This is a genomic window from Acinetobacter sp. 1000160 (genome assembly GCF_000588715.1).
In the GTDB taxonomy this organism is placed as follows: Bacteria; Pseudomonadota; Gammaproteobacteria; order Pseudomonadales; family Moraxellaceae; genus Acinetobacter; species Acinetobacter courvalinii.
This window is the reverse complement of the sequence record NZ_JFWP02000008.1, coordinates 115,344-172,062: the sequence shown is the minus strand read 5'-3', so window position 1 is coordinate 172,062 and position 56,719 is coordinate 115,344. Positions and strand designations below refer to the sequence as shown.

General features: G+C 42.4%; 49 protein-coding genes, 2 tRNA genes and 3 rRNA genes (1 of these 54 running past the window's edge). 27 read left to right on the top strand and 27 right to left on the bottom strand.

Annotation, left to right across the window (positions count from 1 at the left end; translation table 11 throughout):
* Positions 1-18: 18 nt before the first annotated feature.
* From J699_RS03470 to rrf, 5 genes are all read left to right on the top strand, one after another.
* A 16S ribosomal RNA gene (locus J699_RS03470) occupies positions 19-1,555 on the top strand.
* A 59-nt stretch (positions 1,556-1,614) separates the two neighbouring features.
* Positions 1,615-1,691, top strand: a tRNA-Ile gene (locus tag J699_RS03475).
* Between the two features lie 54 nt (positions 1,692-1,745).
* Positions 1,746-1,821 (top strand) — tRNA-Ala (locus J699_RS03480).
* Between the two features lie 373 nt (positions 1,822-2,194).
* Positions 2,195-5,087 (top strand): 23S ribosomal RNA (locus J699_RS03485).
* Between the two features lie 158 nt (positions 5,088-5,245).
* A 5S ribosomal RNA gene (gene rrf / locus J699_RS03490) occupies positions 5,246-5,360 on the top strand.
* The 16S, 23S and 5S rRNA genes sit together here with 2 tRNA genes alongside, the layout of an rRNA operon.
* Positions 5,361-5,437: 77 nt before the next feature.
* On the opposite strand, the gene J699_RS03495 is transcribed toward rrf, so the two are convergent.
* The 6 genes from J699_RS03495 to ribF form a co-directional block, all read right to left on the bottom strand.
* Complete coding sequence (locus J699_RS03495; RefSeq protein WP_005228216.1) at positions 5,438-5,983, bottom strand: type 1 glutamine amidotransferase domain-containing protein; 546 nt, start codon at positions 5,981-5,983, stop codon at positions 5,438-5,440.
* Between the two features lie 324 nt (positions 5,984-6,307).
* The gene (locus tag J699_RS03500) at positions 6,308-6,850 is read right to left on the bottom strand and encodes an NADPH-dependent FMN reductase (RefSeq protein WP_005228217.1); all 543 of its coding nucleotides are present in this window, start codon (positions 6,848-6,850) and stop codon (positions 6,308-6,310) included.
* Positions 6,851-6,954: 104 nt separating this feature from the next.
* Entirely contained in the window at positions 6,955-7,437 is a 483-nt protein-coding gene (locus J699_RS03505; protein WP_009516399.1) for an FKBP-type peptidyl-prolyl cis-trans isomerase, read from the bottom strand.
* A gap of 1 nt (position 7,438) precedes the next feature.
* Positions 7,439-7,969 (bottom strand): signal peptidase II, encoded by a 531-nt coding sequence (gene lspA, locus J699_RS03510; protein ID WP_165569320.1) that lies wholly within the window; start codon positions 7,967-7,969, stop codon positions 7,439-7,441.
* A 4-nt stretch (positions 7,970-7,973) separates the two neighbouring features.
* Entirely contained in the window at positions 7,974-10,811 is a 2,838-nt protein-coding gene (ileS, locus tag J699_RS03515) for an isoleucine--tRNA ligase (protein ID WP_032870808.1), read from the bottom strand.
* Between the two features lie 56 nt (positions 10,812-10,867).
* Positions 10,868-11,869, bottom strand: a complete 1,002-nt coding sequence (gene ribF, locus J699_RS03520) for a riboflavin biosynthesis protein RibF (RefSeq protein ID WP_032870811.1) — start codon at positions 11,867-11,869, stop codon at positions 10,868-10,870.
* A 207-nt stretch (positions 11,870-12,076) separates the two neighbouring features.
* On the opposite strand from ribF, the gene J699_RS03525 reads away from it, so the two are divergent.
* On the top strand, positions 12,077-13,210 hold the full coding sequence (locus J699_RS03525; protein WP_032870812.1) for a TDT family transporter: 1,134 nt from the start codon (positions 12,077-12,079) through the stop codon (positions 13,208-13,210).
* Positions 13,211-13,273: 63 nt separating this feature from the next.
* Positions 13,274-13,840: a 5'-nucleosidase gene (locus J699_RS03530; RefSeq protein WP_032870815.1), complete on the top strand. Its 567-nt coding sequence runs from the start codon at positions 13,274-13,276 to the stop codon at positions 13,838-13,840.
* Between the two features lie 119 nt (positions 13,841-13,959).
* Here J699_RS03530 and J699_RS19845 read toward each other — a convergent pair whose 3' ends face one another.
* The 12 genes from J699_RS19845 to ubiG all read right to left on the bottom strand — a co-directional run bounded on the left by J699_RS19845 (position 13,960) and on the right by ubiG (position 24,832).
* Positions 13,960-14,466, bottom strand: coding sequence for a hypothetical protein (locus J699_RS19845; RefSeq protein WP_228131952.1), 507 nt, complete (start codon positions 14,464-14,466; stop codon positions 13,960-13,962).
* A 180-nt stretch (positions 14,467-14,646) separates the two neighbouring features.
* On the bottom strand, positions 14,647-15,258 hold the full coding sequence (locus J699_RS03540; protein ID WP_005228225.1) for a TetR/AcrR family transcriptional regulator: 612 nt from the start codon (positions 15,256-15,258) through the stop codon (positions 14,647-14,649).
* A gap of 242 nt (positions 15,259-15,500) precedes the next feature.
* Positions 15,501-16,301, bottom strand: coding sequence for an ABC transporter ATP-binding protein (locus tag J699_RS03545; RefSeq protein WP_032882952.1), 801 nt, complete (start codon positions 16,299-16,301; stop codon positions 15,501-15,503).
* A 13-nt stretch (positions 16,302-16,314) separates the two neighbouring features.
* The gene (ssuC, locus tag J699_RS03550; RefSeq protein ID WP_032870819.1) at positions 16,315-17,118 is read right to left on the bottom strand and encodes an aliphatic sulfonate ABC transporter permease SsuC; all 804 of its coding nucleotides are present in this window, start codon (positions 17,116-17,118) and stop codon (positions 16,315-16,317) included.
* Positions 17,115-18,290 (bottom strand): FMNH2-dependent alkanesulfonate monooxygenase, encoded by a 1,176-nt coding sequence (gene ssuD / locus J699_RS03555; protein WP_032882951.1) that lies wholly within the window; start codon positions 18,288-18,290, stop codon positions 17,115-17,117. Before ssuD ends, ssuC begins: the two co-directional genes overlap by 4 nt.
* 21 nt (positions 18,291-18,311) lie before the next feature.
* A complete protein-coding gene (locus tag J699_RS03560; protein WP_376746128.1) occupies positions 18,312-19,217 on the bottom strand; it encodes a sulfonate ABC transporter substrate-binding protein in 906 nt (301 codons plus the stop codon).
* A gap of 94 nt (positions 19,218-19,311) precedes the next feature.
* Positions 19,312-20,298 (bottom strand): sulfonate ABC transporter substrate-binding protein, encoded by a 987-nt coding sequence (locus J699_RS03565; RefSeq protein ID WP_032870825.1) that lies wholly within the window; start codon positions 20,296-20,298, stop codon positions 19,312-19,314.
* 312 nt (positions 20,299-20,610) lie between these two features.
* Positions 20,611-21,966, bottom strand: a complete 1,356-nt coding sequence (gene argA / locus J699_RS03570; protein WP_005228233.1) for an amino-acid N-acetyltransferase — start codon at positions 21,964-21,966, stop codon at positions 20,611-20,613.
* Positions 21,967-22,078: 112 nt separating this feature from the next.
* On the bottom strand, positions 22,079-22,462 hold the full coding sequence (locus J699_RS03575; RefSeq protein WP_004773416.1) for an RcnB family protein: 384 nt from the start codon (positions 22,460-22,462) through the stop codon (positions 22,079-22,081).
* Positions 22,463-22,643: 181 nt separating this feature from the next.
* Positions 22,644-23,390 carry a YciK family oxidoreductase gene (locus J699_RS03580; protein ID WP_032870827.1) on the bottom strand — a complete coding sequence of 249 codons (747 nt, stop codon included), beginning with the start codon at positions 23,388-23,390 and terminating at the stop codon, positions 22,644-22,646.
* Positions 23,391-23,420: 30 nt separating this feature from the next.
* Positions 23,421-24,122 carry an HAD family hydrolase gene (locus J699_RS03585; protein WP_171070887.1) on the bottom strand — a complete coding sequence of 234 codons (702 nt, stop codon included), beginning with the start codon at positions 24,120-24,122 and terminating at the stop codon, positions 23,421-23,423.
* Positions 24,119-24,832 (bottom strand): bifunctional 2-polyprenyl-6-hydroxyphenol methylase/3-demethylubiquinol 3-O-methyltransferase UbiG, encoded by a 714-nt coding sequence (ubiG, locus tag J699_RS03590; protein ID WP_005281465.1) that lies wholly within the window; start codon positions 24,830-24,832, stop codon positions 24,119-24,121. Before ubiG ends, J699_RS03585 begins: the two co-directional genes overlap by 4 nt.
* 425 nt (positions 24,833-25,257) lie before the next feature.
* On the opposite strand from ubiG, the gene J699_RS03595 reads away from it, so the two are divergent.
* On the top strand, positions 25,258-25,878 hold the full coding sequence (locus tag J699_RS03595; protein ID WP_005281463.1) for a thiol:disulfide interchange protein DsbA/DsbL: 621 nt from the start codon (positions 25,258-25,260) through the stop codon (positions 25,876-25,878).
* 51 nt (positions 25,879-25,929) lie between these two features.
* Here J699_RS03595 and J699_RS03600 read toward each other — a convergent pair whose 3' ends face one another.
* The gene (locus tag J699_RS03600; RefSeq protein WP_005228246.1) at positions 25,930-26,565 is read right to left on the bottom strand and encodes a TetR/AcrR family transcriptional regulator; all 636 of its coding nucleotides are present in this window, start codon (positions 26,563-26,565) and stop codon (positions 25,930-25,932) included.
* Positions 26,566-26,672: 107 nt separating this feature from the next.
* Entirely contained in the window at positions 26,673-27,323 is a 651-nt protein-coding gene (locus tag J699_RS03605; protein ID WP_005228248.1) for a TetR family transcriptional regulator, read from the bottom strand.
* Between the two features lie 312 nt (positions 27,324-27,635).
* On the opposite strand from J699_RS03605, the gene J699_RS03610 reads away from it, so the two are divergent.
* The 4 genes from J699_RS03610 (at position 27,636) to J699_RS03625 (ending at position 33,147) form a co-directional block, all read left to right on the top strand.
* Positions 27,636-28,661, top strand: coding sequence for a flavin reductase family protein (locus J699_RS03610; protein WP_032870829.1), 1,026 nt, complete (start codon positions 27,636-27,638; stop codon positions 28,659-28,661).
* A gap of 33 nt (positions 28,662-28,694) precedes the next feature.
* Positions 28,695-29,837, top strand: coding sequence for a fatty acid desaturase family protein (locus J699_RS03615; protein ID WP_171070892.1), 1,143 nt, complete (start codon positions 28,695-28,697; stop codon positions 29,835-29,837).
* Between the two features lie 97 nt (positions 29,838-29,934).
* On the top strand, positions 29,935-30,651 hold the full coding sequence (rph, locus tag J699_RS03620) for a ribonuclease PH (protein ID WP_032870832.1): 717 nt from the start codon (positions 29,935-29,937) through the stop codon (positions 30,649-30,651).
* 315 nt (positions 30,652-30,966) lie between these two features.
* Positions 30,967-33,147: a phosphocholine-specific phospholipase C gene (locus J699_RS03625; RefSeq protein ID WP_032870835.1), complete on the top strand. Its 2,181-nt coding sequence runs from the start codon at positions 30,967-30,969 to the stop codon at positions 33,145-33,147.
* Between the two features lie 62 nt (positions 33,148-33,209).
* Here J699_RS03625 and J699_RS0218860 read toward each other — a convergent pair whose 3' ends face one another.
* On the bottom strand, positions 33,210-33,386 hold the full coding sequence (locus J699_RS0218860; protein WP_228133446.1) for a hypothetical protein: 177 nt from the start codon (positions 33,384-33,386) through the stop codon (positions 33,210-33,212).
* A gap of 252 nt (positions 33,387-33,638) precedes the next feature.
* On the opposite strand from J699_RS0218860, the gene J699_RS03630 reads away from it, so the two are divergent.
* Positions 33,639-33,827: a hypothetical protein gene (locus J699_RS03630; RefSeq protein ID WP_032870837.1), complete on the top strand. Its 189-nt coding sequence runs from the start codon at positions 33,639-33,641 to the stop codon at positions 33,825-33,827.
* Here the strand turns inward: J699_RS03630 and nadC are convergent.
* Positions 33,824-34,669, bottom strand: coding sequence for a carboxylating nicotinate-nucleotide diphosphorylase (nadC, locus tag J699_RS03635; RefSeq protein WP_032882950.1), 846 nt, complete (start codon positions 34,667-34,669; stop codon positions 33,824-33,826). The two genes, J699_RS03630 and nadC, sit on opposite strands and share 4 nt — an antisense overlap.
* Positions 34,670-34,814: 145 nt before the next feature.
* On the opposite strand from nadC, the gene ampD reads away from it, so the two are divergent.
* The 3 genes from ampD to J699_RS03650 all read left to right on the top strand — a co-directional run bounded on the left by ampD (position 34,815) and on the right by J699_RS03650 (position 38,335).
* Entirely contained in the window at positions 34,815-35,408 is a 594-nt protein-coding gene (gene ampD, locus J699_RS03640; protein WP_032882954.1) for a 1,6-anhydro-N-acetylmuramyl-L-alanine amidase AmpD, read from the top strand.
* 62 nt (positions 35,409-35,470) lie between these two features.
* Positions 35,471-37,030, top strand: coding sequence for a murein biosynthesis integral membrane protein MurJ (gene murJ / locus J699_RS03645; RefSeq protein ID WP_171070888.1), 1,560 nt, complete (start codon positions 35,471-35,473; stop codon positions 37,028-37,030).
* Positions 37,031-37,126: 96 nt separating this feature from the next.
* A complete protein-coding gene (locus J699_RS03650; protein WP_032870844.1) occupies positions 37,127-38,335 on the top strand; it encodes a hypothetical protein in 1,209 nt (402 codons plus the stop codon).
* A gap of 50 nt (positions 38,336-38,385) precedes the next feature.
* On the opposite strand, the gene J699_RS03655 is transcribed toward J699_RS03650, so the two are convergent.
* The 5 genes from J699_RS03655 to J699_RS03675 all read right to left on the bottom strand — a co-directional run bounded on the left by J699_RS03655 (position 38,386) and on the right by J699_RS03675 (position 43,745).
* Entirely contained in the window at positions 38,386-39,075 is a 690-nt protein-coding gene (locus J699_RS03655) for an FKBP-type peptidyl-prolyl cis-trans isomerase (protein ID WP_032870847.1), read from the bottom strand.
* A 48-nt stretch (positions 39,076-39,123) separates the two neighbouring features.
* Positions 39,124-39,831, bottom strand: coding sequence for an FKBP-type peptidyl-prolyl cis-trans isomerase (locus tag J699_RS03660; protein ID WP_032870850.1), 708 nt, complete (start codon positions 39,829-39,831; stop codon positions 39,124-39,126).
* A gap of 177 nt (positions 39,832-40,008) precedes the next feature.
* A complete protein-coding gene (locus tag J699_RS03665) occupies positions 40,009-42,192 on the bottom strand; it encodes a polysaccharide biosynthesis tyrosine autokinase (RefSeq protein ID WP_032870853.1) in 2,184 nt (727 codons plus the stop codon).
* A gap of 18 nt (positions 42,193-42,210) precedes the next feature.
* Positions 42,211-42,639: a low molecular weight protein-tyrosine-phosphatase gene (locus J699_RS03670; protein WP_032870855.1), complete on the bottom strand. Its 429-nt coding sequence runs from the start codon at positions 42,637-42,639 to the stop codon at positions 42,211-42,213.
* Positions 42,640-42,644: 5 nt separating this feature from the next.
* On the bottom strand, positions 42,645-43,745 hold the full coding sequence (locus tag J699_RS03675) for a polysaccharide biosynthesis/export family protein (RefSeq protein WP_032870857.1): 1,101 nt from the start codon (positions 43,743-43,745) through the stop codon (positions 42,645-42,647).
* Positions 43,746-44,391: 646 nt separating this feature from the next.
* On the opposite strand from J699_RS03675, the gene wecB reads away from it, so the two are divergent.
* From wecB to J699_RS03730, 11 genes are all read left to right on the top strand, one after another.
* On the top strand, positions 44,392-45,519 hold the full coding sequence (gene wecB / locus J699_RS03680) for a non-hydrolyzing UDP-N-acetylglucosamine 2-epimerase (RefSeq protein WP_032870859.1): 1,128 nt from the start codon (positions 44,392-44,394) through the stop codon (positions 45,517-45,519).
* 218 nt (positions 45,520-45,737) lie between these two features.
* The gene (gene tviB / locus J699_RS03685; RefSeq protein ID WP_032870861.1) at positions 45,738-47,033 is read left to right on the top strand and encodes a Vi polysaccharide biosynthesis UDP-N-acetylglucosamine C-6 dehydrogenase TviB; all 1,296 of its coding nucleotides are present in this window, start codon (positions 45,738-45,740) and stop codon (positions 47,031-47,033) included.
* A 26-nt stretch (positions 47,034-47,059) separates the two neighbouring features.
* Complete coding sequence (locus J699_RS03690; protein WP_005228287.1) at positions 47,060-48,010, top strand: Gfo/Idh/MocA family protein; 951 nt, start codon at positions 47,060-47,062, stop codon at positions 48,008-48,010.
* On the top strand, positions 48,007-48,585 hold the full coding sequence (gene wbpD / locus J699_RS03695; RefSeq protein ID WP_032870863.1) for a UDP-2-acetamido-3-amino-2,3-dideoxy-D-glucuronate N-acetyltransferase: 579 nt from the start codon (positions 48,007-48,009) through the stop codon (positions 48,583-48,585). The genes J699_RS03690 and wbpD overlap by 4 nt, the downstream gene beginning before the upstream one ends.
* Position 48,586: 1 nt before the next feature.
* Complete coding sequence (locus J699_RS03700; RefSeq protein ID WP_032870865.1) at positions 48,587-49,669, top strand: DegT/DnrJ/EryC1/StrS family aminotransferase; 1,083 nt, start codon at positions 48,587-48,589, stop codon at positions 49,667-49,669.
* Between the two features lie 46 nt (positions 49,670-49,715).
* Entirely contained in the window at positions 49,716-51,116 is a 1,401-nt protein-coding gene (locus J699_RS03705) for an oligosaccharide flippase family protein (protein WP_032870866.1), read from the top strand.
* 8 nt (positions 51,117-51,124) lie between these two features.
* Positions 51,125-52,462, top strand: coding sequence for a phenylacetate--CoA ligase family protein (locus J699_RS03710; protein ID WP_032870867.1), 1,338 nt, complete (start codon positions 51,125-51,127; stop codon positions 52,460-52,462).
* Entirely contained in the window at positions 52,459-53,796 is a 1,338-nt protein-coding gene (locus tag J699_RS03715) for an O-antigen polymerase (RefSeq protein WP_032870868.1), read from the top strand. The genes J699_RS03710 and J699_RS03715 overlap by 4 nt, the downstream gene beginning before the upstream one ends.
* A 47-nt stretch (positions 53,797-53,843) precedes the next feature.
* The gene (locus J699_RS03720; RefSeq protein ID WP_032870871.1) at positions 53,844-54,947 is read left to right on the top strand and encodes a glycosyltransferase family 4 protein; all 1,104 of its coding nucleotides are present in this window, start codon (positions 53,844-53,846) and stop codon (positions 54,945-54,947) included.
* A gap of 1 nt (position 54,948) precedes the next feature.
* On the top strand, positions 54,949-56,181 hold the full coding sequence (locus tag J699_RS03725) for a glycosyltransferase family 4 protein (RefSeq protein WP_032870873.1): 1,233 nt from the start codon (positions 54,949-54,951) through the stop codon (positions 56,179-56,181).
* Positions 56,182-56,191: 10 nt separating this feature from the next.
* Positions 56,192-56,719 carry the 5' portion of a sugar transferase gene (locus J699_RS03730; RefSeq protein WP_032870875.1) on the top strand. The gene runs 78 nt beyond the window's last position, so 528 of the gene's 606 nt are visible here — the first part of the coding sequence; its start codon is at positions 56,192-56,194; the stop codon falls past the right edge of the window.

The following is a 56,719-nucleotide window of genomic DNA, read 5'->3' as shown; positions in this document are numbered from 1 at the left end:
TAAGCTACTAATGATTTTAAACTGAAGAGTTTGATCATGGCTCAGATTGAACGCTGGCGGCAGGCTTAACACATGCAAGTCGAGCGGGGAAGGTTGCTTCGGTAACTGACCCAGCGGCGGACGGGTGAGTAATGCTTAGGAATCTGCCATTTAGTGGGGGACAACATTCCGAAAGGAATGCTAATACCGCATACGTCCTACGGGAGAAAGCAGGGGATCTTCGGACCTTGCGCTAAATGATGAGCCTAAGTCGGATTAGCTAGTTGGTGGGGTAAAGGCCTACCAAGGCGACGATCTGTAGCGGGTCTGAGAGGATGATCCGCCACACTGGGACTGAGACACGGCCCAGACTCCTACGGGAGGCAGCAGTGGGGAATATTGGACAATGGGCGCAAGCCTGATCCAGCCATGCCGCGTGTGTGAAGAAGGCCTTTTGGTTGTAAAGCACTTTAAGCGAGGAGGAGGCTCTCTTAGTTAATACCTAAGATGAGTGGACGTTACTCGCAGAATAAGCACCGGCTAACTCTGTGCCAGCAGCCGCGGTAATACAGAGGGTGCGAGCGTTAATCGGATTTACTGGGCGTAAAGCGTGCGTAGGCGGCTTTTTAAGTCGGATGTGAAATCCCCGAGCTTAACTTGGGAATTGCATTCGATACTGGGAAGCTAGAGTATGGGAGAGGATGGTAGAATTCCAGGTGTAGCGGTGAAATGCGTAGAGATCTGGAGGAATACCGATGGCGAAGGCAGCCATCTGGCCTAATACTGACGCTGAGGTACGAAAGCATGGGGAGCAAACAGGATTAGATACCCTGGTAGTCCATGCCGTAAACGATGTCTACTAGCCGTTGGGGCCTTTGAGGCTTTAGTGGCGCAGCTAACGCGATAAGTAGACCGCCTGGGGAGTACGGTCGCAAGACTAAAACTCAAATGAATTGACGGGGGCCCGCACAAGCGGTGGAGCATGTGGTTTAATTCGATGCAACGCGAAGAACCTTACCTGGCCTTGACATACTAGAAACTTTCCAGAGATGGATTGGTGCCTTCGGGAATCTAGATACAGGTGCTGCATGGCTGTCGTCAGCTCGTGTCGTGAGATGTTGGGTTAAGTCCCGCAACGAGCGCAACCCTTTTCCTTACTTGCCAGCATTTCGGATGGGAACTTTAAGGATACTGCCAGTGACAAACTGGAGGAAGGCGGGGACGACGTCAAGTCATCATGGCCCTTACGGCCAGGGCTACACACGTGCTACAATGGTCGGTACAAAGGGTTGCTACCTAGCGATAGGATGCTAATCTCAAAAAGCCGATCGTAGTCCGGATTGGAGTCTGCAACTCGACTCCATGAAGTCGGAATCGCTAGTAATCGCGGATCAGAATGCCGCGGTGAATACGTTCCCGGGCCTTGTACACACCGCCCGTCACACCATGGGAGTTTGTTGCACCAGAAGTAGCTAGCCTAACTGCAAAGAGGGCGGTTACCACGGTGTGGCCGATGACTGGGGTGAAGTCGTAACAAGGTAGCCGTAGGGGAACCTGCGGCTGGATCACCTCCTTAACGAAAGATTGGTGACCGGTAAGAATCCACAACAAGTTGTTCTTCGAAGATGTATCTGAGGGTCTGTAGCTCAGTTGGTTAGAGCACACGCTTGATAAGCGTGGGGTCACAAGTTCAAGTCTTGTCAGACCCACCAAATCTGATAGCTGAAGCTGAGATTGAGATATATCGTTCATTATGATTTTAAGCTGGGGACTTAGCTTAGTTGGTAGAGCGCCTGCTTTGCACGCAGGAGGTCAGGAGTTCGACTCTCCTAGTCTCCACCATGAATTACTTAGTAATTCTGAGCTAAATAGATTATAGAGTTTAGTGAATACAGTCCAAGTTGACTGGTTTATTAATCTCTGTGATTTATCACAGTTTACTACGCACCGACGAGGTGGTAGTTAATCATTAACAGATTAGTAGAATTGAGTCTGAAATAAATTGTTCACTCATTCTTTGATTTAAACATTTCGATGTTTAAGTTGAATGAAATGAGAACTAGCAAAAACACTGAATCAAGCGTTTTGGTATATGAATTTAGATTGAAGCTGTACGGTGATTAAGTTCACGAAACAACAAGCTGTATGAATTAATGTTTACATTGATTCTGTTGCTACACCCACTTGTAGGTGTAACGACTGTTTGGGGTTGTATAGTCAAGTAATTAAGTGCATGTGGTGGATGCCTTGGCAGTCAGAGGCGATGAAAGACGTGATAGCCTGCGAAAAGCTCCGGGGAGGCGGCAAATATCCTTTGATCCGGAGATTTCTGAATGGGGGAACCCACCCGCTAAAAGGCGGGTATCATAAGCTGAATACATAGGCTTATGAAGCGAACGAGGGGAAGTGAAACATCTCAGTACCCTTAGGAAAAGAAATCAATTGAGATTCCCTTAGTAGCGGCGAGCGAACGGGGAGCAGCCCATTAAGTTATGTGTGTTCTAGTGGAACGCTCTGGGAAGTGCGAACGTAGAGGGTGATATTCCCGTACACGAAAGGGCACACATAATGATGACGAGTAGGGCGAGGCACGTGAAACCTTGTCTGAATATGGGGGGACCATCCTCCAAGGCTAAATACTCCTGACTGACCGATAGTGAACCAGTACCGTGAGGGAAAGGCGAAAAGAACCCCTGTGAGGGGAGTGAAATAGATCCTGAAACCGCATGCATACAAGCAGTGGGAGCACCTTCGTGGTGTGACTGCGTACCTTTTGTATAATGGGTCAGCGACTTATATTCAGTAGCAAGGTTAACCGCATAGGGGAGCCGTAGAGAAATCGAGTCTTAATAGGGCGTTTAGTTGCTGGGTATAGACCCGAAACCAGGCGATCTATCCATGAGCAGGTTGAAGGTTGGGTAACACTAACTGGAGGACCGAACCCACTGTCGTTGAAAAGCCAGGGGATGACTTGTGGATAGGGGTGAAAGGCTAATCAAGCCTGGTGATAGCTGGTTCTCCCCGAAAGCTATTTAGGTAGCGCCTCGGACGAATACCATTGGGGGTAGAGCACTGTTTCGGCTAGGGGGTCATCCCGACTTACCAAACCGATGCAAACTCCGAATACCAATGAGTACTATCCGGGAGACAGACTGCGGGTGCTAACGTCCGTAGTCAAGAGGAAAACAATCCAGACCGCCAGCTAAGGCCCCAAAATCATAGTTAAGTGGGAAACGATGTGGGAAGGCATAGACAGCTAGGAGGTTGGCTTAGAAGCAGCCACCCTTTAAAGAAAGCGTAATAGCTCACTAGTCGAGTCGGCCTGCGCGGAAGATGTAACGGGGCTAAAACTATGTGCCGAAGCTGCGGATGTATACTTTAGTATACGTGGTAGGGGAGCGTTCTGTAAGCCGATGAAGGTGTATTGAGAAGTATGCTGGAGGTATCAGAAGTGCGAATGCTGACGTGAGTAACGACAAAACGGGTGAAAAACCCGTTCGCTGAAAGACCAAGGGTTCCAGTCCAACGTTAATCGGGGCTGGGTGAGTCGACCCCTAAGGCGAGGCCGAGAGGCGTAGTCGATGGGAAATTGGTTAATATTCCAATACTTCTGTGTAATGCGATGAGAGGACGGAGAAGGTTAAGTCAGCCTGGCGTTGGTTGTCCAGGTGGAAGGCTGTAGGCATGCATCTTAGGCAAATCCGGGGTGCTCTATGCTGAGAGCTGATAGCAAGCTGTACTTGTACAGTGAAGTGGCTGATACCATGCTTCCAGGAAAAGTCTCTAAGCTTCAGTTACACAGGAATCGTACCCGAAACCGACACAGGTGGTCAGGTCGAGTAGACCAAAGCGCTTGAGAGAACTCTGCTGAAGGAACTAGGCAAAATGGTACCGTAACTTCGGGAGAAGGTACGCTGCTGACGGTGATGGGACTTGCTCCCTGAGCTGTTGGCAGCCACAGAAACCAGGCCGCTGCAACTGTTTATTAAAAACATAGCACTCTGCAAACACGAAAGTGGACGTATAGGGTGTGATGCCTGCCCGGTGCTGGAAGGTTAATTGATGGGGTTAGCGTAAGCGAAGCTCTTGATCGAAGCCCCAGTAAACGGCGGCCGTAACTATAACGGTCCTAAGGTAGCGAAATTCCTTGTCGGGTAAGTTCCGACCTGCACGAATGGCATAATGATGGCGGCGCTGTCTCCAGCAGAGGCTCAGTGAAATCGAAATCGCTGTGAAGATGCAGTGTACCCGCGGCTAGACGGAAAGACCCCGTGAACCTTTACTGCAGCTTGACATTGAACTTTGACCTTACTTGTGTAGGATAGGTGGGAGGCTTTGAAGTTAGAACGCTAGTTCTAATGGAGCCGTCCTTGAAATACCACCCTGGTAATGTTGAGGTTCTAACTCTGCCCCGTAATCCGGGGCGAGGACCATGTCTGGTGGGTAGTTTGACTGGGGCGGTCTCCTCCTAAAGAGTAACGGAGGAGTACGAAGGTGCGCTCAGCGTGGTCGGAAATCACGCGTAGAGTATAAAGGCAAAAGCGCGCTTAACTGCGAGACCCACAAGTCGAGCAGGTACGAAAGTAGGTCTTAGTGATCCGGTGGTTCTGTATGGAAGGGCCATCGCTCAACGGATAAAAGGTACTCTGGGGATAACAGGCTGATACCGCCCAAGAGTTCATATCGACGGCGGTGTTTGGCACCTCGATGTCGGCTCATCTCATCCTGGGGCTGAAGCAGGTCCCAAGGGTATGGCTGTTCGCCATTTAAAGAGGTACGCGAGCTGGGTTTAGAACGTCGTGAGACAGTTCGGTCCCTATCTACCGTGGGCGCTGGAAATTTGAGAGGATCTGCTCCTAGTACGAGAGGACCAGAGTGGACGAACCTCTGGTGTACCGGTTGTGACGCCAGTCGCATCGCCGGGTAGCTATGTTCGGAAGGGATAACCGCTGAAAGCATCTAAGCGGGAAGCCTACCTCAAGATAAGATTTCCCTAGGAATTTATTCCTCTAAAGAGCCGTTCGAGACTAGGACGTTGATAGGTTGGGTGTGGAAGCACGGTGACGTGTGAAGCTGACCAATACTAATTGCTCGTGAGGCTTGACTATACAACACCCAAACAGTTGTTGTATTCAAGATAAATTCAATACATAACTTGATTTAGTGTCAAAACTAGTTACAATACGACTCAATTAACTAATCCGTTAATAACTCTTTCGGTACTAAGTGGCAAAAAACGTAAGACCACCCAAAACCAAAACAGTTTGCTGGCGACAATAGCAAGAGTGAACCACCTGATCCCTTCCCGAACTCAGAAGTGAAACCTCTTAGCGCTGATGGTAGTGTGGCACTTGCCATGTGAGAGTAAGTCATCGCCAGCTTTTAAATCTAAACACCCCTAACCTGACGGTTGGGGGTGTTTTTTATTGCGTAAAGGAAAATAATGCTGTCTAAGAACTTATTCTTGGCTTAACTCTTTCAAGATAGCTTCATTGAACTGTGGAATATCATCTGGGCAGCGTGAGGTAATAAGAGGCCAATCATTGGTATTACAACGATGTACCGCTTCATCCACCCAGTGTGCGCCTGCATTTTCTAGGTCCAGACGAATGCTTTTATAGGACGTCAGATTTTTATCCTGAATGCGTTCTGCATTGATGAGTGTCCAAGGCGCATGACAGATTGCGGCAATCGGCTTGTTTTGATCGGTAAAGTACTGAATGATGGCATGGGCTTTTTCATTGAGCCGTAAGGTATCGGCATTGACGGTACCGCCAGGAATAATCAAAATATCGTAATCTTCTACAGAAACCTGATCCAATGAGGCTTGTGGTGTATAACTTGGACCAAGTGCCTTATCACCTTTTACCGTCTGTACAGCATCAAAGCTTTCTGCAGCATGGATGACTTCAATACCTTTGCCTTTTAAAAATTCGAGTGGCTGAATCAGCTCATCATGTTCAACGCCTGCGTTAGATGTGATGATTAATGCTTTTTTACCCATGGTTACGACCTCAAAATCATTTTTATTTTAGGGTAACAAGCTAAAAAAATGAAAAATGTAGGGCTTTCTGGGGCAGATTGTATCTTGCGGGATACGATGTCAATTTCTGTTACATGCTTCAGATAGATAAAAAGAAGCCCCATCATCCTGACGGGGCTTCTTCGTATTCCGCTTATGTCGTTGATATCCTATTAACGACCACGTCCTGTGTGTTTTATTATTCTCAATGAGACTTCCTGTCTCTCTATGCTTCATATATTAACGATTAAGCTGGGTTGGATATAGAGGTAAATCTACCTGATCAACGTACGCTTAGGCGTACAATTAAGCGATATGATACTTCTGTAGTTTACTCATTAACGCTGACAAGCCTTTCACTTCAAACTCATTGGCTTCAAACGTTTCTTCTTTATTACGTTTAAAAATATCACGGATTTCAAGAACGGCGTTGCTGTCCACCAAGCCGATATAGGTCGCGACCTGACGGAGTTGATCAATTGAGCGCGAGCCATTGGTTGCACCATAGCCCACATAAGCCGCAGGTTTACCTTGCCATTCCTTAGCCACGTAATCCAGTGCATTTTTGAGTGCTGGACTGTAGCCATGATTATATTCAGGGCTAATCAAGATAAATGCATCAGCAGCGGCAATTTTATCGGCCCATTGTTGTTGTTTAGGTTGGTCATAAACACCTGTCGCTGGAGGATGCGCGCCTGCAAAGATAGGTAAAGCCCATTCTTTCAGATCGATAATCTCGGTCTGAATATCATTTAATGAAAGTTCATTGATGGCCTGATCGACCCAATTGGCGATTTTAATGGCTGTACGGCCTTCGCGGATGCTACCGACGATAATGTAAATGAGCATATTAATCTTCCTGTGTTATTGCTTTGAATCGAAAATAAATGTCTTTTAATGATCTTATACTTTTATTCAGGGTTAAAAAAAGCTCTCATTTGAGAGCTTTTATGTTACATCAATTTAATGCCTTGCTGTCCAGCAGGGGTAACCTTAAAGATTTCCACTTCAAAGGTAATATTTTTGCCTGCCAGTGGATGATTAAAATCGATTTCAGTGGTGTCATCATTGACCGATTTTACAATTCCAAATAAGGTGGCTTTGGCCTTATCTTCAAATTCAATCATATGACCAACGATGGGACGTTGTTCAAACTTAACCGTATCGAAGATCTGGATATTTTCAGCATTCCAGGGGCCAAAAGCATCTTCAGGTGGTAAATGTACAGTACGACGATCGCCTGCACGTAAACCAAATAAAGCCTTTTCAAAGCCAGGTAACAGGTTACCGTCGCCAATCACCAGACTGACAGGTTCTTCACGGCCACGGGTATTGTCGATCTCAACACCATTTTCGATTGAAACCGAAAAGTGCAAGTCAACTTTTGAACCGTCCTGGATACGAATTTCTTCGTTTGGGTGAATAATTTCGTTCATCTTATCTATCCGCATTTTGGTTGCGTTTCTTCTCGAGGAAGAAGGTATCGATTAGCAGTAAAATCGTTCCCAAAGTAATGGCACTATCTGCAAGATTAAATGCCGGGAAATGGCTGTTCTGGTAATAGACATGGATAAAATCGACCACATAGCCCAGACTGACACGGTCAATCAGGTTGCCAATGGCTCCACCGAGAATCAACGCAATCGCCATAGGCAAAACGATCATTTTCTTTGGCATGCGCATCAGCCAGAACACAAAAATAACCGACACAATGCCTGCTAGAGAGGTAAACAGATAACGTTGCCAGCCACCCGCATCAGATAGAAAGCTAAATGCTGCGCCATGATTGTGAAGTAATGTCCAGTTTAAAAAAGGCAGAACCGGAACAGGATCAGCATAATTTAAATGCGAACTTGCAATCCATTTGGTCCATTGATCCAGCACAATGGCAAGGACAGAAAGTCCAAGCCACATGAAGTTGTGCGGGTAAAACTGGAATAAGCCTTTTTTCGCGGGGCTTGTTTGCACAGAATTATGCATATTTTCTCACTTCGCCACTGCCAGTGACATTGATAATACAACGAGCGCATAAACCAGCATGACCAACGTGTGTATTTACATCTGGCAGCACATGCCAGCAGCGTACACATTTTTCACCATCCGCCGCTGAAACCTGAACACGTAACCCGGCAAGGTCAGTGCTTTCACCTTGTTCAGCATACGGATGCACAATGACTTGAGAGGTGATCAAGACAAAGCGTAATTCATCAGCCAATTGGTTCAACAATTTCTGTAATGCTTCATCTGCCCAAAGTTCAACTTTTGCAGATAAGTTACTGCCAATCAGTTTAGCGTTACGTGCTGCTTCAATCTGTTTATTTACTGCTGATTTTACGCTAATCAATGTTTGCCAATCTGCTTCAGACAGTAAGTTTGCTGTTGATGCGGTTGGAATGTCATACCATTCAGCGGTAAACACATATTTTTCAGTTTGTTCTGGGATTAAAGGCCATGCTTCTTGTGCGGTAAAGCTGAGAATTGGTGCCATCCAGCGGACAAAGGCCTGAACGATATGGTATAGCGCGGTTTGGGCAGAATGACGTGCTTGTGAATCTGCCTTGGTTGTGTATTGACGATCTTTGATGATGTCGAGATAGAACCCACCCAAATCGTTGATACAGAAGTTGGTGAGGGCATTGGTCACAATATGGAAATTCATCTCTTCATAGGCTTGCTGAATGGTTTTTTGAACCTCAGCAGCACGTTGCAGGATGTATTGGTCTAATGCAATCAACTGGTCCACTGGCAGCGCATCCGTAGATGGCTTGAAGCCATTCAGGTTCGCCAGCAAGAAACGTAAGGTGTTACGGATACGACGGTAACCATCTGAAGCACGGCTAAAGATTTCTTTACCGGCCGTCATTTCATAACGGTAGTCTGCAGAAGCGATCCAGAAGCGTAAGCCATCTGCACCCATATCTTTAATAATGTCTTGTGGGGTAATGATATTACCTAATGATTTAGACATTTTACGGCCTTTCTCATCGACCACGAAACCGTGGGTGAGCAAGCCTTTATATGGCGCGCGTTCATTGATGGCAATTGAGGTCAGCAATGAAGACTGGAACCAGCCACGGTGTTGATCTGAACCTTCAAGATACAAGTCAGCAGGATCTTGCAGGTCTTCACGTTCACGTAGCACCGCATAGTGGGTTGTGCCAGAGTCGAACCAGACATCCAGTGTGTCACGGATTGCATTGTAGTTTTCGGCATCTGCACCAATGAAGTCACTTGCTTCACGGTTATACCAGCCGTCAATCCCTTCCTGTTCGATCAGCTTAGCCACTTCTTCAATCAGTTCAGGCGTACGCGGATGCAATTCGTTGGTATCTTTATGAACGAAGAACGGGATTGGCACACCCCAGGTCCGTTGACGTGAGATACACCAGTCAGGACGACCTTCAATCATGGATTGGATACGGCTTTGACCCCAATCAGGCACAAACTCAATGTCATTTTCAATCGCGTTTAATGCATTTTGGCGTAGACCGTTGGCATCCATACTGATAAACCATTGTGGTGTCGCACGGAAGATAATTGGTGTTTTGTGACGCCAGCAATGCGGATAGCTATGCTTGATTGGCTGATGCGCCCATAAACGACCGACTGCACCCAATGCTTCAATAATTTGAGGATTGGCTTTATAGATGTGTTCGCCTGCAAAAATTGGTGCAGTGGGTAAATACACACCATTGCCGCCTACAGGATTTTCAACTTTCAATTGATAGAGTAGGCCGACTTTATAGTCGTCTACACCGTGGCCCGGTGCAGTATGGACTGCACCTGTACCACTGGTTGCAATCACGTGCTCGCCTAAAATCACAGGCACTTGGCGATCAGTTAACAGCGGATGTTGCAATAAAAGATTTTCGATTGCCGCACCTTTGAAATCAGCGAGTACAACTGGGTTTTCAAGCTTATAACGCTCGATTGCTGATTCCACCAGATCTTTGGCCAGAATAAAGTTTTGCGTACCACGGTCAGTCGTAACCTGTACCAGTTGATAGTCGATTTCAGCATGCAATGCTACGGCTTGGTTTGCAGGCAAAGTCCATGGTGTCGTGGTCCAGATCACGATATCAGTCGCATCTTTAACCTCGACATTCAAACGTGTGCTGAGCTCTTTCAGATCAACCACGGTGAAGCCGACATCAATGGCATCTGATTTTTTATCTTCGTATTCAACTTCAGCTTCAGCCAGAGAAGAACCACAGTCCATACACCAGTTTACTGGTTTTAAACCTGGCTCAATATGACCTGCTTTGGCAATTGCACCGAGTGCACGTACGATATCTGCTTCTTGTTTGAAGTTCATGGTGAGGTATGGATTGTCCCAGTCACCAAACACACCCATACGTACAAAGTCTTTTTTCTGTAATTCGACTTGAGTGTATGCATATTCACGGCATGCTTTACGGAAAGTCGATGCATCAACCTTGACACCGACCTTACCAACTTTTTCTTCTACTTTCAGTTCGATTGGCAGACCGTGACAGTCCCAACCTGGCACATAAGGTGCATCAAAGCCATCTAAAACACGGCTTTTGATAATGATATCTTTTAAGACTTTATTGACGGCATGGCCTAAATGGATTTGACCATTGGCATAGGGAGGGCCGTCATGAAGGACATATTTTTTCTTGCCAATACGCGATGCACGAATCTGCTGATAAATGTTGTCGGCATACCACTCTTCTAACCATTTGGCTTCACGCACAGCCAAGTTTGCCTTCATGGCAAATTCAGTCGCTGGCAAATTGAGTGTGGCTTTATAATCCACTGCATTTTCAGGAGTTTGCTTATCGCTCATGCAAGTTTTCTTCCAGTTTGATCAGTTTGTAAACTGACATGTATTACGTTTTAAATTTAAAAAGGAAATTCTGCTGTGCTACTACGATAATCTCGTAACTTTTGCACATCATCATTAATTCCGGCTTTGAGGGCTTCAAGCGAAGGGTAATTCAGCTCACCATGTAAATAGTGAAGGAAGGTTACCCGCATCAATAAGCCATACAGATTAGCAGAAACATCAGGGAAATGTACCTCTAATCGCCATTCTGGCTGGTCTTGTTTGATGGCTGGGCGTGTTCCCACATGACCTGCACCAAACAAACTGTCAGCTTGATAGCCAGAGATGCCATTAAGGGCAGGATCTGCATGTTTTATTTTTGCTGTAAGAGAGGCATCTTCACACACCACATCGACCGCATAAATCCCGTTTAAGCACGGTTTATGGCGGTTTAAACGCACATTAATCGTTGGGAAATCAAGAGTGCGACCAATTTGATCACCATACTGGACACGGCCAGTGATGCTATACGGACGACCCAGTAATTTTGCCGCTAAGGCCAGATCACCTGCTTGTAGGACCTGACGAATACGGGTTGAACTGACCCGTTCACCGTTTAAGGCAATGGTATTTAAATTGGTGACATCAAAGCCATAGTTGCGTAGAAATTCGCTGTTGCCTTGACGATCTTTACCAAAATGGAAGTCATCTCCCAGTACAAGGCTTTGCGCATTCAGTTTTAATTTGAGTAGGTCTGCAAATTCTGTAGCATTTAGACTTCTAAAATATTGGTCAAATTTCGCAACTGCAATGTAGTCCACACCGAGCTCAGTTAAATATTCTACTTTTTCACGTAATGAGCTAATCCGTGGCGGAGCATCATAACCTTTAAAAAATTCAAGCGGTTGCGGCTCAAAAATCATCACCAATGTTTTTAAGCCTTGCGCAGCAGCCAACGTTTTGAGTTGAGCAATCATCGCTTGATGGCCGAGATGGACACCATCAAAATTGCCAATGGTTACCGCAGTCGGCGGTAACTGAAAATCTGGCGATAATGCGTTGAGACGAAGCAACTTCATGGGCGTTAAATACAGTGATTTTTGCAAAGGCTATATATTGCCATATTCTCAGCGTTTCGTCTTGTTGTTGTGTTTTTACACAGAAAATTTTCAATATTTAGAAGTTTTATATCAATTAAATTGATTCATTAAATAAAAATAAATCAATTTTTCTTATTTAATGATTAAACTAAAATAGTTGCATAGTCGCTTGATATCGAGATAGAGATGAAAAAGCCGTTTTATCAGCTAGAGCAGAGCACCGATGTAATTCGCCATTTTACCCCAAACTGGTTTACTGCCACCATGGGCACCGGGGTGGTGGCGATGATTTTAGCACAGCTGCCTTTTGCTTCATCTCTTTTGTTTATGCTTGCGACGAAGTTGTGGCAATTCAACATTCTGTTATTTAGCACCTTTACTGTGTTGTATGGCTTACGCTGGATCTTGTTTCCGACTGAAGCCAAGCAGATTTTTAGCCATCCCAATATGAGTCTGTTTTTGGGAGCGATACCCATGGGTTTAGCCACGATTGCCAATGGTTTTATCAGTTTCGGAACACATTTATATGGTGATATCGCCATCCAGATAGCCACTTACCTTTGGTATATCGATGTTGTTCTTGCTGTAGTGATTGCGTGGGTGGTGCCATTTTGCATGTTTAGTTGTCAGGACCATCAACTGCAACGCATGACCGCCGTCTGGCTGTTGCCGATTGTGGCATGTGAAGTTGCTGCCAGCTCTGCGGGCTTGTTATTGCAACATTTAGCAGCCGATCAGCATGCCTTGACCATCTTGATCACAGGCTATGTATTATGGGGAATTTCTGTCTTACCTGCCTTTGCAATTTTAACTATCCTGATGTTACGTCTGGCATTGCATCAGTTGCCTGAGAAAGAAGTGGCGATTTCTAGCTGGTTATGTTTAGGTCCGATTGGGACAGGGGCGTTAGCATTACTATTACTCGGTGAGCAGGCGCCACGGATCATGCAAGCGATGGGCTTTGAAGGCTTGGCAACGTTATTACCTGCTTTAGGCATCGTAGCGAGTCTGGTGTTATTAGGCTTCGGTTTATGGTGGTTTGGGATTGCGATCTTGACCACACTGCGCCATATGCGTACTGGCATTCCATTTAACCTAGGCTGGTGGGGCCTCACGTTCCCGTTTGGGGTATTTATTTTGGCGATCTTTAATCTGGCACATCAGTTACATATCGGTTTTTTACAGTATGCGGCTGTGGTTCTCAGTCTGCTGCTAGTCGGATTATGGGCCTTGGTGATGAAGAAAACGCTGGCAGGGGCATATAGCGGTCAATTATTTTTCTCTCCCTGTTTGGTCGCCTTACAGCAGAAGATGCAATAATATCTAAGGTGTGCCTGAGCGCACCTTTTTTGTGTCTCTATTTTGATTTGAACGAGTCTTTTTATGAATGCTGATGTAGCTCTGATTATGGCGTTGCCGAGTGAATCCAAAGGTTTGTTTGAGCAGGCAGGTATAGAAGTCCATTATAGTGGCATCGGCAAAATTAATGCGGCATTCAAGGCATTTGAAGTGATTCAAAAGACGGGATGCAAAACGCTAATTAATTTAGGCAGTGCAGGCAGTTCACACTTTGATGCACATAGTCTGGTTGAAGTCACGACTTTCGTGCAGCGTGATATGGATGTCTCCCCACTCGGTTTTGCAGTCGGGGTTACACCAATGGATGATGAGATTCCTGCTGACATCCATGCCCAGCCGCATTTTGAGTCTTTACCAAAAGGAATTTGTGGCACGGGTGATTCGTTTGAAACGGGCTTACCGAAAGTCAGCTGTAATCTGGTTGATATGGAAGGCTATGCCTTAGCTAAAGTGTGTCAGAAACTGGGTGTACGTTTGATTTCCGTTAAATATATTACTGATGGTGCCAATGATACGGCTCATCTGGATTGGGAAGAGAATCTGTTACTAGGCGCACAAAAATTATTGGCGTTGTATCAGGCGCATTTTTAAACACAAAGGCATAATATAGTTATGTATATGAACACATTTGAGAGTATTGTTAAGCTTTTAAAATTAAATAAATTTTTATCTTTTAATTGTATGACGATTATTCTGTTAAATGGAATAAATTATGATTCTAAATGAATCTGTAAAAAGTAGAATTTTCCCATGTTTTCCCAAAAAAATTGATAATTTGGACCTCCTTCATCAGGACTATTAGGAATAACATTAGAATGACTTAAGATTTCATAACTATTTGTAGTATTTTCAAAATTTAGAGTACATAAATATTCTTTCAGGAATTTGGCACCCAAGCTCGCTGGAGATTCATTTAAAATCATATCTAATTGATTGATTAGATTATTAGTTTGTAGTGCTAATTCTTGGATGGATATTGCTTTAAACTCTGTATTAACGATCCATTTTCTAAATGAATAATCTCCCCTTGTTTCTTGATTAAGAATACATGCAAGTAACTCATTAATATTGTCTATATAGGAAAACAAATCCAAGCAGAAAAATTGAATATAGCTTGCTTGTTCAGTATGAATATACAAATGTAAAAGATCATCTCCACAGTAAATAGGATTTTTTACTTCTATTATCTTACTTATTTGAAAGTCTAATTTTTTCATATTGAATAACTGAGTTTTCCTAAGATTAACATAATATTTTTTACAATAAATACTTAAGACTTTATATTTAGCATCACTATCCTAGTCAATTCTGTTTCAGTTTTATATGCCTTGAAAAAAAGCGACTAACAAAGCCGCTTTTTCTATTTTAATCGCTAAGATAAGGCGTGTGAAGAAAATTTAACGCGGCAATACGCCGTATAACATCACATGCACGGTATGCTCGATGCTGCGTTGAAACATACTACGATTACGTAGGGTTTTTCCTGTCACCATTTCAATCTGGGTCGAGAAATCCGCGTAATTCTGTGTAATGGCCCAGATATTCAGAATCAACAGTTCTGGATCAATCTCTGCCGACAATTTACCTTGTTCTTGCCAAGTTTGAATGACTTTAGCTTTACGCTTAAACAGTTTTTTTAACGGACCTTTCAAGATCGGCAAAATATGAGGAGCACCTTGAATAATCTCGAGTGCAAATAAACGTGAAGCCTTTGGCTGGTCACGTGAGCTTTCAATTTTTTGAATTAAATAATGCGTCAGTGCTTCTGTTGGTTCAAGTTCAGACTCTAAGGTCTGCAAAGGCGCCAGCCATTTTTGCAGAACCGTGGTGAGTACTTCCACATACAATGACTCTTTATTTTCATAGTAGTAGAAAATATTGGATTTATGCATATTTGCGAGCTGTGCAATCTCATCCAGACTTGCGCCACTAAACCCATAGACGGAAAAAACATCCAGGGCAGCATTCAGCAGTTGATTGCGCTTTTGTGTACTTTTTTTCTGTTCCATCTGCGAGCTTGATTCAAAAAATGTCATTGACATTGTAAGATAAATTGCCGGATTTGTGCACAGTCACAGAATTTTTTTATCGAAAAAATTATACTTTTTGGGCCAAAATTGGGGATGTGTTTGATAATTATTGAAATCTAAAAAAGGTCATACATATTTTGTAAATAATTCATCTGTTGGTCATCAATTGGAATCGTTATTTTTGATGATTTGATGCATTTTTTAGAAAAAGTGAAACGGTTTTAGGTGGCTAAAACCGCATCAAGGACTTGTTGTTCGAGTTGTGCAAAAGCAATACTCTTTTTACGTGGACGTGGCAGATTCACCTGAAAATTATGCGCAATATGGCCCTGATCCAGAAGGATAATTCGATCGGCCAACTGGACAGCTTCACTTACATCATGAGTCACCAGAATGGCGGTAAAGCCTTGTTCCTTCCAGAGACGTTCAATCAGGTTTTGCATTTCCAAACGGGTCAGGGCATCTAAGGCGCCTAAAGGTTCATCCAGAAGCAAAATACGGGGTGAATGCGAGAGCGCACGTGCCAGTGCGGCACGTTGACGTTGCCCCCCTGAAAGTTGTGCAGGCCATTGCGAGGCTTTCTCTTTTAAGCCGACTTTTTCCAGTAAGGTTGCTGCGAGTTGGTGCTGTTCTTTAGGTAGTCCCAGTTGAACATTTTGCAGAACGCTTTTCCATGGCAGCAGGCGAGGGTCCTGAAACATCACCCGAATGTCTGCATTGGTGATACCTTCACGAAAATGGCGGGCAGACTGGAATTTAATTTTACCATAACTGGCTTTTTCGAGTTGGGCAATCAGACGGAGCAGGGTGCTTTTACCACAGCCACTACGTCCGACGACTGCAACAAATTCACCGGCCTGAATATGCAGATCAAGATCTTCCAGAACCTTGACCTCACCATAAAACTTATACAGTTGCTCAATCAGAATATCTGCGCCATTGGCAGGGGCCTGAGCTGTTTCTGGTTCAGTCACAGGTTGCACCAGATTGTTGTCATAGAAATTTAGATTTAAATTACTCATCTTTATCTCCCTTTTATTTCTGGTAGCCTGCATGCCAGCGTAATAAATAACGTTCTAAACCTTGAGCCAAGACATCGGCCAATTTGCCCAGCAGTGCGTAAAGTAAGATACCGACCAGAACAATGTCAGTCTGTAAAAATTCCCGCGCATTCATGGTCATATAGCCGATTCCTGATTGTGCAGAAATTGTTTCGGCCACAATTAAAAGGACCCAGACCAGTCCTAAAGAGAAACGCAGACCGACCAGTATGGAAGGCATGGCACCGGGTAAAATGATGTCTTTATACAACTGCCAGCGGCTTAATCCATAGCTTTTACCCATTTCGATCAGCTGGGGATCGACGGAACGGATGCCGTGATAGGTATTGATATAGATCGGGAAAAACACGCCCACCGCAACCAGAAACAGTTTGGCCGTTTCATCAATCCCGAACCATAAAATCACCAATGGAATCAAGGCCAATGCCGGAATGTTACGGATCATTTGCAAGGTGGTATCAAGCAAGGTTGAAGCAATACGCGATGAGCCGTTGAGTAGCCCTAAAATCAGTCCCAATCCACCGCCAATCAGTAAACCCAGTAAAGCGCGACCCGCACTGACTTTGACATGCTGCCAAAGTTCACCACTGAGCAGTAAGTGCCAGAATGCACTTACCACAGCGCTTGGAGCGGGTAATACCCGACTTTGTAACAGGCCCGAACTTGAAGCAGCCTGCCAAACCAGCACCAGTAACACTGGAAATAGCCAAGGCAATAAACTGCTGCCTATTTTTTGTGTTCCACGTGAAACATTATTGATGGAAACTTTGCTATTCATGCAGTCTCCTTGGCCAAGGGCTTAGTTTCCTTGACCTCCGGCACGTAGTTATTGGCAATAATTTCACCAAATGGGCCAGTTAAATGTGGCTGTGCCAGTTTCTCGCGGGTTTTAAGGGGTAATAATGGGAACACCAGTTCTGCAAAACGGATCGATTCTTCCAGGTGCGGATAGCCCGAGAAGATAAAGGTATCGATACCTAAATCGGCATATTCCTGAATACGTGCCGCAACTGTTTCTGGATCACCGACCAAGGCGGTTCCTGCACCGCCGCGTACAAGGCCAATGCCTGCCCAGAGGTTCGGTGAGACTTCAAGTTGGTCTTTACGTCCGCCGTGAAGGGCAGCCATACGCTGCTGGCCCACAGAATCCATTTGCGCAAATTTTTTCTGTGCTGCGGCAATGGTGGCATCATCCAGATATTGAATCAGCTCATCTGCTGCTGCCCAGGCCTGTTCGTTGGTCTCACGCACAATCACATGTAAGCGGATCCCGTAATTCAGGGTACGCCCTTTGGCGGCTGCTTTGGCACGCAAATATTCGACCTTTTCTTTCACTGCAGCAGGAGGCTCACCCCAGGTCAAATAGGTATCGACCTGTTCTGCTGCTAATTCAGTTGCGGCCTCTGATGAACCGCCAAACCACAATGGAGGATAGGGTTGCTGTACAGGCGGGTAGAGCAGTTTGGCGTCATCGACACTGAGGCGTTCGCCGTGAAAGGTAAACGATTCACCGGTATGTGAGCGGGTCAGGATTTCACGCCAGATTTTGACATATTCAGAGGCAGTCTGATAACGGGTACTGTGATCTTCATAGAGACCATCACCCTTGAGTTCTTGCTCGTCGCCGCCAGTCACCAGATTAAGCAAAATACGGCCATTGGAGAGACGGTCAAAGGTGGCGGCCATCCGTGCAGCAAGTGCCGGAGTGGTAATGCCAGGGCGAAGTGCCACAAGGAATTTCAGCTGTTTGGTGGCATCAATCAGGCTGGCAGCGGTGATCCATGGATCTTCACAAGAGCGCCCGGTCGGAATCAGGACACCGGCATAACCGAGATTGTCCACCGCTACGGCAATCTGTTTCATATAAGCATGATCGACCTGACGAGCGCTCTTGCTGGTGCCAAGATAACGACTGTCACCATGAGTGGGAATAAACCAGAAAATATTCATATGCTTACCTATCTATTGAAATCACTTGGCTTGCCAAACAGCTTGTTTGATACGGATGCTGTTCGGAATAATGCCTTGCTGGCTAAAAATGTCCGCGAGTTGTTGTTGCTCTGCAATCACCTTGGCATTCAGTGGCGCGGCGGCAGAAGGGCGCGGACGACGTTGCACAAATAAACTGCTGACAGCTGGTTTAAGGCCTGTACTTTTGCCAATCAGGTCGGCAGTTTCACTCTGATGTTGCTGGACCCATCGATCGGCCTGATTAATCTGTTTTAGCAGTCCTGTCACCGCTTGAGGATGCTGCTGGACAAAATTCGGTGCTGCCAGATAAAAGGTATAATTGGGACTCAGATTTTTACCTGTCGCCAGAACTTTGGCCTGATCTTCCAGTTCTGTGGATGCGTAATAAGGATCCCAGATCGCCCAGGCGTCGACCGCTCCTTTTTGAAATGCAGCCCGTGCATCAGCAGGAGTGAGCCAAATCGGCTGGATATCACTCCATTTCAAACCTGCTTTGCGTACGGCCTGAACCAGTAAAAAATGTGCACTCGAGCCTTTTTGTAAGGCAATACGCTTACCTTTAAGATCGGCGAGCTGTTTTAAGCTGGAACCCTTTGGAATTAAAATTGCGGAAGCCAGCGGTTTTGCGGTTTCATAGGCAATGTAGTAGAGCGGTTTTCCTGCCGCTTGTGCATAAACCGGCGGGGCGTCGCCTGTGACTCCCACATCAATCGAGCCGACTGCGAGGGCTTCTAATATTTGTGGGCCAGCTGGAAACTCGTTCCATGTCACTTTGGCATTGGGAAACTCTTGTTCCAGAAGTTTTTGCTGCTTGGTAATGGCAAAGTTAATCGAACTTTTTTGAAAGCCAATCCGCAGCTGTTTAACACTTGGATCAATTGCCCAGACCGGGCTGCTCAGCAACATGCCCAGACTGGCCAAGGTGAGCAAAGATTTGAACCGACGGATGTGTTGCTGCATGACCATATCCTTATACTCAAATAGAAGACTTAAAATGGGCTTATTGCTTGCTCAGTAATGCATCTTGAATGACCAGTTGCTTGGGAATCAGCTTCTGGGCAAAAAATGCATCGGCTACATATTGCTGTTCTTTGGCAACCTTTTCGGAAATAGGCTGAACTCCAAAGCCCATACGGGAAATCGACGTTTTTAAAATATCGAATTCAAGTGCGGTCGGTTTTTCTAATAGTTTTGCAGCATCGTCTGGATGCGTTTTGACCCAGTCCGTGGTTTGATTGAGCGTGGTGACCACGGTATTTAGCACTTGCGGATGATTTTGTGCGAATTGGCGATCAGATAGATAGAATTGATGGTTACTGACCAGATGTTCGCCATTGGCAATGACACGTGCATGAATCTGATGCTCAGCTGCAGCCAGAAATGGATCCCAGATCACCCATGCATCGACAGCACCTTTTTCAAAGGCAGCACGTGCATCTGAAGGCGGAAGGTAAACGGGCTGGATATCACTTAAGGTCAGATTATTTTCTTCCAGTAACTTAAGTAATAGGTAATGCACGTTGGAACCTTTATTCAATGCAATACGCTTGCCTTTTAAATCCTGAATCGATTGAATTGGCGAATCTTTTTGCACAATCAAGGCTTCTGCGGATGGGGCAGCGGGCTGATTGGCCACATAGACCAGATTGGGATTGGCAGCCTGGGCAAAGATCGGTGGTGCTTCACCAGCCTCGCCCAAGACCACACTTCCGACGTTTAAACCTTCCAATAACTGGGGTCCGGCCGGGAATTCAACCCATTTCACCTGTACACCCTGAGCAGCAAGCGTTTTTTCTAATTCACCTTTTGCTTTGACAATCGGCAAGATGCCATACTTTTGAAAGCCGATATTTAATGTGGTGGTTTCTTGTTTTGTGGTGCTTTGCTGCTCAGGTTTTTTGGCACAGCCTGCAACACCCAACAAACTGGCAAGACTTGCCGCGATGAGGGTAGATGTTGTCCATGAGCGATGGTTTGAAATAGCCATGATGGTTGTGCTCCCCGAAAAATCAAAAGATTTAAATAGATGAGCAACTAAGCTAAAACTTTTTTTATTGCATAAAAAATAACAAATCGGGCTTTGTTTATGAGGAAAAGTGCAAAATACAAGATTGCATAACCTTATCCATAAATGGAATAAGAATTAAAAAATGAAACATATTAAGTTTTTGTTTTTAATTGAATTTTTATTATTTTATCGGTTGGTGAATTTATTCTTCATACAGACTTAAGCAGAGATAATGATGATGAAGAGAGATCTTTATCAAAAATAAACATATCTCTTCATCGTGCTAAATGCTTAGCGCAGTCTCTTTTTAAATACCAGAGAATTACGCTGATAGTTATATAACTCCTGACGCGCATTCGGTAAATCATCCACGCTGGCAGGGACAAAGCCCTGTTCCAGAAACCAGTGCGCGGTTCGGGTGGTAAGCACAAACAGTTGCTGAATACCTTGTTGTTTGGCTTTGCTTTCCAGAAATTGTAAAATCTGGCTACCGCGATTGGATTTACGATAGCTTGAATCCACAGCCACGCAGGCAATTTCAGCAGAACGGATTTCATCTGATCCGGCCGGAATCGGGTATAGGGCTGCACAGGCCAGGATCATACCGTCCCGTTCAATTACCGCAAACTGTTCAATTTCACTTTCCAGACGTTCACGCGAGCGATAAACCAGAATGCCTTCCTGCTCCAGTGGACGTAACAGGTTAATTAAACCGCCGACGTCATTGATATTGGCAATGCGGACTTCTTCATAATGCGCATCAGTAATCAGGGTACCGACACCATCACGGGTGAACAGCTCTTCAATCAGGGCACCATCATAGGCATATGAAATCAGATGCACACGATGCACTCCCGATAAAGAGGCCTGTTGCGCCTGTTTGAGATGGAGCGCAAATTCTGGATATTGTTGCTGGTTCTGTTGAATATAGGGTTCCAGCTGATGCGGATTTAACTCACGCAATAACTGGTGCTGCGTATCCATTAGACCTTGTCTTTCACCCAGGAAAATCAGTTTATCGGCTTTTAATGCAATCGCGGTCTTGGTCGCCACTTCTTCTGCCAGTAAATTAAAAACTTCCCCCGTGGTTGAATAGCCAGTTGGGCCCAGCAGGACGATATTATGGTTATCCAGATGACGCTGAATGGCATCAGTATCCACCGAACGGACTTCACCCGTAAGCTGGAAGTCGATACCATCACGAATCCCGTAAGGTTTGGCAGTGACAAAATTACCTGACACCACATCAATGCGAGCGCCGTACATTGGTGAATTGGCCAGACCCATCGAGAGTAGGGCTTCAATTTCCAAACGGATTGAACCCACCGCATTCATGACGCCACGTAATGATTCGCGGGTGGTAATGCGATGGTTCTGGTGAAAGGGCGTGTCAATATTGCGATCAAGCAGATTCTGGTTGATTTGCGGGCGTGCGCCGTAAACCAGAATCAGTCGGATGCCCAGAGAGTGCAACAGGGCAATATCATGAATAATATGCTGAAAATTTTCGTGCTGAACTGCTTCACCGGCAAACATCAGGATAAAGGTTTTATCACGATGGGCGTTAATATACGGTGCGGAATGGCGAAACCAGTGTACATAATCTTGGGTTGTACTATGTAACGTTTCAGTCATTTGGGTCGCCATGTGAATCTCAGAGATGTACCAATTGATCTGATTTTAACGAAAAAAATGAAAATATAAATCACTTCCTAAAACAACACCCCAACTTTTAGCGGTCAAGCGATTGGGGCTGTGCCTAGAAACCCATGATACGGATAATGCTGTTATCTTCCGAATTGACCAAAATATAGTCGTTGTTGATTTTGTACCATTGCTCGTTACGGCTCGGTCGAGGAAGATTATTATCTTTATAATCGACTTTATAACCGTTGCCACGATAGTGCTGTGGCATGACATAACCTGCCTGCCAGCGATGTTGCTTTAAGCGCTCGACACCACGTTCTTCACGCATACGACGTTCACGTTGACGATTTTCACCATCCGGACGATCAAAGCCACGACCATTTTGCCAGCCGCCACCGCGCGAATCCTCATCACGATCGTGCGGACCTGCAAAACTCCCCATGCTACTGAACAGGGTGGTTGAACCTAAAACCAAGATAATGAAAAATTTTTTCATGATGCACCTTATTGACTTCGGATGTCTCTCATGTGAACTACTGTACGTTAAAAATGCAGAGAAACTGTGAAGATCAATTCATTATTGTTTTAAAACAATGAAGAGTTTTCACTCATTTCTCTGAAAAAAACAGTTTTAACCTCAGGGTCCAATGTTATTTAGAATTATTGTAAGGATGAAATTAAGCTTGGGCGTCAATACTTTGCCCGTTCATCTCCAGACTATCGTCACCCATCAGGTACAGGTAGGCTGGCATAATGCTATCCGGTGTTGGAAGAACTTTCGGATCTTCTTCCGGATAAGCCTTGGCACGCATCGCGGTACGTGTACCCCCTGGATTGATGCAGTTAAATCGGATATTCGGATAGGTATTTTCAGCGGCAAAGATCTTGCTCATGGCTTCAGTGGCTACTTTAGAGACTGAATAGGCACCCCATAAGGCACGGGCTTCACGGCCGACACTGGAACTGGTAAATACCACAGAGGCATGTTCAGATTTCTGCAGCAACGGTAATAAGGCCTGGGTAAGGGCAAAAGGCGCACGTAAATTGACTGCCATGACATCATCCCAGACATCGACTGGATATTCTGCCAGTTCAACACGGTCACCGAGCATGCCTGCATTATGCAAGATGCCATCAAGGCGGCCAAATTGCTGTTCCAGTGTATTGACCAGAAGCTCGTAGTCATGCGTTGAAGCAGTGGAAAGCTGCAAAGGTAAGATTGCAGGTTGAGGCGCACCCAAACCTTCAATTTCGTCATAGATCACTTCAAGTTTATTCAGGGTACGGCCGTGTAATACAACGGTTGCACCATGAAGGGCATAACTCATCGCAGCAGCACGTCCAATACCATCACCGGCACCGGTGATCAGGATAATACGGTCTTTCAGCAAATCTGGACGAGGTTGATATTCTGAATATTTCATTGTTATGCCTCCTGTTTTTATCGTTAATAATTAACCCATCATACCCTGATTTTCTGACAAAACAGTGATTTTCTGTTTGAGCAGCTGGTGTAATTCGGGGATGGTGTGAATAATGGCATCGGCCTGCCAGGCCGCCAGATCATCACGTGTTTCTACAGGCAAATAACCATAAGCCGCCAGAATGGTATACATGTCTGCATTACGGCCTGCATCAATATCACGTGGATGGTCGCCGACATAAATGATGTCTTTGGCATCAAGATTAAGCTTTTTAGCCGCCAGATACATCGGTTCCGGATCGGGTTTGGTATGGCTGACATCTTCCGGGCAAACCAGTACAGCGCAACGATCGGACAGGTTTAAGGCCGCGAGTAAAAGCTCGCTTAAGCCACGAGGCTTATTGGTCACAATACCCCACGGGATATCGTGGGCTTCCAGTTCTTCCAGTAAAGGATACATGCCTTCAAACAGGTTGGTGTCGACTACAATATTGTCACCATAGACATCTAAAAAGCGCTGGCGATGTCCTAAAAATACAGGATCGGTAACCTCTAATTCGGGATAGACCAGTTTTACCATGGCACGTGCGCCTTCAGACACCTGCGTGCGAATGGTTGCGGCATCCACCACAGGGCGCTGCTCGTCACGGCACATTTGCTGAATGATACGGATAAAGTCGGCAGCGGTATCGATCAGCGTACCATCAAGATCAAATAAAACAGCTTTCATCACGCACCTGTATTTGTGGTATGAACCATATAATTCACGTCAACATTTGGCGCTAACCAGTAATGTTTGGTGATCGGGTTGTAATGTAAACCGGTCATTTCTTTGAGGGTAAGACCTGCATTGCGGATATCATGTGCCATTTCTGAAGGGCGAATGAATTTATGATAGTCATGCGTGCCTTTTGGCAGTAAACGAAGCACGTATTCCGCACCGATAATGGCAAATAAATATGATTTCGGATTACGGTTAATGGTCGAGAAGAATACATGACCGTCTGGCTTAACCAAAGCCTGGCAGGCTTTCACGATTGAAGCAGGGTCTGGTACATGTTCCATCATTTCCATACAGGTTACCACATCATATTGACCGGCCTGTTCCTGCGCCAGTTGCTCGACTGGGATCTGACGGTATTCAATATTTTCAACATTGTCCTGCTGGGCATGCAAACGTGCCACCGCAAGCGGCGCTTCGCCCATATCAATGCCTACAACATCGGCACCACGACGTGCCATGCTTTCTGCCAGAATCCCGCCACCACAGCCGACATCAAGGACTTTCTTGCCTGCCAGGCCGCCCACGCGTTCATCCACCCAGTTTAGACGTAAAGGGTTGATTTGATGGAGCGGGCGGAATTCAGAATGTTGATCCCACCATTTGGCAGCCAATGCTTCAAATTTTGCGATTTCTTGCGGGTCAACATTCAATTGCGACATGGAAGAGCCTCTATCAATATTTTATGGAGTTGTAATGATGATCAAATCCTTAGTTAAAACATTAAACCAAGCAGAGTCTTGCCGAGTTTTCATCTTATTTCAGGATAGACCTTCGGTTCGACCTACTTTTCTTTCGGGAAAAGTAGGCAAAACCATTGTCATCTGCAAAACCTGTTCATTTCTTGCATTTATCCAATTTATTGCAAAAACAATATATTGTAGATACCTCGCAGGTTGCAGATGACGTTGTCGAGTATCTAATTTCAGAGAATGTTTTGAGTCTGAATTTAGCTTAGTGTAGCGATTCTGGCAAAAAAAGCGATAAATCCAATAAAAAACTTCACAGAAGCAAAACGAATTGCTCGTGTTTGTTTTATATTTAGCATATAAACTTACGAAAAATGCTTAGAGGAAAAGCAAAGTCAATGAAAAAGTTAGTATTAAGTGGTTTGAGTGTGGCTGCATTAGCATTTTCAATGAATGCCGTGGCAGCTGATTTTGTGGCTGGTAAGGACTATACCGTGATTGCAAATCCTGGTAAAACGGTTGCACCAGCCGGCCAGCTCGAAGTGCGTGAATTCTTCTGGTATGGTTGCCCGCACTGCTTCAAGCTTGAACCGCATATGCAGGCATGGTTAAAACAAATTCCAAAAGACGTCTATTTCCTTCGTACACCGGCGGCAATGAATAAGGTATGGGAACAAGGCGCGCGTGGCTATTACGTTTCTGAAGCACTGGGTGTACGCAAGAAAACCCATATTCCACTGTTCCATGCGATTCATGAAGGTGGCCAGCAGATCTTTGACCAGGCTTCTCAGGCAAAATTCTTTGCCCGTTACGGTGTGCCTGAGCAGAAGTTTAACAGCATGTTTAACTCTTTCCCGATCTCTGCAAAAATTGCCGAATCAAATAAACTGGCACAGCAGTACCAGTTGACGGGTGTTCCTGCCGTGGTGGTAAATGGTAAGTATGTGGTTCAGGGTGAAGATGGTAAAGTCACTCAAGTAGTCAATTACCTGTTAGAAAAAGAACGTAAAGCCAAATAATTAATGCATTTACATATATAAAAAAGGACTGCCGCGACAGTCCTTTTTTATTTAGTCTTGTTCCAGCTGAAAGTCTTTTAAATCAATCTGGACTTTCTGGGTGGGCAACGACAAGGCCTGATTGACATACAGATTAATCAATTTCTCACGTGAACCGATCGAACGCTGATAGTAGCTTGAGTTCAACAATAAGGCCGCGCCATAGGTCAGTGACCAGATATAAGACAGGTAATCACGGATTGACATATCGTAATTCTGTGATTTTAAATATTTTTCAGTCATGTCTTTTAACGACACAATACGTTGTTGACGGATCGAGTAAAGCTCATCAAACAGATGCTTTAACTTGGATTCGGTCATGGTCAGATGTTCTTCTAACTGATGCAACAGAATGGTACGGCTTGGTGAAGTAAGGTGATAGAGCATGTAACGTGGTGCATACTCTTTGACATCCGTATTGTATTTATCTGAAATTTTTAAGATTTCTTTTTCATTCTGGATAATCAGTTCCAGCAGTAACTCATTTTTACTACGGAAATGTTTATATAGGGTGCCTTTGGCAATATCTAGTTCAGCAACCAGTTCATCGAGGGTCATTTCTTGGTTGTTTTCTAATAACAGCTTTTCTGCAACCTGCAAGATTTTTTCTTTACGAATTAAGAACTGAGTATGACGATCTGGATTCATGATGCTTATAAGCTCCTCATAGTGTTCTACACTGCATTTGCATTAGTGTCCAATGCATCATAACGCGAAGCAATGCTTTTATATATCAAACTTTGGTTTGGATATGATCAAGCGTTTTGAGGTTCCCAGTTGGAAATCCCACTGAATAATAGGCGCACTTGGGTCGCGGCATTGTCAATAAATAGGTTTTGCTGTTCGAGTAAATGATCGATCGTGTATTGTTTTGGCAGATTGATCCAGGTCATGGCCCAGGTAAATGACATATTAATCAGGATGGTCGAAAGCACCTGCAAATGCTTGGCTTCCTTGATATGTTTGAAGGTTTCGAGCTTGCACAGATCAATCGCCAGATCTTCGATCAGAAATTCAATTTCACGTGCGATGGCGATACGTACCGTTTCAGATCCGCCCCAACGCTCCGCAATCATAAATTGCCATTGTTGCGGGCTGTGATTAACCGCCTGTACAAATAATTCAATGCTGGTCCGGGTTTTGGCCGAACCACTGTGTAACAAGTAGCTTTGCCCCAATTGATGAATCAGGCTTTTTAAATGCAAGGAAACCTGATCGACCAGCTCTTGTCCGAGCGCATCCATGTCCTGAAAATGACGATAAAATGCCGTTGGAACCAAACCAACTTCACGTGCAACTTCACGCAAGCTAATGCTACTGAATGAGCGCCCAGCAGTGCTGAGATGGAGGGCTGCATCCAGTAAAGCCTGTCGACTCTGTTGTTTTCGTTCATCTCTAATCGACATGAATAAGATCCATTAAAACCATACCAAAGAGTCTAGCAAAAAAAACGGAAACTTTTTAGTCTTCGTACATTGCTAAATACAGATGTTTTTGATCTTTATGGATGCAATAGATATGCAAATTCCCCGCCGTATCTGAAAAAAGCGCTTTATTTTCCCCGTATTTTGAGTGGCTTATAACAAGTACAAAAAATATTCAAAAAATTAGTGAACAAGTGTTGACTCAGTGAACACAAATAAATATAGTGTACACATGTTCACTACATGAACATTTGTTCACTCAAAATAAATAGCCAGATACAAAACGAGGAACGTATGAACGCAGAGTTAAGTTATCAGCCACATTGGATTCGAGAAGATTTCGTTGATTTTATCTTGCAAAAGATCAAACCAACCTTCGCCTGGAAACGCATTCTTGCGCAAGTCACTGCTGTGCAGCCGCTGAGCGAAGATATGGTCTCCCTCAGCCTAAAGCCCAATCATCATTTTGATGTTCGCCAGGTGAAAGCCGGCCAAAGCGTTTTAATTACCCTGATGATTAACGGGGTCTATCAGCAACGTAGTTATTCGATTATTGAAGTTACGCCGCAAGGCGAAATCCGTCTAGGCATTAAAGTGCAAGGTGTAGTGTCTAAAGCAGCACAACAATTACGTGTTGGAGACAGCTTTGAAATCTCTCAGCCACAAGGTGATTTCGTCTTACATCAAGGTCAGCAGCCAGCATTACTGATTGCTTCAGGTTCAGGCATTACTGCGATTTATGCTTTATTAAAACAAGCGTTACAACAGCAGCTTGAACACGTGCATGTGCTGTATTTTAACCGTGCTGAAGTATTGCATCAGGACATCTTGGCCTTGGCTGAGCAATATCCACAGTTGCACTATCACTTCTTTAATACGGCACAGCAAAAACAGCATTTAGATGCGGCATTGTTAGAAAAGTTAGTCCCGAATTTTAAACAGATGCAAGCCTATGCCTGTGGTCACCACAGCATGATGAAACAGGCGCAACAGATTTATACCCAGCATGCGGCAGCGGAAAACTTTCATCAAGAATTTTTCCAACCTGTACAAGTCGAGCACTCCAGTGAAGCACAACCGGTTAGCTTCCGTCGTGCACAACAGAATTTTATTGCAACGACCAATCTGCTGAGCAGTGCAGAGCAAGCGGGCTTACGACCACAACATGGTTGCCGCATGGGTGTGTGTAACCGTTGTAGCTGCACCAAAGTTAGCGGCGTGACCCAGAACCTGCTCACGGGTGAAATTGATGATCAACCGAATCGTCCAATCAAGTTATGTGTGAGCCAGGCACTGAGCCCAGTTACCATTGACCTATAAAAACAAAGATATTTGAGGATCAGCACAATGAATATGGCATTAGAGTTTAAAAACGCATCCAAGTCAGCACATTTAACCCCTGAACAGGTTGAAGAGTTTGGTCGCCGTGTCGAGCAAATCCGACTGGAAGTGATGCAAAACCTTGGTGAGCAGGATTCAAAATATATTTATAAAGTGCGTAATTTCGTGCGTTATACCGAAATCGCATCGCGTGGCATGCTGATGTTCGGTGGCTGGATTCCACCGGTATGGTTACTGGGAACCGCCATGCTGGGTGTGTCTAAAATCGTCGAGAATATGGAGCTGGGCCATAACGTGATGCATGGACAGTTTGACTGGCTCAATGATCCAAGTTTACGTGGTGAAGATTACGACTGGGACAATACCTGTTCAGGCAATGACTGGCGCTATACCCATAACTATATGCACCATACCTATACCAATATTGTCGGTAAAGATCATGATGTGGGTTATGGCATTTTACGTGTCACAGAAGACCAGAAATGGGAAGTACGCCATTTGGCCAATATTCCGTTGGCCTTACAGTTAATGTTCTTTTTCCAGTGGTATGTGGGGGTACAAAACCTGCATCTGGAAGATGCACTGGTGTATAAAACCAAAACCTGGAAACAGGTCTGGGCAGATGCGGCGGAGTTCCGTAAAAAAGCCAGACGCCAGGTGCTGAAAGATTATGTATTCTTCCCGGCTATTGCCACTGTCAACTTTATTCCAGTATTGGCGGGTAATGCCGTAGCCAATATTATCCGGAACCTGTGGTCATCAGCTGTGATTTTTAATGGTCACTTTACTGAAGATGCCGAGACCTTCGAAGCGGACAATACCGAGAACGAGACCAAGGCTCAGTGGTATCTGCGCCAGATTCGTGGTTCGAGTAACTTCACCGGCGGGAAGTGGATGCACTTCATGAGCGGTAATTTAAGCCATCAGATCGAGCATCATTTATTTCCGGATATGCCTGCCAATCGTTATGAACAGGTGGCACCACAAATCAGGGCCTTATGTGCCGAATATGGCGTGAATTATAACGAAGCCAACTTTATGAAGCAGTTCTGGACGGTGTGGGTGCGTCTGACCAAATGTTCATTGCCAAATGACTTCTCTGCGCAACTGGCACAAGGTTGGAGCAACCTTAAGTCAAAGTTTAAGTTTGCTTAATTGGGTGAATTGTAACGAATAAGTAAAACTGAAAGCACGTGTAATTGAGCTATACTATGGCGCAATGATATTTGAGCCATAGTTTTAAGGAATCGTTATGCGTATTGACCAAAGAGCATTAAACCAATTACGTGAGGTAAAAATTACCCGTAACTATACCCGTTACGCAGAAGGCTCAGTTTTGGTTGAGTTTGGTCATACTAAAGTGTTGTGTACGGCGAGTATTGATAACTCGGTACCACGCTTCCTGAAAGGTCAGGGTCAAGGCTGGGTAACTGCTGAATATGGCATGTTGCCACGCTCAACCCATACCCGTAGTGATCGTGAAGCGGCGCGTGGTAAACAAACCGGTCGTACTCAGGAAATCCAGCGTCTGATTGGCCGTAGCTTACGTGCCATGGTGGACTTGAAGAAGTTAGGTGAGAACACCATTACCATCGATTGTGATGTGATTCAGGCCGATGGCGGTACCCGTACTGCGGCAATCACCGGTGCAGCAGTGGCTTTAGTCGATGCCATGAATGTATTGCTCAGCAACAAGAAAATTAAACAGGACCCATTAAAAGGTCTGGTGGCAGCAATTTCAGTGGGCATGTATCAGGACGAAGTCCTCCTTGATCTATGCTACGAAGAAGATTCAAATTGCCAAACCGATTTGAACGTGGTGATGACACAAGCGGGTGAATTTATTGAAATTCAGGGTACGGCAGAAGACAAGCCGTTTACCCGCCAGCAGTGCAATGCCATGTTAGAGCTTGCAGAAAAAGGAATCATGGAGTTGATTCAGAAGCAACAGCAGGCACTCGGTTGGTAAGTTCCAGTTGATAGTGCGGGCGGTCTGGTATGTTTAGACCGCCTTTTTTTTATCTGTTTTTTGTCATCAAACTGCGATCAAATCATCATCGAACTGTCATTTAGATTGTATTGACTATCTGCACTGATATTGAACGGATCGTCAAATGCGAAATTTCTTTTTAGCCTTACTTGCTGGGAGCTGCCTGTTACTCAGTGCCTGTAACGATAGCGATAGTGGCGATAACAATAACGCTCAGCCAGAGCCGAAGCCACCTACCTCAAACTGCAAGATGCATTGCGCCCCTTAAAGAATAACAATAAGGAAATGAATAAAATGAATCGTCGTGACTTTTTATTAAATTCGACTAAGGCACTATTTGGGACTGCGGCGCTGACCAGTTTTCCAATGAGTATTCAAAAGGCACTGGCGATTGATGCCAAGGTCGAAACCGGCACCATCAAAGACGTGAAACATGTGGTGATCCTGACTCAGGAAAATCGCTCTTTTGATAATTATTTTGGCACCTTGAAAGGGGTACGTGGATTTGGCGACCGTTTCACCATTCCTTTAAGTGAAGGTCGTAAAGTCTGGGAACAGTACGATGCCAAAAAGAACAAGGTCTATCCGTATCATCTGGACAGCAGCCGCGGCAATGCGCAGCGGGTCAGTGGCACACCGCATTCATGGACCGATGGTCAATATGCCTGGGATCATGGCCGGATGGGGAAATGGGTGCAATACAAGCAGCCACAATCGATGGGCTATTACAAACAACAGGAAGTTGAGTTCCAGTTTGCCTTAGCCAATGCGTTTACCTTGTGTGATGCATATCACTGCGCCATGCACACCGGAACCAACTCTAACCGTATGTTTATCTGGACGGGAACCAATGGTCCAACTGGGGCCAATGTTGCCAGCGTGGTCAATGATTTGGACTCGATTGGGTCATCTCTCACCGGTTATGACTGGACCACTTATCCTGAACGCTTACAGCAAGCAGGCGTCAGCTGGAAAGTCTATCAAAACATGCCGGATAACTTTACCGATAACCCCTTGGCTGGTTTTAAAAAGTACCGCCGTGCCAATGAATTATCTGGCAAACCAGTCAATAACAGTACCATTTGCCCAGCTTATGACCCGGCGATTGATGCCAGACAACCCTTGTATAAAGGAATTGCCAATACCATGCCAGATGGCGGTTTCCTTGGTTCATTTAAAGATGATATTGCCAAAGAGCAGTTACCGCAGGTGAGCTGGCTGGTGGCTCCTGCAACCTATAGTGAACATCCGGGTCCTTCAAGCCCTGTGCAAGGCGCATGGTATATTCAGGAAGTCCTCAATGCACTCACAGCGCGTCCGGAACTATGGAGCCAGACGGTTTTCCTGATTAACTTCGATGAAAATGATGGCTTCTTTGACCATGTACCTTCACCAAGTGCACCTTCGATGGATATATCCGGTGAGGTCTATGGCAAATCGACCTTAAGCAAGGAACAGATGTCCTATGAGTATGCAACACATGCCAAGGCATCCAGTGGCCAACCGAATTTTACCAATCTAGAGGTCAGTAATGGGGTCGGGGTCTATGGGCCAGGAATCCGTGTACCGATGTATATCATTTCACCGTGGAGCCGTGGCGGCTGGGTTAACTCACAGGTGTTTGACCACTCCTCCGTAATTCGCTTCCTGGAACAGTGCTTTGGGGTACAGGAACCGAATATCAGTCCTTATCGTCGTGCCGTATGTGGTGATTTAACCTCGGCCTTTAACTTTAAAACCCCGAATTTACTGCCTATGCCAGATCTGGCAGGTAAGAAGAGTAAAGCTGATGCGGATGCAATTCGCAAAGCACAGGAGCAATTAGCGCAAGTCAGCCGTCCAGACAGCCAGACGTATCCTGTTCAGGAACTGGGTATCCGACCATCGCGTGCCTTGCCATATATTTTGCACACCAGTGCCAAAGTGGATAGCAGCGCGAAAACAGTCAAACTGATGTTCTCTAATACTGGGACACATGCAGCCGTATTTCATGTCTATGATAAATTGAATCTGGATGCGGTACCGCGCCGTTATATGGTGGAGGCAGGCAAGCAACTGGATGATATTTGGCAGAGCAAGGACAATCAGTATGATCTGTGGGTATTGGGACCCAATGGTTTTCATCGCAGCTTTAGCGGTGACCTGACGCAGCTCGCACAAATTCAGGCATTGCCAGAAATCCGGGTCTGTATGGAAGAATGTGATCCCAAACTGTTCCTGAAAGTACGTAATGATGCGGGGCAGACTGCAAAGTTGTTGGTCAAAGCCAATGCCTATTTGCCGAATAAGACTTGGCACATTGAAACGGCTGCGGTTGAACAGGAACTGAGCTGGGATATGAGCGAGTTCGGCGGCTGGTATGATTTTACCGTCACCATTGAAAATGATCCGAGCTATCGCCGTCGTTTTGCTGGGCGTATTGAAACCAATGCAGACTCGATTTCTGATCCGTATATGGGCTTTATGGAGTTATAAATTATTGGATGAGATCAGAAAAAGCAGTCTAGGTAAGCACTTGGGCTGCTTTTTAGATTGGATTAGCGTAATAAAAAGTAAAGACAGAGTGCGATCAGCAGCGACACACTAAGAAAACCCGCTACACATACTTCAGTACTGTCAAAATCCACCCGCTGCCCGAAACGATAACAGCGGACAACCGCATAACCGATACTACGGATCAATCCTTCAAACAGAATCTCAAAGATCACATTCATAAATACAAAGCGGAACAACTTAAAAAGTAAGTGGAATAAAGCCTCAAATATGCTGTCCATCATTATTATTTTAATCAGTCATGGTGCTGAGCATTGTCGGCTTACACAGCAAGAAAGGAAAGCAGACATAAAGCCAGCATCGTCAACACAACATTACCGAGAGTTTACATGCCTGTAACACAGCCCACTGATTTGACTCATTTAAATTTGCTAGATTGAGGCAAATTGAAACAAACACATTGAAGGGAAAGCATGTTACAGGTATTTTTGGTGTTACTCACCGCAGTAACTTTTGTTTTAATGGCGGCAGATCCACGCCCCACTGATTCGACCGAAGCCAAATCAGCGTGGCAAGTTGAAACGACAGAAGTCGCTAAGAACACAGAAATTTTGGTTTCCCAAAAGCATGAGTCTCAAAACAAACAGACCGATCAGGCTTAAGCGTTAAAACGCATCGATAAATCAACCGCTGTTACATCTTTGGTCAATACACCCATTGAAATGTAATCCACGCCAGTGGTCGCCACTTCACGTAAATTTTCAATAGTGATATTGCCCGATGCTTCTAGCTTGCAGCGACCTGCAACGTGTTTCACTGCATCAATCATCTGTTGCTGACTAAAGTTATCCAGCATCACGATATCAGCCCCTGCTTCTAGGGCCTGATTTAACTCATCCCAAGTTTCCACTTCGACTTCGACCGGTTTGCCCGGTGCGATTTCATGGGCTTTGGTGATGGCCTGGGCAATGCCGCCAGCAGCCATAATATGATTTTCTTTAATCAGAAATGCATCAAATAAACCCAAGCGGTGATTTTGTCCACCACCGATGGCTACCGCATATTTTTGTGCGATACGCAGGCCTGGCAAGGTTTTACGGGTATCCAGCAGTTTGGTATGTAAACCATCAAGCTGTTTAACGTAATTTGCAGTTTTAGTCGCAACCGCAGACATGGTCTGGATAAAATTTAAAGCTGGACGTTCTACTGTGAGTAAGCTGCGCGCTGAACCAGCGAGTTTGAGGAACGCTTCATTTGCCGCAACAACGTCACCTTCTTGCTTTAACCAGGTCACTTGCACGCTGTTGTCATAGGCTTGAATCAAGGCATTCACCCAAGGCTGACCAGCCAAGACCATCTCTTCACGGCTAATAATGGTCGCAGTGGCTTGCTCATCGACTGGTGTAAGCATGGCGGGAATATCGCCATCCCCAATATCTTCCTGTAATGCTTGTTGAATATTGATTTGAATAGATTGTTCAAGCAAAGATTGAGGAATACTCATACCATTTCCAGTGTATGTTTGACTAAAAAACGTGTCTCATATATTAACATCCTCCCTGTAAAAAATAAGTATTTCATCTCGATTATTCTGGAGAAAGCATGGCAGAATGGCGCCTATACAGATTAAATTGCTGATTCGAGTCACAATGCAACACGCTAGATTTGCTCAAGTACAAGAGGGTATATTGGTGGGAGCGACCCAGATTGCCTCGCCTAATTTTAATGCACGACCTGCCGGAACCGATATTCAACTGATCGTTATCCACAATATCAGTTTGCCGCCTTCCCAGTTTGGTGGGGGCTATATTCAGCAATTTTTTCAGAACCAGCTGGACTGGTCGCTCCATCCTTATTTTCAGACTATTGAAGGGATGCAGGTCTCGGCACACCTGCTGATTTTGCGCACAGGTGAAGTCATTCAGTTTGTGAACTTTAATGAGCGTTCCTGGCATGCAGGACGTTCAAGCTATCTTGCGCAGAAAGAATGTAATGATTATTCGATCGGGATCGAACTGGAGGGGAGTGATGATTTACCCTTTGAGCCCGAACAATACCAGTCTCTGGTTGAAGTGGTCAGCACCTTACAGCAGGCTTACCCAAAAATTCAGAATCATCTTGCAGGGCATTCTGACATTGCACCCAAACGCAAAACCGATCCAGGTGAGTATTTTGATTGGCCATTGTTCCGGAATTTGCTTGCTCAACACAAGTTAGCCGAAAAAACATCGATAGATTTATAATTTCACAACGAAATCCATCAGGACTTTCATTACAATAACGCTTTTTAAAAGATAAGCCGTAGGTGAGTGCGATGGCATTGTGGCGATCGACTGTAATTGTCAGTGCAATGACAATGTTATCCCGGGTGTTGGGGTTGGTACGTGATGTGGTACTGCTCAATGTATTTGGTGCGGGTAAGGACTTCGATACCTTCGTTGTTGCCTTCCGTATTCCCAACTTTTTTAGGCGCTTATTCGCAGAAGGAGCTTTTTCTCAAGCCTTCATTCCGGTTTTAACCGAATATAAAACCAGTCGCGCTCATGCTGAAGTCCAGATTCTCATTAGTCGGGTATTTGGCTGTTTGCTCACGGCCATGTCCTTACTGACCTTTGTGGCGATGGTCGCTGCGCCTGCAATTATTTATCTCTATGCGCCGGGTTTCCATAACGACCCAGAGAAGTTTGAGCTCGCGGTCGATATGTTCCGCCTGACCATTCCTTATCTGATGTTTATGTCCTTGACGGCCTTTGCCAGCAGTATTCTCAACAGTTATGGTTCTTTTGCCTCACCTGCGTTTTCTCCGGTGTTGCTCAATGTGGCAATGATTGCTGGGGCGTGGTGGTTGACGCCGTATATGGCTGAGCCGATTATGGCATTGGGTTGGGCGGTGGTTGCCGCTGGGGTTCTGCAGCTAGCGATTCAGATTCCGGAATTATGGAAGAAAAATTTGCTGATTCCACCTAAAGTGGATTTCAAACATGAAGGTGTGGATCGCATCTTAAAGCTGATGTTACCTGCTTTATTTGGTGTATCGGTCACCCAGATTAACCTGTTGCTAAATACCATTTGGGCTTCCTTTATGCAGGATGGTTCAGTCTCATGGTTATACAGTGCCGAGCGGATGACCGAGTTACCTTTGGGACTGATTGGTGTTGCGATTGGTACCGTGATTTTACCGTCATTGTCTGCGCGCCATGCTGAACAGGACCAAACCAAATTTAGAAGTATGATTGATTGGGCCGCCAAGGTAATCATGCTGGTCGGGATCCCTGCCAGTATTGCCTTATTTATGTTGTCGACGCCGATCATTCAAGCGCTATTCCAACGCGGTGAGTTTACTTGGGAAGACACCAAGATGACCGCTCTGGCACTGCAATGTATGAGTGCAGGGGTAATCTCGTTTATGCTGATCAAAGTATTTGCCCCGGGCTTCTATGCGCAGCAAGATACCAAAACGCCTGTTCGGGTGGGTTTAATGGCGGTTGCTGCCAATGCCATTCTCAACGTGGTGTTTATTGGTTTCTTTAAGCTGATCGACTGGCAGGCAGAACATATGGCTTTGGCCTTAGCCTCTTCTGGCTCTGCTTTGGTGAATGCGGGCATGCTGTATTTCTATCTGCATAAACGTAATATTTTCCGTTTTGGCGCGCATTGGAAAAAACTGGCGTTTCAATATGCAGTGGCCAATATCTCGATGATTGCGGCATTGTGGTATGGCTTAACCTGGTATCAGGGAGAGGTCTCGCAATGGCTGCGTATTGCAGAAGTGATCGGTTTATGTGTGGTGGGGGTAGTTGCTTACCTAATCGGATTGCTGGTGACAGGATTTAGACCGAGACATTTAAAGCATCAGGATACTTAAATTTATTTAAATAATATTAACAGTTATTTTACTAGTGATACTTCTATTCGAAATATTAAATACTTGCTCTAAATTTGGTTTGTGAGGTGAAGGATTATGAGATTTAAAAATAAAAGGATTACTCAAATGATAGGAGTATTACTATGTGGTTTAGGTATGCAAAGTTTAGCTTTAGCACAGGATGAAAACACTATAGGAGCTGAAGCTTATCTATCAATTAAGACTTGGGAACCCTCAGAAAAATATAATGCTGCCCATTTTTTGATGGTTCCATTATATTATGCTTATAAAAATAATGATGAAAAACTAAAAAATAAATTTAATGAGCATATGAAAAAATTTCTTTTAGATAAAAATAAAAAAAATGACATTGGGGATAAAAAACAGCGATTAAATAATTTTCAGTATTTTTATTTTTTAAGTGAGTATGCTGTTCTTTCCAATAATAAAGAATTAGGAGATTATTTATTAAATAATATTGATAAAGTTTGGCTGGATATTCCTGCATGGCAGTGGGGGAGAACTCCTTTCCCAAATATGCATGATCGAGTTCTATGGAAACTTAATGCTAAAGCTAATGTTGGTTATAAACGTCTAATTATTGATGAAGATTTCTTTATATTTGGTACAGCTGCTAATCTATTAAGACTTTATCCTGATAATGTAATACTTAAAGAAATTAGGAATTCAGCATTGCAAGTTTTTAAACAACGATCTGATTTTGATAAGCAGGGTAATTGGTTGTTCGATAAAGGGGTATATGATGATTTTCCTACCTATGCATATGCAGGCTATAATAGTATAGATAATATTAAGGAATCAAAACCTTTGAAAAATATGGTTTCTGATTCTTCTCATTTTTTTAGAATGCCAAAAATTTTACTATCTCTACAGGAGAGTTATCCTGAAAATTCAGAAAATTACAACTTATATGGTTTATATAGAAATGGTTTAAATAAACAATTTTTAAATAATGTGGTTAAAATAAAGGATAATAAAATCTACTTAACTAATTATATGGATGGGCGTAATGGGTTGTTTAGATTTGGGTATAGTTTAAAGAATAAGGGGATTGAGCCATATAAACAAACTTATTCTTTTGGGATGGGGTGGTGGGTATTTATGGGAAGTTCAAAAATAAAATCTCTATATTTGGATTATTATAATCAAATTAATGTGGCTGATAATGATTGTAATACTTTAATGGAATCTAAAATTAAAAAGGCTAAAATAAAAAGTTTTATGAATTTTCAGCAATGCCAATACATATATAACTCTTATTTAGCCTCAAAATTAAAAATATAGTTACTAACTTAGGAACCTTTATTTTACTAGAATAATAAAAATTCTTAAAATTATTTAGATATTACCTGTAATAATTCAATATCAAAAATTAAAGTACTGTTCGGCCCGATAGCATCACCTGAACCGACGTCACCATAAGCAAGATTGGCTGGAATAAAGAAGCGTGTCTTACCACCTTCTTTCATGGTTTGCACACCTTCCGTCCAGCCTGCAATCACCTGGTTCAGTTTGAACTCGACGGGGTGATTACGGGCGATAGAACTGTCAAATACGGTACCATCCAGTAAACGACCTTCATAATTGACTTTAACGGTAGAGGTAGCTTTGGGAGATTTTCCCTTACCTGCTTGGAGCACTTGATACTGTAAGCCTGATTTGGTGGTTACGATATCGGCTTTTTTGCCGTTTTCAGCTAAAAAGGCTTTGCCTGACTGATCATTTTTTTTGGCCTGTTCCTGAAACTCAACCAGTTGCTTGGCTTCCAGACGCTTTTTATATTGATTCAGCACATTGGCCATTTCTTCATCAGTTAAAGAGGCGGCTTTACCCTGCATGGCTTCCTGTAAGCCTTGTACAAAGGTCTCGATATTTAAATCTTTGAGTGTTTCGGCATTCCCTCGACCCATCAGATAGCCGTAGCTATAGCCGAGTTGATCTTTTTGTGGGCTCTTTGTGGAAATGGGTGCTGCTTGAACCGTTCCGATGGTTGAGGCAATTAAAATCAGGCCTAATCTTTTCATTCTATCTTCCAAAAAAATAAAGGAGGGCACCAGCCCTCCTTAAATCATTTATTTTACAGCGATTAACTCTACGTCAAATACCAATGGACTATTTGGTGGAATTGAGCCAGGAACACCTTGCTCACCGTAACCGAGGTTGGCAGGAATATAAAGCGTTGCCTTACCGCCTTCTTTCATCAACTGTAGACCTTCAGTCCAACCAGGAATAACCTGGTTCAGTGGGAATTCAATTGGCTCGCCACGGTCATAAGAGCTATCAAATACTTTACCGTCTGGAAGCTGACCTTTGTAGTGAACTTTCACGGTAGAGCTTGCAGTCGGTTGCTTGCCTGTACCTTCTTTGGTGATTTTGTATTGCAAACCAGAAGCAGTGGTTTTCACGCCTTCTTTCTTGGCATTTTCTGCCAGGAAGCTGCTATTGGTTGCTTCAACTTTTTTCGTTTCATCCATTTGCTTTTGTTGCAGCTGCTTCTGGAATTCTACATAGGCTGCCTGTAACTCTTCTTCTGTATATGCAGCAGGTTTTTGTGCATGGGCATCACGGAAACCTGTAATAAATGCACTGGTTTCTAATTCTGGTGGTGTTTGCTTAGCCACTTCGTAGCCCAGTGCATAACTGATTTTTGCGACAGGTGCTGCATTTTTATCAGCTTTTGCCCCAAGTTCAGTCGCTGGGTGTTGAGTTGCATAATAGACAGGAACGAGTGCTGCACCGCCTAATACGGCTGCGACAACGAAAGGTAAAGCTTTACTCATGAGATGTCCCAAAGTGAGATTGGAATAAAAAATTATGGTAATGATCTTAGCATGTCTAAGCTGAGGCATTGAATAATCAAGCGCAAAAATGCGTGGGTTTTTTATAAGATTTATGTGTTTAAGCATAAAAAACCAGATCCTGGGATCTGGTTTTTTAACAATCAATTTAAAGTTTGCTTAGTCATCTTTATTGGCTTTATAAGCATAAGAATAGTTATAACCATAACCGTAACCGGCACTTGAACGTTGAATGTCGTTCAAGATGAAGCCATTCACTTTCACATTTGCCTGTTCAAAACGGTTCAGGCTCAGCTCAAGCTCTTTCATTTGTGATTTGGCATAACGTGCAACCAGTAAATTCACACCCGCATATTGCGAAATAATAATACCATCGGTTACGGCCAGGATTGGTGGCGTATCGATAATGATGTGGTCATATTGCTGGCTCAACTGTTCCATCAAGGCCTTAAACTGTTCTGAACTCAACATTTCAGACGGATTCGCCGGATTTTTACCCCGTGCAATCACACTGAGCCCAACTACATCGGTTTGGTGGATTACTTGGCTAAGCTCTGCAAGATTACTTAAATATTCAGATAAACCTGGTTTAACATCAAGATTAAAGTATTTATGCATATAGCCACGACGCATATCGGCATCAATCAGCAATACCTTTTTATTACTTTGGGCAAAAATGGTAGCCAAGTTAGTGGAAATAAAAGATTTTCCGACTTCTGGTGAAGGGCCCGCAATCATGATGATATTATTTTTAGCATTCGCTAAAGCAAAATGAATTGCGGTCCGGATACTACGTAAGCTCTCTACTGCAATATCATCATTATGCTTGACTGCTAAAAGAGGGATTGATTTCTTTTTCTTCAAGATACTCATACGAGTTTCTTGAACAGGAGAGCGCGGTACGGTGGCATACACTGGCAAATCGAACTCGTTCTCAATTTGCGCTGAATCTTTCACACCAGTACGTAACATATTACGTAGTACAGCAATCACGACACCTAAAAAGCTACCTAAGAAGATTGAGAGTATCAGAATCTGTAGTTTTTTCGGTTTAATTGGTTCCACAGGCTCTACTGCCGTATCGACAATACGGACATTACCAATTTCACCGGCTTTGGCGATACGCAATTGCTGATACGAGTTGAGTAATGCTGTATAGAGTTGGGTTTTTACTTCAACTTCACGATATAGTTGCAGATATTGACGCTGAATATCAGGTAACTGCTTTAAAGTATTGTTTAATTCCGTAATTTGCTTATCCAGAGCGGCAATTTGAGCATTAATTTCACGCATGGCTGGATGCTCAGCCGTATATTTAGCTGCTAGATCTGCCTGTTGCTGTTGTAACTCAATTTTTTTAGTTTCTAAGGTGATACTTTGGGTTAGGTACAGTTCCGACTCTTTGGTCACATCAACGGTATTATACTGTTGACGGAACTTGTTAAACTCTCGTTCGGCATCATCTAACTGCTTTTTCAAATCTGGGAGTTGTTCATCCAGAAATTTTAAAGTTTGTGCAGTTTCTGCAGAACGACGTTCGACATTTTGTGCACTATACGCCGCCAAGATTGCATTCAGCACTTTAGTAATATGTTCTTTGTCTTGGCCTTGATAATTTAAGCCTAAGATTCCGGTTAACTTACCTTTTTCTGCGACTGAATAATTTGATTTAATAGCTTGTGCTGCAGCTGGTAAAGAACTTTTTTGTACGAAATAATGAGTATCAAAAGTATCTTTAGTAAAGATGGCTATTTTCCATACCCCAAGCTGAGTACTGAGTTGATTAAGTTGATTGAGTGGGGCGGTTAAAATTACTTGTCCAGTTACAGGGTCTGTTAAACTAAAACTTTGATCCTTAAAGCTTAAGCTGAGTTTCTTATCCAGATAATAGTTTGGTACATCAAATTGCTGGATATCAAAAGATTTTTGCTCATCATGAAAGGTAACCGCTTTAGGGTTATATTCAGTCGTATAATTAGTTTTTTTAAATAAACGATGTGAAAAAGTATCTTCTGGGCTAGTGATATCTAGGTCCAGATGAAGTGCCTCAATTACTGAGCCAAGTACCAGACGTGATTTTAAAATTTCGATTTCAGATTGGGCTGGTGATTTTTGCTCCATCATTTGAGAAAGATCACCCAGTAAAGCGGCAGATGCTCCTTTACTGTCCTCTACTTGAACCAGCGCATCCACTGAATAGGTATTAGGTGTGGCACGCAGGTAAAGTAAAGCAAGCACTAAGCTTAGGATAATACACAGTGCAATGAGCTTCCATTGTGCAATCAGAGCAAAGAACAGTTCTTTCAGGTCAATTGTATCTTCGGTATTGGTATTTTGGCTCATAATCTTAATCTAAAAAAGTTAAATATAATTTTTCCAGTCCGTAACGCACTGTTGGATTAAATGGCAGGTATTATCAAAAAAAGCCTGATCATGCTGGTAGGGGTCAGGTACATTTTTATTTTGCCAATGCCCTAAACGAAAAATTTTCCCTTTTGCAAACGGCCACATTTGTTCAATATGTTTTTGCTGATTATGGCTCATGACTAAAATCAGGTCTGCCTGTTTTAGATGTGTAGCATTGAGTTTTTTAGCGATATGCGCACCCATATCAATATTTAAACGTTGCATACACAATTGGGCTTTATCATCGGCCGGATGCCCAATTAATCCGGAGATACCTGCAGATTCAATCTGCAGGTCAGGATGTTGCTGTTTAAGCATATATTGTGCCATGGGACTACGACAAATATTGCCTACACAAACCACCAGAACTGTTTTAATCTCCATTTTAATTATTGTCCCAAACGATCTATATTATATAACGCATTTGAGAAGGGAATAATCTGATTAACAATACGTTGCCAGCGGGTTAGGCCAGTAGCATCAACATAGACAATATCATTACTACGCAGTTTAAATTGATTCGCAAGACCAAAATCACCCAGACTCATTAAATTGAGGTGATACAGTTCAGTATGGCGATCATTAGGATTTGTTCGCAGGACATAAATACGGCTGGCGCTGGCAGAAAGCGGATTGATGCCTAGACTTTCACCTAAAGCATCGCTGAGGGTCATACCCTGATCACGCATCGGTAGAGCCTGGTTTTTACCCGATTCACCCATCACATAAATTTTCTGGTTTTCGCGATTACCTACATAAATTGTATCATTGGGTTGAACCAGCAATTTATGCAACGAATAGCCGGCTTTTTCCAGCGCGATGGTATTCAGATCATAAGTCCGACCATTACGAATCAGCTGAATAAAGGTATTGTCACCTTTATCGGTGACCCCCCCTGCCATACCTAAAGCAGTATAAATACTGATGGGCTGGTCATTGAGAAAAAATTGACCACCTTTGATGACACTCCCTTGCACTGAATAACGTTGTCCCTGATAAGACAGTACCCGCACAATGACATCAGGATTTTTTAAATATTGTGCAAATTGGTTGCGTAAGTCAGTATTGAGCTGAGCCAGCGTCTTTCCAGAGGCTTTATAACGACCCACTAAGGGCACTTGGATAAATCCATTATAATCAACTGGATAACCATTGGCTTGAATAGATTGTTCATTGGTTAGATTGTTAACTGGTGGCGTGATTTCAGGATAAGCCCATAGCTGAATAGAGACAACATCACCTGGACTTAATCGATAAGCAGGTTGTTGTTGTTTAAATAGAGTTGAATAATTATTACGGTAATCAATCTGGGCAGGTTGAATGGCAGGTAAATTATTCTGCGTAATTCGAATTACATTGACATTGGTTCCCTGGTCAGTCGTGTATACACCTTCACTTGGAATATCATGTGTTTGTAAGCCTGAAGTCACAGCACAAGCTGTTGCACTAAGACTAATCGCAAGAATGGAAAAAAGTTGATAATGCTTCACACTTGACCCTTGAATAGTTATATCTGTTGTTACACAACAACATATCTTTGGACTTGGAATTGGGGTCATTCTAGCTGAAAAATATCAAAAAAGCACCGCAGAATCACTTCGGTTTGTATGTTTAGTTTATCTGAAAAAATATGAAAATGGCTTTGCTTTATATGATAATTGAAAGGCTAGGAATAACCTTATAAAAAGCTTTTGAGATATGCTAGGGTCTTTAAATAAAGAGCAGTTAAGTCTTTGCTGTAATAACGTATTTTCAGCTTTGTTTAGAGCCATTAAATGGTCTGTCTGCTCCATAAAGAAAGTATTTAAAAAAGATAAAGTTGATTGAAATCATTCCTGCTATTTCCAGTAAAAATAGTGTCATTCGAGTGTATGAGAAAAGTTAAAGCCTTTTGCTTTAAAACACAGTAGTGATAGAAGTTGATGAGCAACAAGTAAGATATTCTCGTTAGGAAAACAGGATTTTAGCGACCAGTTGTAATTGTTATTTCGTCAAATCCTTTCAATCAAGGTCTAGCTGTTCCTACTCAAGAACTGGGCGATAGGAGCAAGAAAGCCTGTATTAGCCCAATACCTGAGAGGATTAAGCAACTTTTAATGCATACATAATAAGTCATATATAAAAAGGGTGAATTCGATGAAAAAAATTTTATTGGTATTCGGCACACGGCCAGAAGCGATCAAGATGGCGCCTTTGGCTTTAAAGTTACAGTACTATTCGCAAAATTTTGAGACCAAAGTCTGTGTAACCGGACAACATCGCCAGATGCTGGATCAAGTTTTGGAGCTGTTTGGTTTAAAACCTGATTTTGACTTAAATTTAATGAAGCCAGGACAAACGCTCTCTGATGTGACCTCTGGAGTGCTTAAAGGTCTGGAGCAGGTGTTCGAGCAATGGCTGCCAGATGTGATTTTAGTACATGGTGATACTGCGACTACATTTGCCGCATCCTTAGCTGCTTATTACCATAAAATCAAAGTAGGACATGTTGAGGCTGGGCTACGTACAGGTGATTTATATTCACCTTGGCCGGAAGAAGCTAATCGACAATTAACCGGTGTGTTGGCAAATTATCATTTTGCTCCAACACAATCCTCTTATGACAACCTGATTAAAGAAAATGTGAATCCAGCGATTATTGTTGTGACCGGTAATACCGTGATTGATGCGCTATTGCAAGTCAAACAAAAGGTTGAGCAAGACCAAACACTGGTCGAACAATTTCAACAGCAGTTCTCATTTCTCGAGAACGAGAAGAAATTGATTCTGGTGACGGGTCATCGCCGTGAGAACTTTGGTCAGGGTTTTTTAAATATTTGTCAGGCCTTAGCGAATCTGGCAAAAAAATATCCGGATATCCAGATTGTGTATCCGGTGCATTTAAATCCCAATGTACAGCAACCGGTAAACGCGCTTTTGGCCGATATTGACAATGTGTATCTGATTGCGCCTCAAGACTACTTACCTTTCGTCTATTTAATGAATCGTAGTTACCTGATTCTGACCGATTCTGGCGGGATTCAGGAAGAAGCACCTTCTTTAGGTAAACCGGTGCTGGTAATGCGAGATACCACAGAAAGACCTGAAGCTGTACAGGCTGGCACAGTGCGTTTAGTGGGAACAGAGATCGCTGCGATTGAACAGTCGGTAGCAGAATTGCTTGAAAATCTTGATGTTTATGCTGAAATGGCTGCAGCACATAATCCGTATGGTGATGGCACAGCCTGTCAGCAGATTATTCAGTTTCTGCTTCAAGTTTCATGATAAAAAACTGGTGAGTAGTTGAGCTTTATAAATTTTTTTGATTTTATTTATAAAGCGATAAGAATGATTGATAAGTTTCAGTAAACACAATCATACAATTGAAATGAGGGAGTCTTAAAAAATTTGCTATAGTACGCACGACGTTTAATGTGAAGCATTAGGCCTGAAAAAATCATTTGATACTGATGTAAACTTTATAAAGGAATAGGCTGATTGTGATGCAACTTGCCGAATTGAAAATAGCAATTATTGGTTTAGGGTATGTAGGTTTGCCATTGGCAGTAGAATTTGGCAAAAAAACTCCTGTAGTGGGCTTCGATATCCACCAAAAACGTATAGATGAGCTTAAAAGTGGTCAAGATCATACGTTGGAAGTTTCACCAGAAGAATTAAGTCAAGCCACCAACTTAAGTTATAGCGCAAATTTAGAAGATTTAAAAAGCTGTAACTTTTTTATTGTGACTGTACCGACTCCGGTTGACGAGGTGAATCGTCCAGACTTGACACCTTTACGAAAAGCGAGCGAAACCTTAGGTAAGGTGATTAAAAAAGGCGATATCGTTGTTTACGAATCCACGGTTTATCCGGGCGCTACCGAAGAAGTCTGTATTCCCGTGCTCGAAAAAATTTCAGGCCTGAAGTTTAATCAGGATTTCTTTGCGGGCTATAGTCCAGAACGGATCAATCCTGGCGATAAAGTAAATACCTTAACCAAGATTAAAAAAATTACCAGTGGTAGTACACCTGAAGTTGCAGATAAAGTAGATGCGGTTTATGCCAGCATTATTACTGCCGGTACCCATAAAGCATCAAGTATTAAAGTTGCAGAAGCAGCCAAGGTCATCGAAAACACACAGCGTGACTTAAACATTGCCTTGGTGAATGAACTATCGGTGATTTTTGATCGTCTGGGTATTGATACTATTGATGTGCTTGAAGCTGCTGGCAGTAAGTGGAACTTCTTGCCATTCCGCCCAGGTCTGGTAGGAGGGCATTGTATTGGTGTCGATCCATACTATTTAACCCATAAAGCTGAAGAAGTGGGTTACCATCCACAGGTTATTCTGGCCGGTCGTCGTATTAATGACAATATGGCACGCTATGTCGCGCGTAATACCATTAAGCGTATGCTACAAAATGGTATTGATGTGCCTCGTGCAAAAGTAGGCGTACTCGGTGTTACCTTTAAAGAAAACTGCCCGGATATCCGTAACAGTAAAGTCGCGGACTTGATTAGAGAGTTCGAAGCCTGGGGTGCTCAAGTGGTCGTTGCGGACCCGTGGGCAGATGCTGATGAAGTCAAGCATGAGTATGGAATCGAACTAGGTCAGGTCAATGCAGAACATCCGGTCGATGCACTGGTTGTTGCGGTGGGACATAATGAATTCCGTAACTTGTCTGCAGCCGAGCTAAAAAGCTATGTGCGCAGTAATCAACCTGTTCTTGCCGATGTCAAAGGTTTATTTGACCGTGTCAGCATGACTGAACAGGGCTTTACAGTCTTCCGTCTATAATTTAAAAATTGAAAAGAAGTGAAACGATGAAAAAATTTGCTCTTATCGGTGCGGCTGGATATATCGCACCCCGCCATTTGAAAGCAATCAAGGAAACAGGCAATACTTTGGCTGTAGCCATGGATGTAAATGACTCTGTCGGAATTATGGACAGTCACTTCCCTGAAGCTGAATTCTTTACTGAATTTGAAGAATTTGAAGCCTATGTAGAAGACCAAAAATTAAAAGGTGAAAAGCTGGATTATGTTGCGATCTGCTCACCCAACTATCTCCATGCCCCTCACATGAAATATGCGTTGAAAAACGGTATTGAAGTGATTTGTGAAAAACCATTGGTACTGAATTCAGAAGATTTAAATATGCTTTCTGAATATGAAAAGCAATATGGTGCCAAGGTAAACTCAATTTTACAGTTACGTTTACATCCGTCTATTATTGCCCTGCGCGATAAAGTTCAAGCTGCACCGGCGGATAAGGTATTTGATGTTGATCTGACTTATCTCACTTCTCGTGGTAAATGGTATTTAAAATCATGGAAAGGGGTAGACAACAAATCGGGTGGGGTTGCGACCAATATCGGTGTGCATTTCTATGACATGCTACATTTTATTTTTGGCAAGATTGTTAAAAATGAAGTGCATTTCCGCGATGAAAAAACGGCTTCAGGTTATCTGGAATACGAACGTGCGCGTGTACGCTGGTTCCTGTCAATTGATGCCAATAACCTTCCGGACAATGCAGTACAAGGTGAGAAACTGACTTATCGCAGTATTACCATTGAAAATGAAGAACTTGAGTTTTCAGGCGGCTTTACCGATCTTCATACCCAAAGCTACCAGCGTGTATTGGAAGGTAAAGGTTACGGGGTTGAAGAAAACCGTGCAGCAATTGAGACTGTTGAAGTGATCCGTGTTTCTCCTATAGTTGAAAATCCGGAAAATCCTCATCCATTATTGGCAAAGGTGAAAAAAGCATGAGCTTTTATCAACATGAAACGGCCATAGTGGATGACGGCGCACAAATTGGTGAAGATTCACGTGTCTGGCACTTTGTGCATGTCTGTGGCGGAGCCAAAATCGGTAAAGGCGTGTCTCTGGGTCAGAACGTATTTGTGGGTAACCGCGTCATTATTGGTGACCATTGTAAAGTCCAGAACAATGTATCGGTTTACGATAATGTTGTTCTGGAAGAAGGCGTATTTTGTGGGCCGAGCATGGTCTTTACCAATGTGTATAACCCGCGTTCGCTGATAGAGCGTAAAGATCAATATCGTGATACGCTGGTGAAAAAGGGTGCCACATTAGGCGCGAACTGTACCATTGTCTGCGGTGTGACAATCGGCGCATATGCTTTTGTTGGGGCGGGTGCAGTCGTGAATAAAGATGTCCCTGCTTATGCACTGATGGTGGGTGTACCTGCAAAACAAATTGGCTGGATGAGTGAGTTTGGTGAGCAGCTGGAACTTCCTTTGCAAGGACAGGCACAAGTGACCTGCTCGCATACAGGCGCAGTTTACCAACTTGATGGAACGACACTGACAAAGCAAGGTTAATATGATTGACTTTATTGATTTAAAAGCACAGCAACATCGAATTAAAGATAAAATTGATGCCGGTATTCAAAATGTATTGACGCATGGTCAATACATTTTAGGCCCAGAAGTAATTGAGCTGGAAGAAAAGTTAGCTGCCTATGTCGGTGCGAAATACTGTATTACCTGCGCCAATGGAACCGATGCCTTACAAATTGCACAAATGGCATTTGGTATTGGTCCAGGTGATGAGGTAATCACACCAGGCTTCACTTATATTGCGACCGCGGAAACAGTGGCTTTATTAGGTGCGAAACCAGTTTACGTGGATGTTAACCCTAAAACTTATAATCTGGATGCTGAAAAACTGGAAGCAGCGATTACTCCTCGCACAAAAGCCATTATTCCGGTGAGCCTATATGGTCAGTGTGCGGACTTTGATGCAATCAACGCGATTGCTGCAAAGTACGGTATTCCCGTAATTGAAGATGCTGCACAAAGCTTTGGTGCAACTTATAAAGGTCGTAAAAGCTGTAATTTAAGTACAGTTGCCTGTACCAGCTTTTTCCCAAGTAAGCCACTAGGTTGCTATGGTGATGGCGGGGCTATTTTTACCAGCGATGATGAGTTGGCTAAGGTGATTCGCCAGATCGCACGTCATGGACAAGATAAGCGTTACCATCATATTCGTGTCGGCGTGAATAGTCGCTTAGATACCATTCAGGCTGCGATTTTGCTACCAAAACTAGAAATTTTGGATGATGAAATGCAGGCACGTCAAAAAGTAGCAGAAGTTTATAACCAGTTATTTAGTCATGCAGGTATCCAGACAACGCCATATCTTGAGCCACATAACACCAGTGCATGGGCGCAATATACGATTCAGGTCGATAATCGTGCAGATGTTCAGGAAAAACTAAAAGCTCAAGGGGTTCCAACAGCGGTACATTATCCGATCCCTTTGAATAAACAACCTGCAGTGGCTGATGCAAGTGTGAGTTTGCCTGTCGGTGACGAAATTGCGGAAAGAGTTATGAGTTTGCCAATGCATCCTTACTTAACTGTTGAACAAATCAAAGAAATTGTGCAGCCTCTAAATTATTAAAAGTAGTTTTTGCTTATATTGACTTTTGTAGGACTACTAAATCTTTATGAAACGCTTTATTAGGAATACAGCAGTAATGGCTGGGGGAGCAGCGGGGTCTCAGTTATTACTGGTCATAGCTACTCCTATAATTACACGGTTATACACTCCCCAAGATTTTGGAGTTCTTGCCATTTATATAGGAATACTAGCGTTGTTCTGTGTGATAGCTAGCTTTCGATATGAAATGGCTATTCCTATACCAGAGAGGGATGAAGAGGCTATAGATTTAGTTTTTTTAAGTTTAATTCTTGTGGGATTTACAGCATTAATTTCATGCTTGTTAATTGGGATTTGGGGTGAAAGTATTGCATTTTTTTTGCAAGAACCAAGGCTAAAGGGATTATTTTGGCTCTTGCCTCTTGGAGTACTGTTTGTTGGTACGTACCAAATACTTAACAAATATGCAATAAGAGAAAAGCTCTTCAAGAGTGTAGCTGTTACAAGAATCAATCAATCAATCACTATATTGATAATTCAATTGTTAGGATATAAGTTAGGTGCGATGGCTTTAATTCTTGCTCAATCAATTGGGCAAGGCGCAGGAGCTTTCACTTTATCTAAAGGGATTGTTTCAAGACTAAAATCTAGTAACAGAAGAAGAATTATTTCTGTTGCAAAGAAGTATCGTCGGTTTCCACTTTATTCAAGTTGGGCTGGACTACTTAATACATCTGGTGCTCAATTACCTCCACTTGCATTTGCTTCATTATTCTCTTCCCAAGTTGCAGGTTACTATACTCTAGCATTCGGATTAGTTACAGCGCCTATTACATTGCTTGCTAGTGCTGTTGGTAATGTATTTTTATCAGATGCCGCCAAAACTTGGCGTGAGGGAAGTTTAGGAACAACTATTAGTTTTGTACATAATAAACTTGCTAATATGGCAATGCCTGTAATAATTACATTAATTTTTGTTATACCTGATATTTTTGCATGGGTATTTGGGGAGCGATGGGCTACAGCCGGTCTTTTTGCACAATGGATGCTACCATGGATTTACTTAGTTTTTGTAACTGCACCCCTGAGTACTACATATGAGGTTATAGGTAAACAATCAGAATATTTAATCTTTCAATTTACTCTTTTTATAGTACGTTTGTGTGCAATTCTATATGGCGCATATTTAAATGATTTAAAATACACTATAGTTCTTTTTTCATTGAGCAGTGCTTTATGCTGGCTCTTCTTTCTATTAAGACTGTATGCTCTTATAGGTCTTCGTATAAGAGATACGGCTATAGTAACTATTAAAGCTTTTCGAGTTGGAATTTTCTGTGCAGCTCCTTGTCTTTTAGGAGTGATACTAAATGCAGAAATGAAAATTTTACTTGGACTAATTATTATTTCTTTAATAATTTGTGGAATAAATGCATTTTTCACAATGAGAGCAGCAGTGCGAGGATAAGGACTGATATGAGTTACAAAAATAAATTGTTTATTTATTCTAAAGCTATTGTCAGAAAAGGTTATTTATCAACTAGTAATTTTCTTGAGAATTCGGCTTGTTGGAGTGAAAATGAAATTAAATTATATCAGGAAGAGGCTATTTTAAAAACAATAAAGTACGCGATTAATAATGTACCTTATTATAAGAAATTAGTGGCTAAAGGAGAGTTAATTATTCCTGAAATCTATTCCATTGACCAATTGCAGTCTTTTCCAATAATTACGAAGGAAATTATATCGAAAAATAAAGATGATTTTATTGTAAAAGAAAGTCAGTTGAAGCGTGTTAATGGATCGACAGGTGGATCGACAGGTATACCTTTAAAATATGTTATGTCTTCTGAAAATGCCTTATATTCTTCTTTATTGTTAGATCGAGGTTTGGGATTGGCTGGATATAGGGCTGGTGATCGATTAGCTATTATTGCGGGAGGATCATTAGTCGGGATAAAAAAACCCCTTAGAAAAAGGATCGTAGAGAAACTGGCAAATGTTCGCTATTATTCATCTTATGGAATGGATGATAAACAATTAGAACTATATTCAAAAGATATTATAGATTTCCAACCAAAATTTTTACGTGGATATGCATCAGCATTGAATGCTTTAGCAACATATATGCAAGCTAATGGATTGACCTCTAAATTAAAGATATCCGCTATATTTAGTACATCTGAGGTTTTGGTAAAAAATGTACGTGAAAATATTGAAAATGCTTTCGGATGTGAAGTATATGACGGTTGGGGATTAAATGATGGCGGAGCTACTGCTTTCGAATGTCATCAGCATTCAGGTATGCATATTGATCCTGAGAGAGCTTATATAGAAATTGTAGAGGATGAAACTACAAAAGAATTTGGAGAGGGTGTTGGAAGAATTATAATCACTAATTTGATAGATAAAGTAATGCCTTTTATTCGTTATGACTCCGGCGATATTGGTAGAATCGATTTTAGTGAGTGCGTTTGTGGGAAAAAAACACCCCGTATTTTTGTGAATTATGGCCGTGTTACTGATACGTTAGTAATTGCTGGAAAAGTAATTGGGGTACCCGTTTTGACTGTCTTAATGGGAAAAGTTCCTGTATTACAGTACCAAATAGCTAAAACTGGTGAAAACCAGATGACCTTTCGAATTATTAAATCTCCAGATTATAATCAGTCTTTTGAAGATTATATTCGTCGTTCTATTTCAGAAAGAATTGGTAATATTGATTTAGTCTTTAATTATGTGGATTGTATAACTCCTCCTCAAGGGAAAAAGCATAAATTTCTAGTGGATGAGACTTTGAGTAATGTAGTATGAATTCTCATGAAAGCAGTAGCATTATCAAGAATAAATTTTCTTTTTGGACGATTTTTTTCTTAATTCTAATTTTTAGATTTGCTATAGATTTTGGTTATGAAGATTTTGTCGTTGCTATATTTGATTATGATGGGTTTAAATATGAATTTGATAATGTAAGATATATATTTTCTTTTTTTATGATTTTTATATCCTATTATCTTTGGTCAAAAAAAATAGGTAGTGTTCTTGCTTATACATATTTTGTGATATATATAGTTGCTTTAATTCCTGCTTCTAGTTATTACGCTATAGGTGATGCAAATTCTAACTCATTCTTTTTTAATGTCTTGGCTTACTGTATCCTAGTTTTGTTTTTACCGTCAGGGCATTCACGATCTAATAAAAGCAATGATAAATTTATTAATAACATAAATATTAATATGTATTTTATTATGTTTTGTTGGTTTTTTTTGTTTATATGTATCTTGGGGCTTTATTTTAATAATCAGGGCAAGTTTGTCTTGAGTTTTGATGATGTATATGAATTTAGAGAAGATAACCAGCTTACAGGAGTACTCAGCTATTTGTTTAGTTGGTCTGTAAAGGTTGTGGCTCCATTTCTTTTAGCTTATGCCTTAATAAGAAAAGGATTTTGGAGTTGGAAAACAGCTCTTTCTATCTTAGTTATAATACTTCTTTTTACATTAACAGGCCATAAATCTGTACTTGTACCAATAGGTTTTTGCCTAAGTCTTTATTATATTTTTGGTGGTTCAAGAGCAAATATTAAGCCGATAACTTATAACAGAATGTATATTGGTTTTACTATAGCTATGTTGTCATTTGTTTCTTTAGTTTATGCTTATTATATAATATATGACAATATTATGATTCCTTCGATTTTCCTAAGAAGAGCTATGTTCACACCACCATTTTTGAATTCTATATATTTTGATATGTTTTATGAGTATCCAAGAGTTTATTGGTCAAATAGTATTTTGTCACCTTTTATAAATTATCCATATTTTGATACATTAACACATGAAGTAGGTGCTTATTTAGGTAGATATGGCATGGGCGCAAATACGGGTTTTGTGGGTTCGGGATATGCACATGCCGGTTATTTAGGAATTTCTATCTATATTGGTATTATGCTTTTCTGTAATTGGTTTGTTTCATTGTTTGGAAAGAATGTTTCACCTGTATTATTTAATTCTGTTATTTTGATGCCTTATTTAACCTTGTTTTTATCTTCCGATTTACCAACAACTTTTTTTACTCATGGTATAATTTTTTCCAGTTTAATTATTATGAGTATCTCTGGAAAATTGCATTTTAATTCAAAAAAATAGCATTGTTTATCAAATGAGTTTTATTATAATTTTATGGAGAATTTTTTATGAGAGTTGCTCATTTAACATCCGCTCATCCAAGGTTTGACACTCGTATTTTCGTTAAACAATGTTGTTCTTTAGCTCAAATCTACGATACTTATCTAATCGTGGCTGATGGCAAGGGGAGTGAGATTAAAAATAAAGTTAATATCTTAGATGTGGGTAAGTTTAATGGACGGAAAAACCGCATTCTTAATGCACCTAACGCCGTACTCAAACAAGCACTTGACTTAGATGCACAGATATATCATTTACATGATCCTGAACTTATACCGATAGGATTAAAATTAAAAAAACATGGAAAAAAAGTTTTATTTGATGCACATGAGGATCTTCCTAATCAAATTATGTCGAAACATTATTTGAATGTTTTTTCTAAAAAAGTTATCGCTTTTCTTGTTAAAACTTATGAAAAATATGCATGTGCAAAATTGGATGGAATTGTGACAGCAACTCCTTTTATCCGAGATAAATTTCTTAATATTAATAAAAATACACTTGATATTAATAATTATCCAAAATTAGAGGAGTTCAGTTCTATTTCTATGGATACATTAAAAGGAAATCAAGTTTGCTATATTGGTGGTTTGGCTGATGTGCGTGGAATTGTAGAAATGGTTCATGCAATTAATTTAGCAGATAGCAATACGAATTTGTTTCTTGCAGGAGATTTTGCAGATAAAAAGTTAGAACAATATGTAATTGAAATGGAAGGTTGGAAGAAGGTTAATTTTTTAGGCTATGTAGGGCGAGATGAAATAAGAAAAACCTTAGCTTCATCGGTAGCGGGATTAGTCGTTTTACATCCAACACGTAGCTATTTAGATTCATTACCCGTAAAAATGTTCGAATATATGTGTGCAGGGATACCTGTAATTGCATCAGATTTTCCGTTATGGCGTTCTATTATAGATAACGCAAGATGTGGGATCTGTGTTGATCCCTTAAAACCTGCTGCAATTGCTCAAGCTATAGATTATTTTGTTAACTCTCCTGATGAGGCTAGATTGATGGGGCAACAAGGGCGTACAGCAGTTTTAGAGAAATATAATTGGAGCATTGAAGAAAAAAAACTTTTTAACTTTTATTCAAGTATTTTGGATATTTGAGATGATCGAAAATAAAAAGACATTCTGGTTTATTAATCAATATAGCTCAACGCCAGAAACAGCAATGGGTGGTAGACATTATTATCTGGCCCAAGAGCTAGCAAAGAAAGGCCATCAAGTTTATGTGATTGCTGGTCGATATAGTCATCTTCTTCGTAATCCAAAGCAGTTTGACGAGCAATATCTTATTGAGGAAATTATTCCTAACTTCTCATTTGTATGGGTCAATTTACCTGAATATCAGGAAGCGCATAGCAAACAGCGTGTACTAAACTGGTTTAAGTTCTCTTGGCTTTTACGTAATATGTCAAACGTAGTTCCAGCTAAGCCAGATGTAATTTTATATTCATCTCCTTCTCTTATTGGTTATCTTGGTGCTAAGTATCTCGCAAACAAATTTAGGGTTCCTTTTATTTTTGAAGTAAGAGATATTTGGCCTTTAACTTTAATGGAATTAGGTGGACATTCATCAAAACATCCATTTATAAAGTTCATGCAATGGGTTGAGGATCGAGCTTATAAAAAAGCTGATTACGTATTTTCAAATTTATATAATGCCGTTGAACATATGCAAACCCGAGGTCTGGATAGTAGTAAGTTTCACTGGATACCAAATGGTGTATCTTTAGAAGAGGTCTCTCAAAAGCAGCCTTTAAATGCGGAGACACTCAGTCAGTTACCTCAAAATAAATTTATCATTGGATATACAGGAACTATTGGGGTTGCTAATGCTATAGATGACCTTATTGAAGCAGCAAAGATTCTTTCCAGTAATCCGCAGTTACATTTTGTTCTTGTTGGTTCAGGAAAGGAAAAAGAAAGTTTAATAAGAAAAGTTCAATCTTTGGATCTACGAAATATTACATTTATTGATGCAATTCCAAAGAAACAAATTCAATCCATGCTTGAGCAGTTCGACATTTGTTATATTGGCTGGCAGAAAAATTCACTTTATCGTTTTGGAATAGCACCGAATAAACTACCTGAATATCTATATGCAGGTAAACCTATTATTCATGCTTTTTCTGGTAAAGGAGATATTGTTCAGCAAGCTCAAGCTGGTATCACCATTGAGGCTGAAGATCCTGAAGCAATCGTAGGAGCTGTACAACAATTATATAATTTAACTGCTGAACAGCGCCAACAGTTAGGTTCAAATGGTAAACAGTTTGTATTACAGCATCTTGAATATGCCATGATTGCAGAAAAACTCGAAAATATTGTCTTTAAATAATGGATAACTCATGAAACGATTGCTGGATATCATTATCGCTTCAACTGCATTAGTTCTGCTTTCACCTTTATATGTGTATGTTGCTTATAAAGTAAAAAAGAATCTTGGTTCGCCTGTGTTATTCCGCCAAGTCCGTCCAGGTCTGCATGGTAAACCCTTTGAAATGATCAAGTTTCGAACCATGAAAGACGCAATTGATGAGCAGGGTAATTCATTACCGGATAGTGAGCGTTTAACCCCTTTTGGCAAGATGTTACGTTCAAGCAGTCTGGATGAAATGCCTGAACTCTGGAATGTGATCAAAGGTGATATGAGTATTGTAGGCCCGCGACCATTACTGATGGAATACCTGCCGCTGTACAATAAAGAGCAGTCCAAACGCCATGAGGTCCGTCCAGGTATGACTGGACATGCTCAGGTCAATGGCCGGAATGCGATTAGCTGGGAACAGAAGTTTAAACTGGACACCTGGTATGTAGAAAACCGTTCGCTGTGGTTAGACTTTAAGATCATGCTGCAGACGGTGAAGAAAGTCATT

Excerpts from the sequence above, each read along its gene's own strand:
- rph (WP_032870832.1), top strand. The coding sequence starts at position 29,935 with ATGCGTATTGACCAAAGAGCATTAAACCAATTACGTGAGGTAAAAATT.
- J699_RS03725 (WP_032870873.1), top strand. The coding sequence starts at position 54,949 with ATGATCGAAAATAAAAAGACATTCTGGTTTATTAATCAATATAGCTCA.
- ribF (WP_032870811.1), bottom strand. The coding sequence starts at position 11,869 with ATGAAGTTGCTTCGTCTCAACGCATTATCGCCAGATTTTCAGTTACCG.
- J699_RS03650 (WP_032870844.1), top strand. The coding sequence starts at position 37,127 with ATGAGATTTAAAAATAAAAGGATTACTCAAATGATAGGAGTATTACTA.
- J699_RS03605 (WP_005228248.1), bottom strand. The coding sequence starts at position 27,323 with ATGTCGATTAGAGATGAACGAAAACAACAGAGTCGACAGGCTTTACTG.
- J699_RS03530 (WP_032870815.1), top strand. The coding sequence starts at position 13,274 with ATGAATGCTGATGTAGCTCTGATTATGGCGTTGCCGAGTGAATCCAAA.
- argA (WP_005228233.1), bottom strand. The coding sequence starts at position 21,966 with ATGGCGACCCAAATGACTGAAACGTTACATAGTACAACCCAAGATTAT.
- J699_RS03580 (WP_032870827.1), bottom strand. The coding sequence starts at position 23,390 with ATGAAATATTCAGAATATCAACCTCGTCCAGATTTGCTGAAAGACCGT.
- J699_RS03565 (WP_032870825.1), bottom strand. The coding sequence starts at position 20,298 with ATGGCTATTTCAAACCATCGCTCATGGACAACATCTACCCTCATCGCG.
- J699_RS03575 (WP_004773416.1), bottom strand. The coding sequence starts at position 22,462 with ATGAAAAAATTTTTCATTATCTTGGTTTTAGGTTCAACCACCCTGTTC.
- wecB (WP_032870859.1), top strand. The coding sequence starts at position 44,392 with ATGAAAAAAATTTTATTGGTATTCGGCACACGGCCAGAAGCGATCAAG.
- J699_RS03690 (WP_005228287.1), top strand. The coding sequence starts at position 47,060 with ATGAAAAAATTTGCTCTTATCGGTGCGGCTGGATATATCGCACCCCGC.
- J699_RS03500 (WP_005228217.1), bottom strand. The coding sequence starts at position 6,850 with ATGCTCATTTACATTATCGTCGGTAGCATCCGCGAAGGCCGTACAGCC.
- wbpD (WP_032870863.1), top strand. The coding sequence starts at position 48,007 with ATGAGCTTTTATCAACATGAAACGGCCATAGTGGATGACGGCGCACAA.
- J699_RS19845 (WP_228131952.1), bottom strand. The coding sequence starts at position 14,466 with ATGAAAAAATTAGACTTTCAAATAAGTAAGATAATAGAAGTAAAAAAT.
- nadC (WP_032882950.1), bottom strand. The coding sequence starts at position 34,669 with ATGAGTATTCCTCAATCTTTGCTTGAACAATCTATTCAAATCAATATT.
- J699_RS03625 (WP_032870835.1), top strand. The coding sequence starts at position 30,967 with ATGAATCGTCGTGACTTTTTATTAAATTCGACTAAGGCACTATTTGGG.
- J699_RS0218860 (WP_228133446.1), bottom strand. The coding sequence starts at position 33,386 with ATGAATGTGATCTTTGAGATTCTGTTTGAAGGATTGATCCGTAGTATC.
- J699_RS03660 (WP_032870850.1), bottom strand. The coding sequence starts at position 39,831 with ATGAGTAAAGCTTTACCTTTCGTTGTCGCAGCCGTATTAGGCGGTGCA.
- J699_RS03655 (WP_032870847.1), bottom strand. The coding sequence starts at position 39,075 with ATGAAAAGATTAGGCCTGATTTTAATTGCCTCAACCATCGGAACGGTT.
- J699_RS03665 (WP_032870853.1), bottom strand. The coding sequence starts at position 42,192 with ATGAGCCAAAATACCAATACCGAAGATACAATTGACCTGAAAGAACTG.
- ubiG (WP_005281465.1), bottom strand. The coding sequence starts at position 24,832 with ATGTCGCAATTGAATGTTGACCCGCAAGAAATCGCAAAATTTGAAGCA.
- J699_RS03595 (WP_005281463.1), top strand. The coding sequence starts at position 25,258 with ATGAAAAAGTTAGTATTAAGTGGTTTGAGTGTGGCTGCATTAGCATTT.
- J699_RS03560 (WP_376746128.1), bottom strand. The coding sequence starts at position 19,217 with ATGTTGCTGAGCAGCCCGGTCTGGGCAATTGATCCAAGTGTTAAACAG.
- J699_RS03600 (WP_005228246.1), bottom strand. The coding sequence starts at position 26,565 with ATGAATCCAGATCGTCATACTCAGTTCTTAATTCGTAAAGAAAAAATC.
- J699_RS03615 (WP_171070892.1), top strand. The coding sequence starts at position 28,695 with ATGGCATTAGAGTTTAAAAACGCATCCAAGTCAGCACATTTAACCCCT.
- J699_RS03495 (WP_005228216.1), bottom strand. The coding sequence starts at position 5,983 with ATGGGTAAAAAAGCATTAATCATCACATCTAACGCAGGCGTTGAACAT.
- J699_RS03630 (WP_032870837.1), top strand. The coding sequence starts at position 33,639 with ATGTTACAGGTATTTTTGGTGTTACTCACCGCAGTAACTTTTGTTTTA.
- J699_RS03720 (WP_032870871.1), top strand. The coding sequence starts at position 53,844 with ATGAGAGTTGCTCATTTAACATCCGCTCATCCAAGGTTTGACACTCGT.
- J699_RS03715 (WP_032870868.1), top strand. The coding sequence starts at position 52,459 with ATGAATTCTCATGAAAGCAGTAGCATTATCAAGAATAAATTTTCTTTT.
- ampD (WP_032882954.1), top strand. The coding sequence starts at position 34,815 with ATGCAACACGCTAGATTTGCTCAAGTACAAGAGGGTATATTGGTGGGA.
- ssuD (WP_032882951.1), bottom strand. The coding sequence starts at position 18,290 with ATGAATATTTTCTGGTTTATTCCCACTCATGGTGACAGTCGTTATCTT.
- J699_RS03505 (WP_009516399.1), bottom strand. The coding sequence starts at position 7,437 with ATGAACGAAATTATTCACCCAAACGAAGAAATTCGTATCCAGGACGGT.
- J699_RS03525 (WP_032870812.1), top strand. The coding sequence starts at position 12,077 with ATGAAAAAGCCGTTTTATCAGCTAGAGCAGAGCACCGATGTAATTCGC.
- J699_RS03710 (WP_032870867.1), top strand. The coding sequence starts at position 51,125 with ATGAGTTACAAAAATAAATTGTTTATTTATTCTAAAGCTATTGTCAGA.
- ileS (WP_032870808.1), bottom strand. The coding sequence starts at position 10,811 with ATGAGCGATAAGCAAACTCCTGAAAATGCAGTGGATTATAAAGCCACA.
- J699_RS03705 (WP_032870866.1), top strand. The coding sequence starts at position 49,716 with ATGAAACGCTTTATTAGGAATACAGCAGTAATGGCTGGGGGAGCAGCG.
- J699_RS03540 (WP_005228225.1), bottom strand. The coding sequence starts at position 15,258 with ATGGAACAGAAAAAAAGTACACAAAAGCGCAATCAACTGCTGAATGCT.
- J699_RS03610 (WP_032870829.1), top strand. The coding sequence starts at position 27,636 with ATGAACGCAGAGTTAAGTTATCAGCCACATTGGATTCGAGAAGATTTC.
- J699_RS03670 (WP_032870855.1), bottom strand. The coding sequence starts at position 42,639 with ATGGAGATTAAAACAGTTCTGGTGGTTTGTGTAGGCAATATTTGTCGT.
- J699_RS03545 (WP_032882952.1), bottom strand. The coding sequence starts at position 16,301 with ATGAGTAATTTAAATCTAAATTTCTATGACAACAATCTGGTGCAACCT.
- ssuC (WP_032870819.1), bottom strand. The coding sequence starts at position 17,118 with ATGAATAGCAAAGTTTCCATCAATAATGTTTCACGTGGAACACAAAAA.
- J699_RS03700 (WP_032870865.1), top strand. The coding sequence starts at position 48,587 with ATGATTGACTTTATTGATTTAAAAGCACAGCAACATCGAATTAAAGAT.
- tviB (WP_032870861.1), top strand. The coding sequence starts at position 45,738 with ATGCAACTTGCCGAATTGAAAATAGCAATTATTGGTTTAGGGTATGTA.